General features: G+C 69.5%; 43 protein-coding genes (1 of these 43 running past the window's edge). 20 read left to right on the forward strand and 23 right to left on the reverse strand.

Annotated elements, in window-relative coordinates:
* Positions 1–1,317 carry the 5' portion of an MFS transporter gene (locus ABD378_RS16240; protein ID WP_344521615.1) on the reverse strand. 546 nt of this gene lie to the left of the window's left edge, so 1,317 of the gene's 1,863 nt are visible here — the first part of the coding sequence; its start codon is at positions 1,315–1,317; its stop codon lies off the left edge, out of view.
* Positions 1,318–1,555: 238 nt separating this feature from the next.
* Positions 1,556–4,207: a D-alanyl-D-alanine carboxypeptidase gene (locus tag ABD378_RS16245; protein ID WP_344521616.1), complete on the reverse strand. Its 2,652-nt coding sequence runs from the start codon at positions 4,205–4,207 to the stop codon at positions 1,556–1,558.
* Positions 4,208–4,351: 144 nt separating this feature from the next.
* On the opposite strand from ABD378_RS16245, the gene ABD378_RS16250 reads away from it, so the two are divergent.
* The 3 genes from ABD378_RS16250 to ABD378_RS16260 all read left to right on the forward strand — a co-directional run bounded on the left by ABD378_RS16250 (position 4,352) and on the right by ABD378_RS16260 (position 6,815).
* Positions 4,352–5,137, forward strand: coding sequence for a GOLPH3/VPS74 family protein (locus ABD378_RS16250; protein ID WP_344521617.1), 786 nt, complete (start codon positions 4,352–4,354; stop codon positions 5,135–5,137).
* A gap of 383 nt (positions 5,138–5,520) precedes the next feature.
* On the forward strand, positions 5,521–6,378 hold the full coding sequence (locus tag ABD378_RS16255) for a Scr1 family TA system antitoxin-like transcriptional regulator (RefSeq protein WP_160505605.1): 858 nt from the start codon (positions 5,521–5,523) through the stop codon (positions 6,376–6,378).
* Between the two features lie 227 nt (positions 6,379–6,605).
* Positions 6,606–6,815 (forward strand): DUF397 domain-containing protein, encoded by a 210-nt coding sequence (locus ABD378_RS16260; RefSeq protein WP_344521618.1) that lies wholly within the window; start codon positions 6,606–6,608, stop codon positions 6,813–6,815.
* 118 nt (positions 6,816–6,933) lie between these two features.
* Here ABD378_RS16260 and ABD378_RS16265 read toward each other — a convergent pair whose 3' ends face one another.
* Positions 6,934–7,809, reverse strand: coding sequence for a hypothetical protein (locus ABD378_RS16265; RefSeq protein WP_344521619.1), 876 nt, complete (start codon positions 7,807–7,809; stop codon positions 6,934–6,936).
* Between the two features lie 90 nt (positions 7,810–7,899).
* Between ABD378_RS16265 and ABD378_RS16270 the strand changes: the two genes are divergently transcribed.
* Positions 7,900–8,688: an SDR family oxidoreductase gene (locus ABD378_RS16270; protein WP_344521620.1), complete on the forward strand. Its 789-nt coding sequence runs from the start codon at positions 7,900–7,902 to the stop codon at positions 8,686–8,688.
* A gap of 266 nt (positions 8,689–8,954) precedes the next feature.
* Entirely contained in the window at positions 8,955–10,532 is a 1,578-nt protein-coding gene (locus tag ABD378_RS16275; RefSeq protein ID WP_344521621.1) for a sodium:solute symporter family protein, read from the forward strand.
* Between the two features lie 99 nt (positions 10,533–10,631).
* Here ABD378_RS16275 and ABD378_RS16280 read toward each other — a convergent pair whose 3' ends face one another.
* The 5 genes from ABD378_RS16280 to ABD378_RS16300 all read right to left on the reverse strand — a co-directional run bounded on the left by ABD378_RS16280 (position 10,632) and on the right by ABD378_RS16300 (position 13,631).
* A complete protein-coding gene (locus tag ABD378_RS16280; RefSeq protein ID WP_344521622.1) occupies positions 10,632–11,750 on the reverse strand; it encodes an ADP-ribosylglycohydrolase family protein in 1,119 nt (372 codons plus the stop codon).
* 204 nt (positions 11,751–11,954) lie between these two features.
* Positions 11,955–12,392, reverse strand: coding sequence for a type II toxin-antitoxin system VapC family toxin (locus ABD378_RS16285; RefSeq protein ID WP_344521623.1), 438 nt, complete (start codon positions 12,390–12,392; stop codon positions 11,955–11,957).
* Positions 12,389–12,658 (reverse strand): ribbon-helix-helix domain-containing protein, encoded by a 270-nt coding sequence (locus ABD378_RS16290; protein WP_160505612.1) that lies wholly within the window; start codon positions 12,656–12,658, stop codon positions 12,389–12,391. Before ABD378_RS16290 ends, ABD378_RS16285 begins: the two co-directional genes overlap by 4 nt.
* Positions 12,659–12,693: 35 nt before the next feature.
* Positions 12,694–13,119, reverse strand: a complete 426-nt coding sequence (locus ABD378_RS16295; protein ID WP_344521624.1) for a DUF4267 domain-containing protein — start codon at positions 13,117–13,119, stop codon at positions 12,694–12,696.
* Between the two features lie 62 nt (positions 13,120–13,181).
* Positions 13,182–13,631 (reverse strand): anthrone oxygenase family protein, encoded by a 450-nt coding sequence (locus tag ABD378_RS16300; RefSeq protein ID WP_344521625.1) that lies wholly within the window; start codon positions 13,629–13,631, stop codon positions 13,182–13,184.
* A gap of 103 nt (positions 13,632–13,734) precedes the next feature.
* On the opposite strand from ABD378_RS16300, the gene ABD378_RS16305 reads away from it, so the two are divergent.
* The 3 genes from ABD378_RS16305 (at position 13,735) to ABD378_RS16315 (ending at position 17,429) form a co-directional block, all read left to right on the forward strand.
* On the forward strand, positions 13,735–14,313 hold the full coding sequence (locus tag ABD378_RS16305; RefSeq protein WP_344521626.1) for a TetR/AcrR family transcriptional regulator: 579 nt from the start codon (positions 13,735–13,737) through the stop codon (positions 14,311–14,313).
* 128 nt (positions 14,314–14,441) lie between these two features.
* The gene (locus ABD378_RS16310) at positions 14,442–15,845 is read left to right on the forward strand and encodes an FG-GAP-like repeat-containing protein (RefSeq protein ID WP_344521627.1); all 1,404 of its coding nucleotides are present in this window, start codon (positions 14,442–14,444) and stop codon (positions 15,843–15,845) included.
* A 180-nt stretch (positions 15,846–16,025) separates the two neighbouring features.
* Complete coding sequence (locus ABD378_RS16315) at positions 16,026–17,429, forward strand: VCBS repeat-containing protein (RefSeq protein ID WP_344521628.1); 1,404 nt, start codon at positions 16,026–16,028, stop codon at positions 17,427–17,429.
* 38 nt (positions 17,430–17,467) lie between these two features.
* On the opposite strand, the gene ABD378_RS16320 is transcribed toward ABD378_RS16315, so the two are convergent.
* From ABD378_RS16320 to ABD378_RS16330, 3 genes are read right to left on the reverse strand one after another with little or no spacing between them, the layout of a single operon-like run.
* A complete protein-coding gene (locus ABD378_RS16320; RefSeq protein ID WP_344521629.1) occupies positions 17,468–20,104 on the reverse strand; it encodes a bifunctional FO biosynthesis protein CofGH in 2,637 nt (878 codons plus the stop codon).
* Positions 20,105–20,140: 36 nt separating this feature from the next.
* Positions 20,141–21,043, reverse strand: a complete 903-nt coding sequence (locus tag ABD378_RS16325) for a TIGR03619 family F420-dependent LLM class oxidoreductase (protein WP_344521630.1) — start codon at positions 21,041–21,043, stop codon at positions 20,141–20,143.
* A gap of 29 nt (positions 21,044–21,072) precedes the next feature.
* Positions 21,073–21,612: a hypothetical protein gene (locus ABD378_RS16330; protein WP_344521631.1), complete on the reverse strand. Its 540-nt coding sequence runs from the start codon at positions 21,610–21,612 to the stop codon at positions 21,073–21,075.
* Positions 21,613–21,744: 132 nt separating this feature from the next.
* On the opposite strand from ABD378_RS16330, the gene ABD378_RS16335 reads away from it, so the two are divergent.
* The 3 genes from ABD378_RS16335 to ABD378_RS16345 all read left to right on the forward strand — a co-directional run bounded on the left by ABD378_RS16335 (position 21,745) and on the right by ABD378_RS16345 (position 24,204).
* Positions 21,745–22,161 (forward strand): ankyrin repeat domain-containing protein, encoded by a 417-nt coding sequence (locus ABD378_RS16335; RefSeq protein WP_344521632.1) that lies wholly within the window; start codon positions 21,745–21,747, stop codon positions 22,159–22,161.
* Between the two features lie 59 nt (positions 22,162–22,220).
* Entirely contained in the window at positions 22,221–22,556 is a 336-nt protein-coding gene (locus ABD378_RS16340; RefSeq protein WP_344521633.1) for a hypothetical protein, read from the forward strand.
* Between the two features lie 106 nt (positions 22,557–22,662).
* Positions 22,663–24,204, forward strand: coding sequence for a CehA/McbA family metallohydrolase (locus tag ABD378_RS16345; protein WP_344521634.1), 1,542 nt, complete (start codon positions 22,663–22,665; stop codon positions 24,202–24,204).
* A gap of 197 nt (positions 24,205–24,401) precedes the next feature.
* On the opposite strand, the gene ABD378_RS16350 is transcribed toward ABD378_RS16345, so the two are convergent.
* From ABD378_RS16350 to ABD378_RS16380, 7 genes are all read right to left on the reverse strand, one after another.
* The gene (locus ABD378_RS16350; protein ID WP_344521635.1) at positions 24,402–25,961 is read right to left on the reverse strand and encodes an APC family permease; all 1,560 of its coding nucleotides are present in this window, start codon (positions 25,959–25,961) and stop codon (positions 24,402–24,404) included.
* 266 nt (positions 25,962–26,227) lie between these two features.
* Positions 26,228–27,676, reverse strand: coding sequence for an aldehyde dehydrogenase family protein (locus ABD378_RS16355; protein ID WP_344521658.1), 1,449 nt, complete (start codon positions 27,674–27,676; stop codon positions 26,228–26,230).
* Between the two features lie 71 nt (positions 27,677–27,747).
* Positions 27,748–29,487 carry an N-acyl-D-amino-acid deacylase family protein gene (locus tag ABD378_RS16360; protein WP_344521636.1) on the reverse strand — a complete coding sequence of 580 codons (1,740 nt, stop codon included), beginning with the start codon at positions 29,485–29,487 and terminating at the stop codon, positions 27,748–27,750.
* 137 nt (positions 29,488–29,624) lie between these two features.
* Positions 29,625–30,752 (reverse strand): LLM class flavin-dependent oxidoreductase, encoded by a 1,128-nt coding sequence (locus ABD378_RS16365; RefSeq protein ID WP_344521637.1) that lies wholly within the window; start codon positions 30,750–30,752, stop codon positions 29,625–29,627.
* Positions 30,753–30,864: 112 nt separating this feature from the next.
* Positions 30,865–31,650: an SDR family NAD(P)-dependent oxidoreductase gene (locus ABD378_RS16370; protein WP_344521638.1), complete on the reverse strand. Its 786-nt coding sequence runs from the start codon at positions 31,648–31,650 to the stop codon at positions 30,865–30,867.
* Positions 31,651–31,672: 22 nt separating this feature from the next.
* Positions 31,673–32,632 (reverse strand): LLM class F420-dependent oxidoreductase, encoded by a 960-nt coding sequence (locus ABD378_RS16375; protein ID WP_344521639.1) that lies wholly within the window; start codon positions 32,630–32,632, stop codon positions 31,673–31,675.
* 192 nt (positions 32,633–32,824) lie between these two features.
* Complete coding sequence (locus tag ABD378_RS16380) at positions 32,825–34,051, reverse strand: amidohydrolase family protein (RefSeq protein ID WP_344521659.1); 1,227 nt, start codon at positions 34,049–34,051, stop codon at positions 32,825–32,827.
* Between the two features lie 307 nt (positions 34,052–34,358).
* On the opposite strand from ABD378_RS16380, the gene afsR reads away from it, so the two are divergent.
* From afsR to ABD378_RS16400, 4 genes are all read left to right on the forward strand, one after another.
* Positions 34,359–37,328, forward strand: coding sequence for an SARP-family global regulator AfsR (afsR, locus tag ABD378_RS16385; RefSeq protein ID WP_344521640.1), 2,970 nt, complete (start codon positions 34,359–34,361; stop codon positions 37,326–37,328).
* A 204-nt stretch (positions 37,329–37,532) separates the two neighbouring features.
* On the forward strand, positions 37,533–37,715 hold the full coding sequence (locus ABD378_RS16390; protein ID WP_344521641.1) for a sigma-like protein: 183 nt from the start codon (positions 37,533–37,535) through the stop codon (positions 37,713–37,715).
* A gap of 191 nt (positions 37,716–37,906) precedes the next feature.
* On the forward strand, positions 37,907–38,098 hold the full coding sequence (locus ABD378_RS16395) for a hypothetical protein (protein WP_344521642.1): 192 nt from the start codon (positions 37,907–37,909) through the stop codon (positions 38,096–38,098).
* 236 nt (positions 38,099–38,334) lie between these two features.
* Positions 38,335–38,955 (forward strand): DJ-1/PfpI family protein, encoded by a 621-nt coding sequence (locus ABD378_RS16400; protein ID WP_344521643.1) that lies wholly within the window; start codon positions 38,335–38,337, stop codon positions 38,953–38,955.
* Positions 38,956–39,015: 60 nt separating this feature from the next.
* On the opposite strand, the gene ABD378_RS16405 is transcribed toward ABD378_RS16400, so the two are convergent.
* From ABD378_RS16405 to ABD378_RS16415, 3 genes are all read right to left on the reverse strand, one after another.
* Positions 39,016–39,993, reverse strand: coding sequence for an alpha/beta fold hydrolase (locus ABD378_RS16405; RefSeq protein ID WP_344521644.1), 978 nt, complete (start codon positions 39,991–39,993; stop codon positions 39,016–39,018).
* Positions 39,994–40,113: 120 nt separating this feature from the next.
* Positions 40,114–43,653, reverse strand: coding sequence for a DNA polymerase III subunit alpha (dnaE, locus tag ABD378_RS16410; RefSeq protein WP_386544739.1), 3,540 nt, complete (start codon positions 43,651–43,653; stop codon positions 40,114–40,116).
* 8 nt (positions 43,654–43,661) lie between these two features.
* Positions 43,662–44,297, reverse strand: a complete 636-nt coding sequence (locus ABD378_RS16415; protein WP_344521646.1) for a TetR/AcrR family transcriptional regulator — start codon at positions 44,295–44,297, stop codon at positions 43,662–43,664.
* A 20-nt stretch (positions 44,298–44,317) separates the two neighbouring features.
* Between ABD378_RS16415 and ABD378_RS16420 the strand changes: the two genes are divergently transcribed.
* Both ABD378_RS16420 and ABD378_RS16425 read left to right on the forward strand, forming a co-directional pair.
* Complete coding sequence (locus ABD378_RS16420) at positions 44,318–44,626, forward strand: hypothetical protein (protein WP_344521647.1); 309 nt, start codon at positions 44,318–44,320, stop codon at positions 44,624–44,626.
* A gap of 153 nt (positions 44,627–44,779) precedes the next feature.
* Entirely contained in the window at positions 44,780–45,154 is a 375-nt protein-coding gene (locus tag ABD378_RS16425; protein WP_344521648.1) for a VOC family protein, read from the forward strand.
* A 7-nt stretch (positions 45,155–45,161) separates the two neighbouring features.
* Here the strand turns inward: ABD378_RS16425 and ABD378_RS16430 are convergent, their stop codons facing one another.
* Positions 45,162–46,766 carry a FadD3 family acyl-CoA ligase gene (locus tag ABD378_RS16430; protein ID WP_344521649.1) on the reverse strand — a complete coding sequence of 535 codons (1,605 nt, stop codon included), beginning with the start codon at positions 46,764–46,766 and terminating at the stop codon, positions 45,162–45,164.
* Positions 46,767–46,892: 126 nt separating this feature from the next.
* Here ABD378_RS16430 and ABD378_RS16435 point away from each other — a divergent pair, with 126 nt between their 5' ends.
* Genes ABD378_RS16435 through ABD378_RS16445 form a run of 3 tightly spaced genes read left to right on the forward strand, consistent with a single transcriptional unit; the run spans position 46,893 to position 49,331 of the window.
* Entirely contained in the window at positions 46,893–48,044 is a 1,152-nt protein-coding gene (locus tag ABD378_RS16435) for a lipid-transfer protein (RefSeq protein WP_344521650.1), read from the forward strand.
* A 58-nt stretch (positions 48,045–48,102) separates the two neighbouring features.
* Positions 48,103–48,564 (forward strand): Zn-ribbon domain-containing OB-fold protein, encoded by a 462-nt coding sequence (locus tag ABD378_RS16440; protein ID WP_344521651.1) that lies wholly within the window; start codon positions 48,103–48,105, stop codon positions 48,562–48,564.
* Positions 48,561–49,331, forward strand: a complete 771-nt coding sequence (locus tag ABD378_RS16445; protein WP_344521652.1) for an enoyl-CoA hydratase/isomerase family protein — start codon at positions 48,561–48,563, stop codon at positions 49,329–49,331. The genes ABD378_RS16440 and ABD378_RS16445 overlap by 4 nt, the downstream gene beginning before the upstream one ends.
* A 222-nt stretch (positions 49,332–49,553) precedes the next feature.
* Here ABD378_RS16445 and ABD378_RS16450 read toward each other — a convergent pair.
* Positions 49,554–50,746: outer membrane protein assembly factor BamB family protein (locus ABD378_RS16450; protein ID WP_344521653.1), on the reverse strand; the 1,193-nt coding region annotated here is incomplete at its 5' end.

Consider the following 50,746-nt stretch of genomic DNA (forward strand, 5'->3'; position numbering starts at 1 on the left):
CGCGGAGTTGAGGGTGTCGTCGTAGAAGAGGGGGTTGCGCTCCATGTCCGCCTGCCGGTTCCAGCCGCGGGCGAGGTTCACGTACGGCGCGAGCGCGGAGGCCTCGCGGTGGCTGCGCGCGGGCACGACCTCCACGCGGCCCTTCTCGGCGCCGACCTCCTGCAGCTCGTTCACCAGCGGCGCGAGCTCACGTGTCCAGGAGGCCTGGGGCGTCGTGTGGATTATGTCGTCGACCGCCTTGAACCCGACCCAGCCGGTGAAGCCGACGAGCGCCACGACGATCGCGTACCACTTGCGGGTCTTCGGCACCGCGAACGGCAGCGCGGCAAGCAGCGCGACGCCCCCGAAGGACATCGCGAGGCGGCTGATGTTGGAGCCGATCTGCGAGCTGATCAGCCAGACGCCGAGCACGAAGGCCGCGTACACGGCAGTGGTGATCCGCACGGTCTTCCACTGCTTCGGTACGAGGAAGAAGACGAGGCCGGAGCAGATCAGGGGCAGCGATGCGGACCCGAACGACATCGGCTGCGTGCCGGAGAACGGGAAGAGCCACGCGGAGAGGCCCACGACGACAGCGGGCGCGAGCCCGAGCGCGTACGCGCCGGGGTAGCGCTTGCTGAGGAAAAGCGCGACGGCGATCATGCCCACGAAGAGTCCGGCGACCGGGCTTCCCATGGTCGCGAGCGCGGCGAACGGCGCGGCGACCAGGGCCTTCGCCCACCGCTTGTAGCGCCAGCGGTAGGGCCAGCAGAAGACGGCGGCGACGGCCATCAGCGCGAACATCTGGCCGAGACCGTAGGTCACGCGGCCCGACACCGCGTTGCAGAACAGCGCGAAGAGACCCGCGAACGCGGGCCACAGAGGCTGCTTCACCGCGCGGCTGCGGATCAGGATCATCGTGAGCAGGGCGGCGGAGACCGTCCCGGCGATCATCATCGTGGTCCGGACGCCGAGCACCGACATCAGATACGGCGAGACGACGCTGTACGACACCGGGTGCATCCCGCCGTACCAGGCGAGGTTGTACGCGGAGTCGGGGTGCCGTCCGACGAACTCGGCCCAGGCGTCCTGCGCGGCGAGGTCTCCGCCGCTGTTGGCGAAGGTGAAGAACCACAGGACGTGCAGGACGGCCGCGGTGACGGTCGTGATGGTCACGGGGTGCCGCAGGAACCGGATCCAACCGGAGGCCCGTTCGGGCGCCACGGGGTCGGTGCGGCGCTGGGCGGGCAGCTGTATTCGCGCCCCGGTGCGGGTGCCGCCACCGGTGCCGGGCTCAGGATCGGCGTCGTCGGCTCGCGTCGGCTCCGCTGTTGCCACTTGCGGCACTCCCCGTGTCGTTCTGTCCGTCCGAGGGGCGCGGCAGAGGGTCCGTCCCGGAACACTCCGTCACTCAGCCCCGGCGTACTACCCCCGAGATTGTGACGCTAGCACGCAGGGCCCGGCGGGCGCCGGGGGTGGGGGCTCCCTCCGTGCGGGTCCGGCGGAGTTCGGCCAATGCGTGGGCGTGGGCGGCGGCTTGCGCCTCCGCCCACGCCTGCGTCGTGCCGCGCGTGACTCAGCCGACGCGCTTGAGCTTGGCGCCGAAGCCCGGTTCGGTGAGGTCCTCCTGGAGCGCGACGGGCACCTCGACGGCGCCGTCCTTGCCGTCGCCGACGCTCAGCACACCCACTTGGGTGCCGGCCTTCGCGGAGTGCGGGATCGTCTTGCCCGCGCTCTCGCCGAGCTTCAGCTTCACGGTCAGGCCCGACCAGCCGGCGGCCTCGACGTCCTTGGTGGCGACGACCGGGGCCGTGCCGCCCAGACCGTCGTCGACCCGGCCGACGACGTCGCCCTTCTTCACGATCGTCTTGGCGGTCAGCGCGCCCTGCCCAGCTTCGATGAGCTTGCGGGTGACGCCGGTGACCTCGTCGATGTTGGCCACGCCGTTCTGCCCGTACTGCCCGAGGGCGGCACCGATGATCGTCCGGGTCTCGCCGCCGACCTTCTTCTCCGCGGCGAAGAGGATGTTGCCGCCCGCCGCGGTGGTGGTGCCGGTCTTGATGCCGATGGCGACCGTCGGGACGAGCCCGAAGAAGTTGTTCTGCTTGTCGCCGTTGAGGTCCTTGTAGCTCGGCTGACGGGAGATCTCGTTGAAGACCGGGTCCTCCATCGCGGCCCGGCCCAGCTTCACGAGGTCCTCGGCGGTGGAGACGGTCGTCTTGTCCAGTCCGCTCGGGTCCGTGTAGTGGGTGTTCTTCATGCCGAGTTCCTTGGCCGTCTTGTTCATCTTCGCGACGAACTCGTCCTCGGAATCGCTCTTGGTGTCCCAGCGGGCGAGCAGCTTGGCGATGTTGTTCGCGGACGGCAGCATGACCGCCTGCAGCGCCTCGTACTCGGTGATCTTCTGGCCCTCGGTCACCTTGACGACCGACTCGTTGCCCGCCTTGCCCGTCTCGTAGTGCTTCTCCGCGGCGGCGTCGACCGGAATCTTCGGGCCGGGGTCGCCACCCTTCTTCAGCGGGTGGTCACGCAGGACGAGATAGACCGTCATGACCTTGGCGATGCTCGCGATCGGCACGGGCTTCTGGTCGCCGGACGTGCCGAACGTCCCGATGCCGTTGACGTCCATCGCGGCCTGGCCCTTGCTCGGCCACGGCATGGACGGCTTGCCTCCCTCGAAGGAGACGGTCTCCTTCGCGGTGAGTTCGAGGGTGGGCGTCGGCAGCGGGCGCACTGCCTGTACGACCGCAAAGACGACCACCATGAGCAGCACCAGCGGCGTCCAGATCTTGACCCTCCGCACGGCGGTGCGGACCCGGGTCTCGGGCGGCGGCGGCGTATTGGTCAGCTCGGCCAGGAGGTCGAGCGGCGGCCTGGGGGGAAGGGGCTGCTGGGTGGTGCGCTCGGGCCCTACGCTGCTTTTTTCGGGCGTGGGCGCCTCGGCGGGCGGGGTCGCCTTGGCCGGGGGCATCGGGCCACTGGACGAGGTGTCCAGGGGCTTGAGCGCGACGAACTTGCTGGTGCGCTCGGCCTCGCCTTCCGGCTTTGCTGTGGGCTTTGCGGTGGGCTTTGCTGCGGCCTTGTCCTCGGGCTTGGGCTTGGGCTTGTCGGCGTCCTTGCCCTTGGGCTGGTGGTCGCTCAGCTTGAGCATGGTGGTCGGCTGGTCAACGGCCTTCGGGGGGAGCGCCTTGAAGACGGCGGTGGCCTGATCGACTCCGCCGGAGGGGGCGGGCTGCTCGGGGGCCTCCGCCTCGGTCTCGGCGTCGGCGTCGGCGTCGGCGTCGGTCTTGTCGTCTCCGGAATCGTCGCCGGAGTCGTCGTCAGCGGCGTCGGTCGAGGCCTCGGTGTCGCCCTCGGTGGAGTCCTCGGAAGATTCCGCGGGCTTGTCGGCGTCACCGGAGTCGTCGTCGGCGGCGGCGTCGGCGACGTCATCCGAGGAACCGTCCGCGCCCGCGGGCTCGTCGGCGTCACGGGAGTCGGCGTCGTCGTCGGCGGCGGCGCTGTCGGCGCTGTCGGCGCTATCCGCGCTGTCGACCGAAGCATCAGCCTCACCGTCAGCCGAGGCGTCATCGTCGGCCGTGTCCTGCTCGGCCTCGGAGGAACTCTCCTCCTCGGCGGCAGCGCTCTGCCCCGCAGCCTCAGCCTCGCCGTCAGCCGGGGCGTCGTCATCCTCGGCAGCGCCTTGCTCGGCGGCCTCGGAGGAACTCTCCTCGTCGCCCGAGGTCGCGTCCTCCTCAGAGGCAGCCTCCTCGTCAGGCTCAGCCGCCGCCTCCGCGGGCTTCTCGGTCTCCGCGTCCCCGGAGCCCTCCTCGTCCGCCGTGGCCACCCACGCCGCCACAGCGGCCCGCAGTCGCGCGTCGCCGCTCTCCTCGGCCTTGGGCCACGCCTCGGCGCTCTCCTTGGAGTCCTCGGAGTCCGCGGAGTCCTCGGAACCGGAGGCCCCGGCCGCCGAGGACTCCGCCACCGCCTTCGTGGAGAAGACCGCCGTCGCCTGGTCCTCCCGCGCCTCGGAGCCCTCCCGCGCCGCGGGGACCTCGCGGGCCACCGCAAGGCGTGGGTCGCGTTCCTCCGGCGCCGGCACGGACGGTTCTGCCCCAGTCGGGTTCCCCGACGACTTCCGCTGCTTCGACCTGTCGGGGGTCTCGCCCGCCACCGATGCCTCCTCGTACGCCATGCCGCTCGCGTTGCCGTTGCGCCAAAACATGGCCGGACCCACTGTCCGAACCATGTACCAGTGTCCTGTGTGAGGGCTTAACCCCCGTGGTAGACGAGAACGACATACCTACTGGTTCCCGTACTTACCGGTCACGCACTCTCGACAGACCAATGTGAGAGGGGTCACCCTGTCATTCATCCACGCGGGGAGGCATGGATGGGCAGGAGCCGCAGAACAATTCCGGAGGAGCTTCTGCTGCTCGCTTTGGACCCGGCCACGGGTACCACAGCGCAGCCGCAGTCGCTCGACCTCGGTCTGGCCGGAGCACAGCTAGTGGAGCTGGCGCTGGCCGGACGGATAGCCCCAGACGGGGATCGTATCGCCGTGGTGATGCCACGGCCGACCGGAGATCCGACTCTGGACTCCGCACTGGAACTGCTGCGCAGGCGCGGCAGCCCGGTTCGGGCAGTCCACTGGATTGGCGGGCCCCGACTGGGGCTGCGCCAGATTTACCTCGCGCACCTGGAGCGGTGCGGCATGGTGCATGCCGTATCGGGCCAGATGTGCGGAGTACTGCCGACGACTCGCTACCAAGCGACGGACACGGCAATCAGCCGGGACATCAGGTCCCGACTGGACAGTGCGATCCGCACCGGCGTACCACCGGACCCGCGGACCGCGGCGCTCGCCGCGCTCGCTCACGCAGTGGGGCTCGGCAAGCACCTCTACCCCGGCAACGAGGGGCGTTCATCGCGCTCCCGTCTCCGGGACCTGATCAGGCACGACCCGATGGGCGGCCTCGTGGCGCACGCCGTGATGGACGTCCAGAACGGTGTGGCCGCTCAGCCACGCCGCAGCCCGGCCCCAGCGGGACCGGGTGGACCGGGTGGGATGCCTGGCGGGCCAGGTGGTGGCCGACAGCCGGCCAGGACCGCACCGGAACCCGGCGGGGTCCCGATGCAGCCGCGCCGTGGATCCATGGCACGTGCCGTGGCCCACTGAGCCCGGTCAGCCAGTACGAACAGCCGCACCGCAGTAACGACTCACCGCAGTAAAGACTCACGCAGTAACGACTCACCGCAGTATCGGCAACAGCAACGCCGCACCGCAGTCCCCCAGACCCGGTACGGGAGCCGCTGGGCCGCGCGGGGCACTGGCACCGGAACGTCCGGACGACGACACCGGTACCTCCGCCCCGCGCGGCCGCAACTCTTGGCGCCGCGCAGCCGGGCCGCACCCTCACACCAGTCCTCATGCCCGTCTTCACGTCGATCGCAGTTCGCACTTCACATCAGCTGTTTCCCAGCGGTGCGCGACGCGTTGGTGGCACTCTGCTGAACAGCAGATACGCAAAGTAGAGGCATGTAGTCGGAGGTGCACGTCCCGTGGCGTCCAATGTCAATCCCACTGTCAGGCGACGCCGGTTGGGCCAGGAGCTCCGCAGGCTCCGTGAGCTCAAGGGCATGACGGCCGAGGAGGTCGCCGAGCGTCTGCTGGTCTCGCAGTCGAAGATCAGCCGCCTCGAGAACGGCCGCCGTTCGATCAGCCAGCGCGATGTGCGCGACCTCTGCGGGGTCTACGAGGTCGAGGACCACCGCATCGTCGACTCGCTCATGCAAATGGCCAAGGACTCCCGCCAGCAAGGCTGGTGGCACTCCTTCGGCGACATCCCGTACAGCGTCTACATCGGTCTGGAGACGGACGCCGCATCCCTGCGCGTGTACGACCCGCAGGTCGTCCCCGGCCTGCTGCAGACCCGTCCGTACGCGGAGGCCCTCATCACCGGCGCGCTGCCGGAGACCACGCCGACGGACATCGAGAAGCGCGTCCAGGTCCGCGTGCGTCGGCAGGAACGAATCAGCGCCCCGGAGAACCCGCTGCGTCTGTGGACCGTCCTGGACGAGTCCGCGCTGCGCCGCGTGGTCGGCTCGCGGCATCTGATGCGCGACCAGCTGGAGCACCTCGTGGAGCAGTCCCAACTGCCGCACGTGACCGTCCAGGTGATTCCTTTCGAGATGGGCGCGCACCCCGGCCTCAATGGTCAGTACGCGATTCTCGAATTCCCGGACGCCGCGGATTCCAGTGTGGTCTACATCGAGGGCGTCACGAGCGATCTCTATCTGGAGAAGGCGAACGACGTCCAGCAGTACAGCGTGATGTACGAACACCTGCGGGCGCAGGCCCTGAATGTGGATCAATCACGCCAACTCATCGCAGACATCGCGAAAGAGTACGCACGCTAGCGTACCGACCGCGTATGAGGCCGTCTCGCGCGGGAAAGCGCCGCACGGTACACCTTGCCCTCGGCGAGGCGGAAGACCCCACTGGAATATGCCATCCGGTCGAGTGAACGCTCCCTTCACTCGGCGATGTTGGCGAGTAGCGTCATTCACGCCATCAAGCAACACCTGTTGGCACAGCCGCACTTGGCGGTGACCGCAACTCACCAACTGGGCGAACCGGAGTAACCATGGCAATTCATCAGGGCGCTACGAATACGTGGGTCAAGTCCTCGTATTCCACGGGAAACGGCGCGTGCGTAGAGGTCAAGTCTCCTATCTCGACGGCCATTTCGGTCAGGGACTCAAAGATCACCGAGGGTCCCGTCCTCGCCTTTCCCTCCGACACGTGGCGCGCGTTCGTCTCCGAGGTCGGCCGGGAGACGTCACACCTCGGCTGACAGACGCCGCATCGCGCATCAGCACCACAGGTTCAGCGAGAGATCGACAACTTCATAAGCACGACCGATTGAGCCCTCTCGACTGGCCCGCCGTCCCGGCCGAGGGGGCTCGGCCTTTCTACCGCAGTCGATCGACGTACGTGTCCGTTCCCGGCACCGTGGGAACGAAAGGCGCCACCAGCTCCACCCGCCCAAGACCGGACTCCGCCACCGCGTCTCCCCGCCCGGCGAAGTGCTCCTGCCAGCACTCCCGAGGATCGGCCTGCAGGAACCAGAGCAGCGTCAGCCGCGTATCGACTCCCTCGACCTGCTTCACGTACGTCATCTTGTCCCCCGGCAGCGGAGTCGGCCGGAAGATCGTCACCATCGCGGCCGGAGACCCCGCAAGGGCGCGCGGCAGCTGCTTGGCCCGCAGCCACTCCAGCAACTCCGCGCGCTGCTCGCCCGATTCGGCGTCGATGACTTCGAGCACCAGGCCCTGGTAGGGGTGGTCGAGCGCGTGGAAGTCGCGGGGTCCGGCCGCTCCGTCCCGGTAGACGGTGGCCTCGTGGTCCTGGAAGGCCGTGAACACGTGCGTGCGGTCCTGATAGACGCGGCCGTCGCGGTTGAGGCGCTTGTTGATGCCGACGGTCCACTTCATGTGCTCGTCGTAGCGGCCCTCGGTGACCCAGTACGTGGAGAGGTAGCAGCCCGCGGTGACGGGCTGGGCGACCGCCGACTTCTCGGGGACGCGCAGGAGCTGGAGATCCCGGGGAGCGACCCAGCGGCGGCCCGCGTACATCCAGGGCATCGCCATCGCGCCGGCGTAGTAGTGGTCGTCCTCGTACCAGCGGTTGTACGCGTACTCGTGGCCCGGGTGCGGCTCGACCATCGTGATCAGGGCGTGGCCCGGGTGCACGCCGTAGGGCCCGACGCCGGCCAGCTCCCCGTACACCTCACTGCGGGTGTCGTCGCGCGCGTTCTCGCGGGCGCTCTCGCGGGTGTCGTCGCTCATGCCTCTCCCCTTCCTCCCTCTTCCTTCCTCCGGTGGACGCCCATACTCTGACGCCCCGTCAGCAAAACTGCCAGAGCCGGGAGGCGCCCCATGCCGTCGCTCCTCGAAGGAAAGACCGTCGTCGTCTCGGGAGTCGGTGCCGGTCTTGGCCACCAGGTGGCGGCCGCTGTCGTACGCGACGGGGGCCGCGCCGTCCTCGGGGCGCGCACGGAGGCCAACCTCGCCAAGTCGGCGGCGGAGATCGACCCCGAGGGCACGCGCACGGCGTACCGCGCGACCGACATCACCGACGAGACCCAGTGCGAGGCCCTGGCCGACCTGGCGCGCGAGCGCTTCGGCGGGATCGACGCGGTGGTCCATGTGGCCGCCTGGGACAGCTACTTCGGGGGCGTACAGGACGCGGACTTCGCCACCTGGCAGCAGGTCATCGACGTCAATCTGCTCGGCACGCTGCGGATGACGCGGGCCTGTCTGCCCGCGCTCAAGGAGCGGGGCGGCTCGGTGGTGTTCATCGGCACGCAGTCGGCCGTCGCCGCTCCCTCGCAGGTGCGGCAGGCGGCGTACGCGGCGTCGAAGGGCGCGCTGACGTCGGCGATGTACTCCCTCGCGCACGAGGTGGGGCCCGACCGGATCCGGGTCAACACCGTGCTGCCCGGCTGGATGTGGGGCCCGCCGGTGGAGGCGTACGTCCAGTTCACCGCGCACACCGAGGGGGTGCCGGAGGATGAGGTGCGGGGGCGCCTCGCCGAGCGGATGGCGCTGCCGGACCTCGCGACGGACGGGGACGTGGCGGACGCGGCGGTGTTCCTCGCGTCGGACCGGGCGCGGGCGATCACGGGGCAGTCGCTCCTGGTGAACGCGGGAGAGCTGATGCGGTAGGCGTCGCGCCGCGGAACGGGCCACGGCTGTACGGGATCACGTCCCGTACAGCCGTTTTTTGCGCTCTCTCTGAATCAAGAATGTGAACGCAGGTCAGTAAACAGAACGATTTTACTCGCTCTTGACCTCACGGCCGGTTGTAGTCGGCGCACGCCCGAACCCACGATGAGCGGGCACTTCAAGGCCGCCCACGTCCGTATGTCACGAAACTGGCGAAGTGCACGGCATTCAGCGCAGTTCACAAGGCGGACCCCTGGAGGGGGCACATGAACAGTCTCGACTGGGCCGTGCTCATCGGCTACTTCGGCATCATGGTCGCGATCGGCGTCTGGTCCCACAAGCGCGTGGACAACGTCAGCGACTTCTTCACCGCGGGCGGCAAGATGCCCTGGTGGCTGTCCGGCATCTCGCACCACATGTCCGGCTACAGCGCGGTGATGTTCACCGGGTACGCGGGCATCGCGTACACCTACGGCGTCACGTCCTTCATCACCTGGTCGTTCCCGATCGCGCTCGGCATCGCCATCGGCTCGAAGCTCTTCGCGCCCCGCATCAACCGGCTGCGCGGACGCCTGCACGTGGCGTCGCCCCTCGAATACCTGAAGAACCGCTACAACCTGAAGACCCAGCAGGCGCTCGCCTGGTCCGGAATGCTCCTGAAGATCGTGGACGTGGCCGCCAAGTGGGCCGCCATCTCCACGCTGCTCTCCGTCTTCACCGGCATCTCGATCAACCAAGGCATCCTGATCACCGGCGTGATCACCGCCGTCTACTGCACCATCGGCGGTCTGTGGGCCGACGCGCTCACCGAGCTCGGCCAGTTCGTCATCCAACTCCTGGCCGGTGTCGCGATGTTCGTGGCCGTGGTGTCCAAACTCGGCGACCACGGCGGCTTCTTCGGCGTCTGGGACGAGCCCGAACTCGCGGGCCACGCAGAGCCGTTGGTCGGCCCGTACGGAACGATCTTCCTTCTGGCGTTCCTCTTCATCAAGCTCTTCGAGTACAACGGCGGCATGCTCAACCAGGCCCAGCGCTACATGGCCACGGCGACTCCCCGCGAGGCGGCGCGCTCGGCCAGGCTCTCGGCGATCCTGTGGCTGGTGTGGCCGGTCGTCCTCTTCTTCCCCATGTGGATGTCCCCGCTCCTGGTCGACGCGAAGAAGCCCGACGGCTCGGACTCGTACGCCCTGATGACCGAACAGCTCCTGCCACACGGCCTGTTGGGCCTGGTCATCGTCGGCTTCTTCTCGCACACGATGGCGATGTGCTCGTCGGACGCGAACGCGATCGCCGCGGTCTTCACGCGGGACGTGGCGCCGGTGGTGTCCAAGGCGGCCAGGGGCTGGAACGACCGCAAGGGTCTGATCGCGGCACGCCTGACGACGGTGGTCTTCCTCGGCCTCTCCATGGCGGTGGCCACGCAGGTCAACTCCCCCGCGTTCAAGGACATCATCACGGTCGTCATCAAGTGGGTGGCCGGTCTGATGGGTCCGATCGCGATCCCGATGATGCTGGGTCTGCTGCGTACGTTCCGCAAGTCGGGACCGACGGCGGCGCTCACCAGCTGGTCGATGGGTCTGCTCGCCTTCTGGCTGGTCAACTACCCGATCAACTGGAACGTCGAGGGCGGGGTGCCCCTGGAGTACCAGGTCTCGATCCCGCTGGCGGTCTCGCTCATCCTCTACATCCTCATCGGCTACCTGAAGCCGGAGGACACTCCGGAGCGGGACGCGATCATCGAGATGATCAACACGGATGATGATGGCTCCGCCGGGGCAGCCGTTGTACCGCCCCAGGCCGGAGAGGCTGATGAAGTAGTCACCCCTCAGGGCCGGTTGCCGTAAATCACCGGCTTCGCCGAGTTCGTCCTCAAACGCCGGACGGGCTGGAAGATCTCCCCGGACAGGGATGTCTTCCAGCCCGTCCTGTGTCTGAGAAACCCCTCACGCCCGCGGATACCGCGCCAGCCACCCCGGCGACGACACCGCGGGCCCATGCAGCGCAGGCCCCTGAGTCATCTCCATCGCAAAATCATCTGCCAGCTCAAGAATCGTCGCGCGCCCCTCAAGCTCGGTCAGCCACCCCGGCGGCAACGCGGTCTCGCCGTGCAGCGCGCCGAGCAGCGCCCCGCACAGGCCGCCCGCGGCGGACGAAGCTCCCCCGTGATTGACGGCGAGCCGCAGCCCGTGGCGGATGTCCTCGCCTACGAGGGCGCAGTAGACGGCGGCGGCGAGCGCACCCTCGGCTCCCCCGTCCCCCATCAGCTCCTCCACCCGGGAGGGAGTGGGCATCCCCTGGCGCACGGCTCCCAGCGCATGCTTCAACGCATCGGTGACGGGCTGATGACCGGGCCGGGCGGCAAGCAGCGCGAGCGCCCGCTGAATGGCGCCGTCCAAAGACTCACCGCGGGCCAGACCGTGCACGAGGATGGTGTGCGCGCCGGCCGCGAGATAGGCGCTCGGATGGCCGTGCGTCTGCACGGCGCACTCCACGGCCAGCTGAAGCACCAGCTGCGGCTCCCACCCGACCAGGAGCCCGAAGGGAGCGGACCGGGTGACGGCTTCCGTCCCCTTCTCGTCCGGATTCATGGGGGCCTCGAGCGTCCCCATGTTCTCGTCGCCGAACCCGACCAGACAGGCACGGGCGGGCGACCGCCGCGAGTAGAGCCACTCCTCGCGCGCCAGCCACCCGTCTTCCTTGCGCCGCTCGTCGGGGCCCCAGTCGCTCTGGGTGGCCGCCCAGCGGCGGTAGGCGCGGTGCAGGTCGGTGGGCGGATGCCAGGCGCCGGTGTCGCGGCGCACCTGGGCGCGTATGAGTCCGTCGACGGTGAAGAGGGTGAGCTGTGTGGCTGCGGTGACGGTTCCGCGCCTGCCGTGGGCGGGGGCGGGTTCGGTCAGACCTTCCGCGCCGTGAGCCTCCCGTATCCCTTCGAGGCTCAGCTCATCGACGGGCGCGCCGAGGGCGTCCCCGACGGCGGCTCCGAGCAACGTGCCGCGAACCCGGCTGCGGAAGTCCTGCTGCTCGGCGCGGCCCCAGACTCCGGTGGCTGCTGCGGTGCTCACGGCACCTCCTCTCCCTGCTCTCGGCGCGCACCCTCTGCGCACGTTCTGCGCAGCACTGTAATCGAACGGGAACGGTCGGTTCAGAGGCGAAGGGATATCTGAAGAGTCGCCCTTCAGATCACTTTTGACCGGGCTTCACAGGGGCTTTTCATGGATCTTCGGAGGTCCGCGAAATGTCCATGTCCTGGCCACAGAGCAACCGGGTCAGAGGTCGTCCGGCAGGATCCGGAAGTGGGTGTACCGGCCCCCGAGAGGGCGTACGGCCCGAAAGTCCCGGATGTCCCGGGTCAGTACGGCATCGGTGTCGTACTCGGCGGCCAGGGCGACGTTCACGGCATCCACGAGATCGAGGCCGAGGGAGTCATACCGGGCCCGTACGGACAGCGCCACGTCGAGGTGATCCGGAGTGGGAGGGGCCAGGACAAGCCGCATCTGGCGTGCGCGCGCGATGAGCGAGCGAAGGATGCCGTCGGCTGCGGCACGCCCGGCACGACTGGCCGCCACTTGGTGGACCTCGGTCAGGGCGAGAGGGGTGGCGACGAGAAGAGCGCACTGGTCCGCGGCCTTGCGGACCGCTTCGTGATCCGGGTCGGAACGGTTGTAGAGCGTGAGCAGTCCGGAGGTGTCAGCGATGGCGATCAAGCCGCGTGCCCCCGATTGCGGCGCTCTCGCGCCTCATGTGCGCCGGTCACAGCCGTACGGATGTCGTCATCCGTGACCGGCCCACCAAGGTCGAACGTCTCCTCATCGGTGACGAACGGCTCGTCCCAGATGCGGGTCGCCAAGGCGATGCGGTGAATGCCCTCGCGGATTATTTCGGCCTCCGAGACTCCCATGCGTGCGGCAGCCTCTTTGATCATCGCGAGGTCTTCGTCATCGGCGTAGACGTTGGTTCGCTTCAGTGCCATGAGATCCATGGTACAGGTCATGTACCACACCTGCCCTAGGCGGGCTGCGGGGCGAGCGCTGCCGGAGCGGGCGCGGCCTTGCGGGTCTCTCGCATTATCAGCAGGCCGTTGACCACCATCAGTGTCGCGGTCAGGCCGTGGACGCCGAGCGCGGTGGCCACGGAGCCGTGGTGGGCCAGCACGGTGGTCATGTCGCCGTACGCGGCGAGGGCCTCCACCAGCAGCGCCCAGCCCAGGGCCCGGCGGTGGCCCGTCACCAGCAGGATGCCCAGGACCAGGGCCAGGACGACGTCGCGGATTCCCTTGACGATCAGGAAGCCGCCGCCGTCGCCGGACGGCCAGCTCGGCAGGCCGAAGCCCGGCGCCGTCGTCTCCGGGCTCAGGATGAACTCCGTCCCGAACCAGAGGATGAAGAGGATGAAGGCGGCGGCCAGGACGGTGTTGATCTTCTTTAGCGACATTGTTCTTCCCCTTGTGAGTGAGTCTTCGTCGACTTGGTGAGGTGGGCGGTGAGCCCGTGGGCTCAGGCGAGGGCGGCGACCAGCAGGGCGAAGGCGGCGATGATGACGGCGACGCGGACGTAGTGGAAGCGGTCCCAGCGGGTCAGCTGCTGCTTCCAGTCGGCCGGCCGGTTGTCGGCGGCGGTCCACGTCTTGACCCGGTTGTTGATCGGGACGAGCACCAGGATCGACATGAGCACGCTGAGGATCAGCAACCCGGCGGCGACGACGACGAGACCGGTGCCGTCGTGGTCCCATCCGGCGATGGCCCAGCCCCCGACGAGGACGAGCGAGCCGATGTACCAGAACGGCATCACGGCGCCGCCCACTCGGGCCCCGTGGACGCGGCCGAGCAGGCCGTTGTCGCCGAGGAGGGCGTTGAGGGTCGGGTTGATGAAGAAGGGGACGGCGAACTCCACCCCCACCATCACGCCGACGATGACGGTGGTGATGACCTCGAGTGCGTTGAGCATGATGACCCCTCCTGGAATCCAGCGCCGAATCTAGCGCCGCTAGGTGATGAGGCAACGCTAGTACTACTGCCGCTCGGTTGTCTAGCGATGCTAGGATCTAGTCATGTCGGTACAGGAACGCAAGCAGCGCGAACGGGCGGAGCGCGAGCGCCTCATCGTGGCGACGGCCCGCGAACTCGCCGAGCAGCAGGGCTGGGACGCGGTCACCACCCGCCGGCTCGCCGAGCGCATCGAATACAGCCAGCCCGTCCTCTACAGCCACTTCCGCGGCAAACGCGAGATCATCGGCGCCGTCGCCCTCGAAGGCGCCACGGAGATGGCCGTGGCGGTGCGGGCCGCGACCTCCCGCGCGAACAGCCCGCGCGAGCGCGTCGCCGCCCTCGCCCACGCCTACCTCGACTTCGCCACCCGCAACCCGGCGGTCTACGACGCCTTGTTCCAGCTCGACGGCGGTCTCCCGTACGCACAGGAGGACACCCCGGAACCTCTCAAGGACGCCTTCGCCGCGCTGCTTGAGAGCCTGGGCGAGGTCGCCGGGGACGGCGTCGACCCGGGGCTGTTCACCGAGACGTTCTGGGCTTCCCTGCACGGCCTGGCGACCCTGACCCGGGCGGGACGGCTGCCGCCGGAGTACATCGAGCCGAGGGTGGAGCTGCTTGTGGACCGGCTCCCCATGGGCTGACGCACCATCCCGGCGGGAAACGGTACGCGGGAAACGCCACGCGCCGTGAAGGTGAACCCAGCGTTTACAACCATCCGCCCCAGGCACTGGTCTCCCCTACGTCACAGCAGTTCCCCCCAGGAGGACCAGTGCGCCGTTCCCTCATAGCCGCCGTCGCCGTCACCGCGCTCGCGACGCCGTTCGCCATCGTGGCCACCGGCGGCTCCGCAGCCGCCGCGCCCGTCCCGCACCGCACCCCGGTGGTCGACTTCAACCATGACGGGTACGCCGACCTCGCTGTGTCCGCCGGTCGCGGCACCGTCGACGGCAAGACCGGTGCGGGGTACATATCGATCGTGTACGGGTCGGCCGCGGGCGCCGACACCGCGCACGCCGAGCAGATCAGCCGTGCGACGCCGGGCCTGCCGGGCACCCCTGAGCAGGGCGCCGGCTTCGGCCTTCGTACGACCACCGGTGACCTCGACGGTGACGGCTACACGGACCTCGTCGTGAACGACGAGCCCTACGACGTCGTGCTCTGGGGTTCCGAGCACGGCCTCACCGGCATCTCGCAGCTGCCCGGCGAGTCCGTGTGGGACCTCAAGGCCGGGGACTTCAACGGGGACGGCAAGGGCGACCTCGTCGCCCTCTCGCAGTCCGGGCTCGAGACCCGCTTCGGGCCGTTCACCCGCGACGGGAAGCCCGCGTCCGCCAAGAACCTCGACATCGGCGATGACGCCCCCGCCGACATCATCGTCGGCGACATGACCGGCGACGGCGCCGACGACCTCGTCACCAGCCACTCCTTCGAGGAGATGCAGTACTCCTCGCGCCTGTGGAAGGGCGGCAAGGACGGCTTCACCGGCGCGACGACCCCCACCGGCAAGTTCACCGTCGACGGCGTCATCGCCGACGTCGACAAGGACGGGTACGGCGACCTGGTGGCCCGCGAAGTCGATGAAGTCTCCGAGATGCAGACCCTCGACGCGGGTGCCGTCCGTGTCGTCTACGGGGCCGCCTCCGGGCTCTCCGATCGTACGAAGCTGATCAACCAGGACACCGCGGGCGTTCCCGGCGTGGGCGAGCAGGGCGACGAGGATCTGGGCGACAAGGGCGACCAGTTCGGCTACTCGATCTCCGCGGGTGACGTCACCGGCGACGGCTACCCGGACATCGCGGTCGGCGTGCCCGGCGAAGACGTCGGCTCCGCCGGGAACACGGGCGCCGTCGTCCTCCTCAGGGGCGGCGCGGGCGGCCTGACCGGCACCGGCGCCCAGGCCTTCAACCAGTCCACCGCCGACGTCCCCGGCGTCTCGGAGGGCGACGACGCCTTCGGCTCCGCGGTCCTGCTCTCGGACGTGAACAACAACAACCGCGCCGACCTGACCGTGGGCGCTCCCACCGAGGACGGCACCGTCAAGGACTCGGGCGCCGCCTGGCTCCTGCGCGGCTCGCAGAACGGGCTGACCACCACCAACATCACGTCGTTCAGCCCGTCATCGCTCGGCACGGCGCAGGAGGGCGCCCTCTTCGGAGGGAAGCTCTCTCGCTGATCAGGGCGGGCCGAGCGGGGGCTGGAACTGCCTTGATCGGGCGTGGAGTTGCCCGAGGGAAACGGCAGGACCCGTAACGGAAATGTCCGGGCGTCGTAACGATGAACCTGTGGTGTACAACCGCTTGCCTCAGGCGCCCGTCTCCTCTTGTGTCACAGAAGTTTCCCCACAGGAGGACAAGTGCGTCGCTCACTCATAACCGCCGTTGCGGTGGCCACGCTCGCGACCCCGCTCGCCGTCGTGGCCACGGCAGGTTCCGCCACCGCGGCACCCGCCGCCTCGGCGAGCAAGCCCGTGACCGACTTCAACCATGACGGATACGCCGACCTCGCCGTCTCCGCGCCCCGCGGCGCCGTCGGCGGCGTGGCCGGCGCCGGCTACGTCTCGATCGTGTACGGCTCGGCGTCCGGCGCCGACACCGCGCACGCCAAGCAGATCGACCGCACCACCCCCGGCGTACCCGCTGACCCCGAGGACAACGGCGGCTTCGGTACGTCCACCGCGGGTGACCTCGACGGCGACGGATACACCGACCTCGTCGTGCACAACGGCAAGGTCGACGCCGTGATCTGGGGTTCCGCGGACGGCCTGACCAAGGGCGGCCCGCTGCAGGGCGATTACACGGATCAGCTGAAGGCCGGCGACTTCAACGGCGACGGCAAGACCGACCTCGTCACCAACGCTCAGGACAAGATGGAGGTGCGCTACGGCCCGTTCACCCGCGACGGGAAGCCCGCCTCCACCTCGTCCGTCGAGAACAGCGACGACGGCCCCCAGGACCTCATGGTGGGCGACGTGACCGGTGACGGCGCCGACGACCTCGTCACCGGCCACGCCATGGAGGAGATGCAGCACTCCTCGCGCCTGTGGAAGGGCACCAAGGACGGCCTCTCCAAGACGTCGACGCCGACCAAGAAGTTCACGACGAACGGCGTCATCGCCGACGTGGACAAGGACGGGTACGGCGACCTGGTGGCCCACGAGGTCGACGAGGTCTCCGAGACCCAGGTGTACGACGCGGGCGCGATCCGGGTCATCTACGGCTCCAAGTCCGGCTTCTCCACCCGCACCGCGAAGATCGACCAGGACACCGCGGGCGTCCCCGGCGCCGGTGAGGCGGCGGAGATCAACGGCCCCGAGTACGGCGACCAGTTCGGCTACTCCCTTTCCGCGGGCGACGTCACCGGCGACGGCTACGCCGACATCGCGGTGGGCGTGCCCGGCGAGAACCTCGGCAACGTCGCGGACACCGGTGCGGTCGTCCTGCTCAAGGGCGGCGCGAACGGCCTGACCGGCACCGGTGCCCAGGCCTTCAACCAGGACACGGCGGCCGTCCCCGGCGTCTCGGAGAAGGGCGACTACTTCGGCGAGGAGGTCCAGCTCACCGACGTGAACAAGGACGGCCTCGCCGACCTGACCGTGGGCGTGCCCCAGGAAGACGGCACGACCAAGGACTCCGGCGCCGCCTGGCTGTTCCGTGGCGCCAAGACGGGCCTGACGACGACCGGCATCACGTCGTTCAGCCCGTCATCGCTCGGCACCCCGGAGGCAGGAGCCCGCTTCGGCGCCGGGATCACCGGCTGACCCCTCCTCCGCCAGAGGCTCCAGGCCCCCGAGAGCCTCTAGTCGAGGACCGGCAGCAACTCCGGGAGGTGGCCGTCCGAAGCGGCGGCCGCCTCCTGGCGCTCCTGCGGCACCTCTCCGTACAGCGTCGTCCGCGGCTTCGCGGGCCGCCCCGCCTCCTCCGCGATGGCGATCAGGTCCTTGACGGAGCGGTACGAGCCGTAACTGGAGCCCGCCATCCGGGAGATGGTCTCCTCCATCAGCGTGCCGCCCAGGTCGTTCGCGCCCGAGCGCAGCATCTCCGCCGCCCCCTCCGTGCCCAGCTTCACCCAGCTGGTCTGGATGTTCGGGATGTGCGGGTGGAGCAGCAGCCGCGCCATCGCCATCACCGCGCGGTTGTCGCGGGTGGTCGGCCCTGGACGTGCGATGCCCGCCAGGTACACCGGCGCGTTCGTGTGGATGAAGGGGAGCGTGACGAACTCCGTGAAGCCCGCCACCCCCTTGGACAGCGCCTCCTGCTGGATCGCGGCCAGCGTGCGGAAGTGCCCGAGCCAGTGCCTCGGCTGGTCCACGTGCCCGTACATCATCGTGGACGAGGAGCGGATGCCCAGCTCGTGGGCCGTCTTGACCACCTCGATCCACGTCGCCGTCGGCAGCTTGCCCTTGGTCAGGACCCAGCGCACCTCGTCGTCGAGGATCTCCGCCGCCGTGCCGGGGATCGAGTCGAGGCCCGCGTCCTTCGCGGCGCTGAGCCAGTCCCTTATCGAAAGTCCCGTCCGCGTCGCGCCGTTGACGACCTCCATCGGCGAGAAGGCGTGCACGTGCATGCCGGGCACGCGCTCCTTCACGGCCCGCGCGATGTCGAAGTAGGCGGTGCCCGGCAGGTCCGGGTGGATGCCGCCCTGCATGCACACCTCGGTCGCGCCGACCTCCCAGGCCTGCGCGGCCCGGTCCGCGACCTGGTCCAGGGAGAGCGTGTACGCGTCCGCGTCCGTGCGGCGCTGGGCGAAGGCGCAGAAGCGGCAGCCGGTGTAGCAGACGTTCGTGAAGTTGATGTTGCGCGTGACGATGTACGTGACGTCGTCGCCGACCACGGACTTGCGCAGGTCGTCCGCGATACCGCACAGCGCGTCGAGCGCGGGCCCGTCCGCGTGCAGCAGGGCCAGGGCTTCGGCATCCGTCAGGCGCGTCGGGTCGTCGGCGGCCGTCTTGAGCGCCGTCCGTACGTCGCCGTCGATGCGTGAGGGGACCATGCCGGGCGCCGCCTGCTCGCGCAGGGCCTCCCAGTCGCCGTACACCTCGTCGAAGTCGTCACGCCGGTCGGACGTGCGTCCCGTCGTGTCGATCGTGCGGTGCAGGTCCGTGCGGCCGGAGGACGAAGCGACGTATCCCTCGTCGGGCTCCTGCCAGGGGTGGCCCTCCACGACCGCGTCCGGACGGGCCAGGCCCGTCTCCGGGTCGGCGAGCGCCCGCACGTGCGGAAGGAGCCGCGGGTCGAGCCACGGCTCACCCCGCTGCACGAACTCCGGGTAGACACACAGCCGTTCCTCCAGGCGGAAGCCCGCCGCCGCCGACTGCTCGGCGAGCTCGTCCAGCTGCGGCCAGGGCTTCTCGGGGTTCACATGGTCGATCGTGACCGGGGAGACGCCGCCCCAGTCGTCGATACCCGCGCCGATCAGACGTGCGTACTCCCCGTCGACCAGATTCGGCGGGGCCTGGATGCAGCCCGCAGGACCCATGATGTGCCGGGCCACGGCGACCGTCGCGACCAGGTCGTCCATCTCGGCGTCCGGCATGCCGCGCATCGCCGTGTCCGGCTTGGCGCGGAAGTTCTGGATGATCAGTTCCTGGACGCCGTGGTACGAACGCGACACGCGCCGCAGCGCGAACAGCGAATCCGCGCGCTCCTCGTACGTCTCCCCGATCCCGATGAGCAGCCCGCTGGTGAAGGGCACGGACGACCGGCCCGCGTCCTCCAACACCCGCAACCGGACAGCCGGTTCCTTGTCGGGAGAGCCGTAGTGCGGCATGCCAGGCTCGCTCCACAGCCGCTCGGCGGTGGTCTCCAGCATCATGCCCATCGACGGCGCGACCGGCTTGAGCCGCTGGAAGTCCGTCCAGGTCATGACGCCGGGGTTGAGGTGCGGCAGCAGACCCGTCTCCTCCAGGATGCGGATCGAGATGGCGCGGACGTACGCGATCGTGTCGTCGTACCCCTCGGCCTCCAGCCACTCCCGCGCCTCGGGCCAGCGGTCCTCGGGCTTGTCCCCGAGTGTGATCAGGGCTTCCTTGCAGCCGAGTTCGGCCCCGCGCCGCGCGATGTCCAGGACCTCGTCCGGAGACATGAACATCCCGTGGCCCGCACGCCGCAGCTTGCCGGGAACGGTCGCGAACGTGCAGTAGTGGCATTTGTCCCGGCACAGGCGGGTGAGCGGGATGAAGACGCTCTTCGAGTACGTGATGACGCCGGGCCGCCCCGCCGCCGCGAGCCCCGCATCACGCACCCGCGCGGCGGACGCGGCGAGGTCCTTCAGGTCGTCGCCGCGCGCCTGGAGCAGCACGGCGGCTTCGGCGGTGTCGAGCGCGACGCCGTCCCTGGCGCGTTTGAGGGCGCGGCGCATGGCGTTGGCGGTGGGTCGTGCCGGCGCGGGGGCCGACTCCTGAGGGCCTGGATCCTGCGGCGCGCTGTTGGTCATGCGTCCGAGCATACGAGCGACAGCGCGCAGAAACAGCTACAGGTCAGTGCTGCTTCGGTCCTGCTCACCGGCGGCAGGTGTGAGGTGCACGTATCGCTCGAACCCGTCGAGCACCCGGAGCACCTCCGCCTCCCCGCGCGCCGGGAGCTGCACGACGACCTCGTCCACGCCGAGTTCTTCGTAGTGGGCGAGCTTCCCGTCGGTCGGCTCGACGGCGGAGAGCGCCACGTACAGGCCGGCAGGGTCGCGGCCCGCGTCGGACCAGGCGGTGCGGAGCGCGGGGAGCGTATCGCGCAGCCCGCCGCCGCCGATGGGCAGCCAGCCGTCGGCGTACTCCGCGATGTGCGCGAACAGCTTGGGCCCCGCGGCTCCGCCGATGAGGGTGCGGGGACCGTACAGAAGGCCTTCCTTACGAGGGCGGGGCGCACGCACCGGCTTCGGGTGGACCTCGCTGGCCCGCACACTCCCGAACTCGCCCTCGTACGCGGTCGGATGCTCGGCCCACAGCGCCCGCATGACCGCCATCCGGTCCCGCACGAGCGCGCGCCGCGTGCGCCAGTCGACGCCGTGGTCGGCGGCCTCCTCCTTGTTCCAGCCGTAGCCGATGCCGAGCGTGAACCGGCCACCGGAGAGGTGGTCGAGGGTCGCGATCTGCTTGGCGAGGTCGATGGGGTCGTGCTGCCCGACGAGCGTGATGTTCGTGCCGAGCCCCAGCGTGGCCGTGACGGCGGCGGCCTGGGCGAGGGCGACGAAGGGGCCCAGCATGCGGGCGCACTCGGGCGGGAGTTCACCGCCGGGGTAGGGGGTCTCGCGGGAGACGGGGATGTGGGAGTGCTCGGGGAGGTAGAGCGCCGCGAAGCCTCGCTGCTCAAGCTCCTTGGCCAGGCGGATCGGGGTGATGGTCTCGTCGGTGAGGTAGAGGGTGGCGGCAACTCGCATGGAACGGCCTCCGGGTCGCGGATCGGGGCTCACTTACTAGCCGTCAGCGGCGCAGGAGTCCATGCCGTGCCCGTGTGTCCCGTCCGCCGCCGGTAGTAGGCGAGCGTCACCGCGACGAGGAGCGGGGCCCACAGGAGGAGCGGTGCGTAGCAGGCCACGAGGACCGCCTCCTTGACCGCGCTGTCCGTTACGCCCGCACCGAGGCCCGCGTACTGGGCGTAGATGAACCAACCCATGATCCCGAAGAGACCGGCCGCTCCGAGCAGGGCCGGAACCACCGCGGCGAGCGGCCGCACCCTGCGCCCGCCGAGCAGCGGGACCCAGCCCGGCACGACCTCGCCCCACCCCCGCACCAGGCCGAGCGTCAGCAGTGCGAGGCCCTCGGACACGACGCTGAGCCCCAGGACGTAGAGCACCATCCCCCAGCCCCTCACGGGCTCGTCGGCCACCGGGAGCCCGGCCACGAGGGCGACGCGCCACAGCGCGGAGGGGAGGGTGGCCAGGGGGACGGCGTGGGCGGCGAGTACGGCCCACCGGGGCACGTCGGGCAGCGCGATCGTCTTCATCATGCGAGCCATGCTGGCCGCGGGCCCGTGCCTCCCACATCGGCGTACGGGCCGATCAGAGCCCGTTCCCCTCCGCCGCACGGGGGAGCAATAAATCCGACCGCCTCACGCGCCCGCCGAACTACCCTGCCCCTCATGAGCAGACGACGCCGCAAGAAGCAGACGCAGAAGCTGGTCCTGGCGGCGGAGCTGGGCCGCACCACCGAGGTGAAGGCACTGCTGCGCGCGGGCGCGGACCCGCACACCCCCGACCCCGACGGCACCACCCCGCTGTACGGCGCGTCCGTCCACGGCACGGCGGCCATCGTCAGGGCCATCCTGGAGGCGGGCGCCGACCCCGACGTGGAGAGCGGCCACGGCGACCAGGGCACGCCCCTGTGCGGGGCCGCGTGCTGGGGCCACACCGAAGCGGTGCGCGAACTCCTCGCCCACGGCGCGGACCCCAACCTCCGCGAGGACCACGGCACCGGCAACTCCCCGCTGTCCTGGGCGACGCAGGGGTCGCACGAGGAGACGGCCGCCGTGCTTCGTGCGGCGGGCGCCAGCGCCTAGGCGCGGGGCTCCGCGTGCCCTAGGATCCGCCGGAATCGAAGGAATCGGGGCATTCCATCATGCGACTTCGCTTCGCGACCGTACTGCTGCTGCTCGGCGCACTGCTGGGGGGAACTGCTTCCGCGGGCGCGTACGCGGCCTCCCCGCGGACCGCGGCGGTTTCATCACCGTCGACAGGAACCGCTTCGACGACGCACATGACCGGAGCCGCGGCCGCCAGGACGGACACCAAGGCAGCGGACGAGGCACAGGCCAAGCCCAAGAAGAAGAAAAAGAAGAAGTCCAAGGGCGGGTCCATCGGGCTGATCCTCGGGATCATCGTCGTCGTCATCGCGGTCATCGTCATCGTCTCGATCGCCCGCAACCGCGTGCGCAAGGCCCGCCGCGGCGACTGAGCGACACCCCGCGTAAGTCTGTCAATTGCCTTCCCTTGCCGGAGAGTTCACGGCTCAATACCAGGGTTGCCCTGCAGTCCCTTCCGACACCCTGGGGAGCCGACACATGTGCGAGGACGAACACCACCGGGCCAGATCCGCCAACACACCCCTGAACCGGCGCGGTCTGCTCGTGACGGGAGCCGCCGCCGCGCTTACGTTGAACAGCGTGAGCTTCGCGAGCGCCGCAGAGCGTGACTCCAAGAGTGGCGACGAGACCAAGGTGGTGCGCGGGACGCTGCCCACCGGGTCGCCCGACTTCGTGTACCTGCCGGTCGAAGTCCCGGACGGGGTACGGGAGATCCACGTCGCGTACACCTACGAGAAGGTGACGGTCCCGGCGGGCACCCAGGGCAACGCGCTCGACATCGGCATCTTCGACCAGCGCGGCACCGCCCTCGGCGGCAAGGGATTCCGGGGCTGGTCCGGCGGCGCGCGCACGGAGTTCTTCATCCGCGCCGACGACGCGACCCCCGGCTACATCCCGGGCCCGGTCAAGGCGGGCACGTGGAACATCGCGCTCGGCCCGTACACGGTCGCACCACAGGGCCTGCCCTACGAGGTCACGATCACCCTCAAGTACGGGGCGCCCGGCAAGACGCCAAGGCCCGTCTACCCGCCGGATCGGGCGAAGGGGCGTGGCCGCGCCTGGTACCGCGGCGACTGCCACCTGCACTCCTGGTACTCGGACGGCAGGCGCACCCCCGCCGAGATCGCGGCGCTCGCGCGCGCGGCGGGCCTCGACTTCATCAACTCATCCGAGCACAACACGCACTCCGCGCACGCCCATTGGGCCGACCAGGCGGGCGACGATCTCCTCATCATGCTGGGCGAGGAGGTCACCACCCGCAACGGCCACGTGGTCGCCCTCGGCACGGACCCCGGCACGTTCATCGACTGGCGGTACCGCGCCCGCGACAACCGCTTCGGCAAGTACGCCCGCGAGATCCGCGACGCGGGCGGCATCGTCGTCCCCGCCCACCCGCACGCCACCTGCATCGGCTGCAACTGGAAGTTCGGCTTCGGGGAAGCGGACGCGGTGGAGGTGTGGAACGGCGCGTACACCCCGGACGACGAGGTGTCCCTTGCCGACTGGGACGGCACGCTCGTCGCGGCCGTCCGGGGCAGGAAGCCGTGGATCCCCGCCATGGGCAACAGCGACGCCCACCGCGACCCCGACCCCATCGGCAGCCCGCAGACGGTGGTCCTCGCGGACGACCTCACCCGCGAGGCCATCCAGGCAGGCATCCGCGCGGGCCACAGCTACGTCGCCGAGAACAAGAACGTCACGCTCAAGTTCACGGCCACCGGCGGCAAGGGCAAACAAGCAGGCATCGGCGAGCGCCTCTACGTCGAGCAGGACGCCCCGGTGACGGTCCGCCTGGACGTCACGGGCGCCCCCGACTGCACGATCCGCTTCGTGACGGACCAGGGCGTCCTCTTCACCAGCCCCGCGCTCCCCGCATCCGGAACCGGCACGGCGGAATGGCGGACGACGCCTTCGTACGCGGCATACGTACGGGCCGAGGTCCGCCACGCACCGGTGACACCGGGCCTGCCCGGCCCCCTGGCGGCGTTCACGAACCCGGTGTTCCTGGGCCGGAACTAGTACGGGACGACGGCTTCCCCTACCCCTTCGGTTCGGGTGCGCCGTCGACCGCGGGTGCGTCGTGGTTGCTCGCGCAGTTCCCCGCGCCCCTGAGGCAGCGGCTTCGCCGCGCCTCATGAAGGCGCACGCAGCGCGCCTTTCAGGGGCGCGGGGAACTGCGCGGCCAGCCCCCACCGGCGGTCAGGCGGGGCCAGAGTTCAGTCCGCGACGACCAGCGCGGGCGTGTCCCGCTTCAGGACCTCGCCCCGGAAGAACGCCGGGCTCTTGCGGCCCATCACCAGCATGATCACCACGCCGAGCAGCAGCAGGCCCACGCCGATCACGAAGACCGAGCCGACGCCGAAGACGGAGGAGCCGCTGCCGTAGGCGGGGTTCCACATGTCGATCAGGGTCTTGGTGAAGACGCCCGTCAGGAGGATGCCGCCGAGGATCGGGAGCAGGCCCTTGAAGACGAAGTCCCGGGTGGACGTGAACAGCTCGCGGCGGAAGTACCAGGCGCAGGCGAAGGCCGTCAGCGCGTAGTAGAAGCAGATCATGAGGCCGAGTGCGTAGATCGTGTCGACCAGGACGTGCTCGGAGACCAGTGTCATGACCGTGTAGAAGACGGCGGTCGCGACGCCCGCCGTGACCGTCGCGCGGCCCGGCGTCTTGAAGCGCGGGTGGACGCGTGCGAACGACGGCGGGAGCGCCTCGTACGCGGACATGGCCAGGACCGTGCGGGCCACCGGGATGAACGTCGTCTGCAGGCTCGCGGCCGCCGACGCGAGGACGGCGACGAAGAGCAGGATGCCGAGGGTCGGGCCCATCACGGGGCCCGCCAGGACGGCGAAGACGTTGTCGGAGGTGTCGGGGTTGGCCAGGCCGAGGCCCTTGGTGCCCGCGCCCACCACCATCTGCGCGGCGATGGCCGTCGCGAGGTAGGAGCCGACGAGCACGACCATCGCGATGAGCGCGGCGCGGCCGGGCGTCTTGTCGCTGCCGGTCGTCTCCTCGTTGGCCGCCAGGCAGGCGTCCCAGCCCCAGTAGATGAAGATCGCGAGCGAGAGACCCGCGGTGAAGGAGGAGAACGACTTCACCGCGAACGGGTTCAGCCACGACCAGGAGAAGTCCTGCGAGAGCGGGAATTCCGCACTGCCCGCCTTCTGGAACGCCATCACCACGAAGACCGCGAGCACGACGAGCTGCAGCCCCACCAGGGCGTACTGCACGCCCTTCGTAGCCGTCATTCCCCGATAGCTGATGGCCGTCGCGGCGGCGATCAGGGCGAGGCAGGTGAGGATGTGGACGGCCTTGTTGTCGTCCAGGGCCGCTATCGAGTCGTTGCTCGTGATCTCGCCTGCCAGGAGCCAGAAGTACGAGGTCGCCACGCCTGCCAGGTTCGACAGGACGATGATCGTGGCGATGACCAGGCCCCAGCCGCACATCCAGCCGATCCGCGGGCCGAAGGCCTTGACGGTCCAGGTGAACGAGGTGCCGCAGTCCGGCATGGCCTTGTTGAGCTCACGGTAGGCGAAGGCCACCAGGAGCATCGGCAGGAAGCCCGCGAGGAAGACCGCGGGCATGGCCAGGCCGACCTCGCCGGCCGTGGAGCCGAGGGTCGACGTCAGGCAGTAGACGGGGGCGACGGTGGAGATGCCGATGACGGCGCTGCCCATGAGGCCGACGGAGTTCCCGCCCAGGCCTTTGGCGCGTACGCCCCCGTCGGGGGCGCCGTTTACCGTGTCTCCGGCCTGGGGCCGTACGTCCAACTGGGTCATGAACAGGACGTTAAGGGCTGCGGTTTCCACATACGGAGGATTGGCATCCGGATCGAGGAGCTTGCAATCGATGGATGAATCAGGGCAGACGCCATTGATTGCTTGATCCCTCAACCGAAACGGTTGCTCATTGCCAGGCAAAAGCCAGACCGTCCGGTATGCGGGAACCGCAGCACTGTCCGTTTTGCCCTAGTTCAAAATTTTCCCGAGTGTCTTTCCGCGTTCCACATAACGGACATCACCCCGGCCGCTTCACCCCCGCCACATCACCCCGGCCACACGATCGACTGCAGCTCGCTGTACGCGTGCAGCGCGTACGAACCCACGTCCCGGCCCACCCCGCTCTTCTTGAACCCTCCGAACGGCGCCTCCATGTTCCGGCCGATCGTGTTCACGCCGACCCCGCCCGCCCGCAGCCGCCGAGCGACCCGGAAGGCGCGGGCCACGTCGCCCGACCAGACGTAGTCGAGGAGGCCGTAGTCGCTGTCGTTGGCGAGAGCGATGCCCTCCTCCTCGTCCTCGAAGGGGACCACCACGACCACGGGGCCGAAGATCTCCTCCCGGACCACCCGCATGTCGTTCGTGCAGTCCGCGAGCAGCGTCGGGGCGACGTAGAAGCCGCGGTCCAGGCCGGGGCCCGCCGGGCGCTCGCCGCCCGCGACGACCCGCGCGCCCTCCTTCCGCCCGAGCTCCACGTACGACTCGATGCGGTCCCGGTGCGCCGCCGAGATCACCGGACCGACGATCGTCCCCTTCTCCCGCGGGTCCCCGACCTTCATGAAGCCGATGTAGCCCTTCAGCTTCTCGATCAGTTCGTCATAGATGGCGCGGTGCGCGATCACCCTCGTCGGGGCCGTGCAGATCTGGCCGCTGTAGAAGGCGTACGTAGTCCCGATCCCCGCCACCGCCGAGTCCAGGTCCGCGTCATCGAGGACGAGCGCCGCGCCCTTGCCGCCCAGCTCCATCAGCTGGCGTTTCATGTCGCGGCCGCACACCTCGGCGATCCGCTGCCCCACCGACGTCGAGCCGGTGAAGCTCACCATGTCGACGTCCCGGGAGTCGACGGCCGCCTCGCCCACCTCGGGGCGGGCCCCGCTCACCACATTCACCACGCCCGGCGGCGCCCCGGCCTCCTCAAGGGCCGCCGCCATCCGGTACACGGACAGCGGGTCCTGCGGCGCGGGCTTGACCACGACCGTGTTCCCCATGGCCAGGGCGGGCGCCACCTTGCCCGCCGGGTTGGCCCACGGGTTGTTGTACGAGGTGATGCAGGTGACGACGCCCACCGGCTGGCGGACGGTGAGCGCCCCCACGACGCCCGCCTTCCCCATCGGGCCCGCCTCGTTGATCTGCGGCGGAAGGGCCGCCTCGACCGGTTCCAGGGCGCCCTTCGCGTACCGCCTGAAGCGCGCCACCGACACCGCGACCTGCATGCCCCGTGCCGTGCCGGTCGTCGCGCCGCTCTCGGCCTGGGCGAGTTCCGCGTACGCGGCGAAGTCCCGCTGCATGATCGACGCGGCGCGGTCCAGGACCGTGGCCCGCTCCTCGGGCGTCGTGCGCGACCAGGAGTCGAAGGCCTCGCGGGCCGCCCCCGCCGCCGCGTGCACCTGCTCGCGGCTCGCCTCGGGGGCCAGGCCCACGACTCCCTCCGTCGCCGGGTTGATCACCTCGTAGTGGCCGCCGTCGGGCTCGACCCACTCGCCGCCGATGAACAGCCGCTGGTCCTGGGGGGTTTGGCCAGGGGTTTGGCCGCGGGTTTGGCCACCCCCTTGCGCGAGTCGGTCGCTCACTTGGTGCTCACCGTCCTGGTGTCCCGGCCCGAGCGGAGCACCGTGCCGGGCGTCGCACCCGTCACCCGGTCCTCGCGGATCGCCTCGACCCCGTTGACCCAGACGGCATTGATGCCGATTGCCTTCGAGTCCAGGCGCGGGCTTTCGCCGGGCAGGTCGTGCACCAGCGTGGCCTTGCCCGCGTCGATGCGCTCCGGGTCGAAGAGGACGAGGTCGGCGTGGAAGCCCTCCTCGATACGGCCCCTCTCCCGCAGCCCGAAGAGCTGCGCGGGATCGTCGGTCAGCATCTTCACCGCATCCTCCAGGCCGACCAGCTTGCGGCCCCGCAGGCAGTCCCCGATGAACCGGGTCGTGTAGGGCGCGCCGCACATCCGGTCCAGGTGCGCGCCCGCGTCGGAGCCGCCCAGCATGACGTCCTCGTGCTGCCAGGTCTCCTGACGCAGGGCCCACGAGTCGGGGTCGTTGTCGGACGGCATGGGCCAAAGCACCGTACGCAGTTCGTCGTTGGCGCAGATCTCGACGAGGCACTGGAAGGCCTCCTGGCCGCGCTCGGCGGCGATGTCGCCGACGACTCGCCCCGTGAGCCCTTCGTTCTCCTTGGAGTACGTGTCCCCGATGACGTACCGGTCGAAGTGCGCGAGCCGCCGGAAGACCCCGGCCTCCTTGCTGTCGGCGCGCCGCAGCATCTCGCCCCTGACGTCCGGGTCGCGCAGCTTGGCGATGCGCTCGGGGACGGGCAGGCCGAGCACGTCCCCCCATCCCGGGATCAGGTTCAGCGCGCAGAAGGTGCCGAGCGACATGTTCATGGGGGTGAGGATCGGCATCGTGAGGGCCACGATCCGGCCACCCGCCTTGCGGGCGCGCTCACTTGGGATGAGCTGGCGCGGGACGCGCTCGGGCACGGCGGCGTCGATGGTGAGGACGTTCCAGTTGAGGGGCCGTCCTGCGGCGGCGCTCATCTCGACGAACAGATCGATCTCGTCGTCGCTGAACTGATCCAGACAGCCCGCGACGATGGCCTCGAGCTGCGTCCCCTCGTGCTCGGCGACGGCCCGGCTGAGCGCGAGCAGCTCGTCGGGCTTGGCGTGCCGCGAGGCAACCGGCTGCCCGTCGCCGTCCGAGTGCGTGGACGACTGCGTGGTGGAGAGCCCCCAGGCGCCGGCGTCCATGGCGTCGTGGAAGAGCCGCAGCATCTCCTCCAGCTGCTCGGGGGACGGCTGTCCGCCCACGGCGTCCGCGCCCATGACGTACCGCCGCAGTGCGCAATGCCCCACCATGAAGCCCGCGTTGACGGCGACGCGCCCGTCCAGGGCGTCCAGATACTCGCCGAACGAACTCCACGACCATGGCGCACCCTCTTCGAGCGCGACCAGCGACATGCCCTCGACCTTGGACATCATCCGCCGCGTGTAGTCGGCGTCCTCGGGCCGTGCGGGGTTCAACGGGGCGAGCGTGAAGCCGCAGTTGCCGCCCGCGACGGTGGTGACGCCGTGGTTCAGGGAGGGGGTCGCGTAGGGGTCCCAGAAGAGCTGGGCGTCGTAGTGCGTGTGCGGATCGACGAATCCGGGGGCGAGGACGCGTCCCTGGGCGTCTTCGCTGGTGGCGGCGGACTCGGTGACGGTGCCGGGTTCGGCGACGACGGCGATGCGCCCGTCCCGTATGCCTACGTCGGCGGTGTACGCGGGGGCGCCGGTCCCGTCGACTACGGTCGCGCCCTTGATGAGGTGGTCGAGCATGGCGGGAGTGGTCCCCCTTCGGAGAACGGGTGGGTGGGTGGGATGAGCCCGTCCGGCGTTTGAGGACACGCCCGAAGGGCGAAGAGGGTGCCCCGGCCTCCGTCCGGGAAGGGAAGGCCGGGGCAGCTAACGGGGGTTCAGGAAGACCCCGCCTGACGGAAGCGCGACGTCCGGTGAACGGGATCCGTGTCGATCTTCGGGATCACATGCTCACCGATCAGCTTGATCGTGTTCTTCGTGTCCTCGGGCGAGATCCCGATCGGAAGCCCGAAGCTGAGCTGATCGGCCCCCGCCTGCTCCCACCGCTTGCACTGCGTGAGCACCTCGTCCGGGTCGCCGCAGATCATCAGCTCCTCGGCGATGAGCAGCTCGATGATCTCCTCGCTGTACTCGGGGAGCAGCTCGGGCCACTCGGGAATGCCCTCGGGCCGCGGGAAGGTGTCGTGGTAGCGGAAGAGCAGCGACTGCAGATAGTTGAGCCCGCCGCCGACGGCGATCTCGACGGCCTTCTTGTGCGTCTCCGCGCAGATCGCCGTCGAGGTCACCATGACGTTGTCGTTGACGAAGTCACCGACCGGCTCGGCGTCCTTCACGGCCGTCTTGTACGACTCGAGGACCCACTCCATGTCGGAGACCTTCTGCACGCTGAAGCCCAGTACCCCGAGCCCCTTCTTTCCTGCCATCGCGTACGAGGGCGGGGACCCGGCGGCGTACCACATGGCCGGGTGCGACTTCCCGTACGGCTTGGGCAGGATCTTGCGGGGCGGCAGCGACCAGTGTTTGCCCTGGAAGCCGACGTACTCGTCCTGGAGCCACATCTTGGGGAACTCGGCGATGGTCTCTTCCCAGAGTTCCTTGGTGTGGTTCATGTCGGTGATGCCCGGCATGAACCCCAATATCTCGTGCGACCCGGCGCCGCGCCCGGTCCCGAACTCGAAGCGTCCTTCGGAGAGATGGTCGAGCATGGCGACCTTCTCGGCGACCTTGACCGGGTGGTTCACCGGGGCGAGCGGGTTGAAGATTCCGGAGCCCAGGTGGATGCGGTCGGTCGCGTGGGCGAGATAGCCGAGGAAGACGTCGTTGGCGGAGAGGTGTGAGTACTCCTCCAGGAAGTGGTGCTCGGAGGCCCAGGCGTACTTGAAGCCGGACTTGTCCGCCTGGATGACGTACTCGGTCTCCTCGATGAGCGCCTTGTGCTCGGCTTCGGGGTCGACCTTGGCCCGCTTGGCGGGCACGTATCCCTGTACAAAGAGACCGAATTCCAAGGAGGTTCACCATCCTCGTGAGTTTCTGACGAACCGTCAGATTGTGATGCGTCGACTGTTCCACCGGCCGCGATGGCCGTCAATACCTGAGAGCACGCTTACTGACGTTGCGTCAGACGATGCTGACCCCGGCCAGCCACCCCCCGTCGATGACGAACGGCTGCCCGGTGATGTACGCCGAGTCGTCCCCGGTCAGGAAGAGGGCGAGGGCCGCCACCTCCTCCGGCTTCCCGATGCGCCCGAGCGGCACGAGCTTCTTGTAGAGCTCGGCGACGGCCTCCCGCGCCTCGGCGGGATCGGCGGTCGGGTCGAGCTGCGCGGGGTTGGTCATCGGGGTGTCGACGGCCCCCGGACAGACCGCGTTGACGCGGATGTTCTTGGCGGCGAGCTCCATCGCGGCGACGCGGGTGAGCCCGAGGATGGCGTGCTTGGTCGCGGCATACGCGCCGACGTACGCCATCCCCGTCATCGCGGTGTACGAGGCGGTGTTCACGATCGTCCCGCCGCCGGCGGCCTCGATCTCGGGCGCGACGGTGCGGATGCCGAGGAAGCAGCCGATCTGGTTGACCTGGATGACCTGCTGAAACTCTTCGAGCGGGGTGCTGACGAGTTCGTTGAAGCGCAGGATCCCGGCGTTGTTGACCAGGCCGTCTATCTTCCCGAAGGCGTCCTTGGCGGCGACCACGGCGGCTTGCCAGTCGTCCTCCCGGCCGACGTCGAGGTGCACGTACTTGGCCACGTCACCGCCGAGTTCCTTGGCGAGGGCCTCACCCTGGTCGTCGAGCACGTCACCGATGACGACCCGCGCCCCCTCGGCGGCGAAGAGCCGCGCCTCCTGCTCACCCTGCCCGCGTGCCGCGCCGGTGACGATGACGACGCGGCCGTCCAGCTTGCCCATACGAGTCTCCTCAGTCGAGCTCTCAGTTGAGGTGCGGAGCCACTTCGGCGGCAAACGCCGCCATCTGGTCGGTGAGTTCGGTGCGGCCGCGGCTGCGGAACCGCACCTGGATCTGCTGCACCCCCATCGCCCCGTACGCCCGCAGCGAATCGGCGAGCGCGTCCGGCTTCCCGCTGAGCGTGCGCCGCCCCACGGACCAGCCGGGCTCCCCCACGTACAGGGGCTCGGCGATGGCCCCCACGACGATCGACTCCGCCACCCCCGCTTCCTCGCGGAGCCGCTTGAGCCTGGCGATCTGCGCGGGAAGCTTGTCGCGCGGGTCGCCCTGCGGCAGCCACCCGTCGCCGCGGACGGCGGCCCTGCGCACGGCGGCGGGCGATGAGCCGCCCACCCAGATGGGCACGCGTTCCTGCGCGGGGCGCGGCTGCTGGCCGAGGTCGCTGAAGTCGTAGCGCTCGCCGTGGTGTTCGGGGTACTCCTCGGGACCGAGGGCGGCCTTGAGCGCGTCGACGGTCTCGTCGAGCACGGGCCCGCGCCGCTCGAAGTCGGCCCCGACGGCGTCGAACTCCTCCTGTACGTGCCCGGCCCCGACCCCGAGGATCAGCCGCCCGCCGCTGAGCCGGTCCAGCGTGGCGTACTGCTTGGCGCTGACGAGCGGATGCCGGAGGCCGACGACGGCGACATGGCTCATCAGCCGTACGTTCTCGGTGATCCCGGCGAGGAAGGAGAGGGTGGCCACCGGGTCGTACCAGACGGTGCTCATGGTGTCGGCGAGCCGCCGCGGAATGGCCACGTGGTCACAGCTCGCGATGTACGCGAAGCCGCCCCGGTCGGCGGCGCGGGCGATCTCGGCGAGGTCGTCGGCGGTGGCGCCCGCCTCCCACGCCTCCGCGTACATGACGCTCTGCGACTGGATCGGGAGCTGCATCCCGTAGACCAGTCGCCCCTGCGGGAAGATGTGCGCCAGCGCGTTGGCAGCCATGGGAACCCGACCCCTCACCTAGATCTGACGGTCTGTCATATACGGCGACGGGACTCATCGTCGTAGCTGACGGGTCGTCAGGCAAGGGGTCGGGGGCGGGTATCCCGTCGGGCATCAGGCTCCGGGACCGACGGGGCCGACACTCAAGCCCCGGGGCCGACGGGGCCGCCCCTCAAGCCCCGGGACCGACGCTCAAACTCCGGGCCCCGCCCACAGCCCTTCACCCGTGAGCCCGAGCAGCTCGATGGCGTTGCCCCGCACGATCCGGTCGACCACGTCCGGCGCGAGGTGCCCCATCTGCGACTCCCCCACCTCCCTGGACTTGGGCCAGGTGGAGTCGGAGTGCGGATAGTCGGTCTCGTACAGGACGTTCCCGACGCCGATCGAGTCGAGGTTCTTCAGCCCGAAGGCATCATCGAAGAAGCACCCGTAAACGTGCTCGGTGAAGAGCTCGGACGGCGGCCGGTGCACCTTGTCGGCGACCCCGCCCCACCCGCGGTTCTCCTCCCACACGACATCCGCGCGCTCCAGGATGTAGGGGATCCACCCGATCTGGCCCTCGGCGTACATGATCTTCAGGTTCGGGAAGCGCTCGAACTTGCCGCTCATCAGCCAGTCGACCATCGAGAAGCAGCAGTTGGCGAAGGTGATGGTGGATCCGACGGCGGGCGGCGCGTCGGCGGAGGTCGACGGCATCTTGCTGCTGGACCCGATGTGCATGGCGATGACGGTGCCGGTCTCGTCGCAGGCCCGCAGGAAGGGGTCCCACTCGTCCGTGTGGATGGAGGGCAGGCCCAGGTGGGGCGGTATCTCGGAGAAGGCGACGGCGCGCACGCCGCGGGCGGCGTTGCGGCGGACCTCGGCGGCGGCGAGCTCGGCGTCCCAGAGCGGAATGAGGGTGAGTGGGATGAGCCGCCCCTGCGCCTCAGGCCCGCACCACTCGTCCACCATCCAGTCGTTGTACGCCCGCACACCGAGCAGCCCCAGCTCGCGGTCCTTGGCCTCGGTGAACGTCTGCCCGCAGAAGCGCGGGAAGGTGGGGAAACAGAGGGCGGACTGGACGTGGTTGACGTCCATGTCGGCGAGCCGGTCCGGCACGCTGAACGATCCCGGCCGCATCTGCTCGTACGTGATGACCTCGAGCTTGATCTCGTCCCTGTCGTACCCGACGGCGGTGTCGAGGCGGGTGAGCGGCCGGTGCAGGTCTTCGTAGATCCACCAGTCACCGATGGGCCCTTCGTCCCCCTTCGCCCCCATCACGGGCGCGAACTTCCCTCCCATAAAGGTCATTTCCTTCAAGGGCGCCCGGACGACGCGCGGCCCGCTGTCGCGGTACCGGGCAGGGAGCCGGTCCTGCCAGACATGGGCGGGTTCAACGGTGTGGTCGTCCACCGAGATGATCCTCGGGAACGTCGGCAAGGTCTCAGTGGTCTCCATGTGCTCCACGGTAGCGCTGATCTGACGACCCGTCAGCTCTTCGTCAGCTATCCATCCGCCGTCCATCGGTGATCCATACGAGGACCCTTACCGGTCGCCTGGTGCGTGGACCCTGTGAGAGCCGTCTCGCACGGCTGACGTATCCGCCATGAACAAGGCAAACTGGCGGGGAGCAAGAACCTGGCAAAGAACTGAACCAGGTGAAACACGGCAATCGTGGGTAGGGCAGACCCGCGGCGCACGACCAGGCACGGTGACGACCGGGCACGGCAGGGCAGCAGGGGGAGCGATGGACGGTCTACCGCGAGTACCGGACCAGCGGCGTCCGGCCCCGGGGAACGCCCCCGAGGAACTGAGACCGCTGAGTCCGCTGAGTCCGCACTTCAGCGTGCTCGGCCCCGTACGCGCATGGCACGGCGCCGAGCAGCTGTCCATGGGCTCTCCGCAGCAGCGCGCCCTGCTGGCGGCGCTCCTGTTGCGCGACGGCCGCACGGCCACGGCACACGAGCTGATCGACGCCCTCTGGGGCGACGAACCGCCCTCGCAGGCGCTGGCCGCGGTCCGTACGTACGCGTCGCGCCTGCGCAAGGTGCTCCCCGCCGGGGTCCTGGTCAGCGAGTCGGGCGGCTACGCGGTCACGGTGGCCGACGGCGCGCTCGACCTGGCGCTCGCGGAGGACCTGTGGGCGGAGGCGGAGAAGGCGCGAGGGGTGTCCGACCTCTGCCAGGCCCGCTCCCTGGTCAACAAGGCGCTGAGCCTCTGGGACGGCGAACCTCTGGCGAACGTCCCCGGTCCGTACGCGGAAACGGAGCGCACGCGCCTGGAGGAGTGGCGCCTCCAGCTCCTGGAGTCCCGCCTGGACATGGACCTGGAGGTCGGCTGCCACGCGGAGGCGGTCTCGGAACTGACGGCGTTGACGGCCGCGCATCCCCTGCGGGAGAGGTTGCGCGAACTGCTGATGCTGGCGCTGTACCGCAGCGGGCGCCAGGCGGAGGCGCTCGCGGTCTACGCCGACACGCGCCGCCTGCTGGCCGACGAGCTGGGCGTGGACCCGCGCCCGGGCCTGAAGGAACTCCAACAGCGGATCCTCCAGGCGGACCCGGCACTGGCGGAGCCCTCGGCGGCGGCGCCGGAACCGGCGGCGGCGGTGGTGCGCCCGGCGCAACTCCCGGCAACGGTCCCGGACTTCACGGGCAGGGCCTCATTCGTCTCCGAACTGAGCGAGATCCTCTCGGCGGCGGAGGGCCGGGTGATGGCGGTCTCGGCCCTTGCGGGCATCGGGGGCGTGGGCAAGACGACCCTGGCCGTCCACGTGGCGCACGTGGCACGCAGCCACTTCCCTGACGGGCAGCTGTACGTGGACCTGCAGGGCGCGGGTTCCAGGGCGGCGGAACCGGAGACGGTCCTCGGCGCGTTCCTTCGAGCCCTGGGAACCGCCGACTCGGCGATCCCGGACTCCCTGGAGGAGCGGGCGGCGCTGTACCGGTCGGTGCTTGACGGGCGCCGGGTCCTGGTGGTCCTGGACAACGCTCGGGACGCGGCGCAGGTACGCCCCCTGCTCCCCGGCATGGAGGGCTGCGCGGCTCTGGTGACGAGCCGGATCCGGATGGTGGACCTGGCCGGGGCCCACCTGGTGGACCTGGACGTGATGTCTCCGGAGGAGGCCCTGCTCCTCTTCACGCGGATAGTGGGCGAGGAGCGGGTCCAGTCGGAGCGGAAGGCCGCGCTTGACGTGGTGGCGGCGTGCGGCTTCCTGCCTCTCGCCATCCGCATCGCGGCGTCCCGCCTCGCGGCCCGCCGCACGTGGACGGTCTCGACGCTGGCCGCCAAGCTGGCGGACGAGCGGCGGCGCCTGGACGAGCTCCAGGCGGGGGACCTCGCGGTCAAGGCGACGTTCGAGCTGGGCTACGGCCAGCTGGAGCCGGCGCAGGCACGGGCGTTCCGCCTGCTGGGCCTCGCGGACGGCCCGGACCTTTCCCTCGCAGCGGCCGCCGCGGTCCTCGACCTGCCGACCGAGGAGACCGAGGACCTGCTGGAATCCCTGGTGGACACGTCCCTGGTGGAGTCCGCGGCCCCCGGCCGCTACCGCTACCACGACCTGGTCCGGCTCTACGCGCGTGCGTGCGCGGAGCGGGACGAGTCGCCGCCCAGTGAGCGGGGGGCGGCTATGTCGCGGTTGCTGGACTTTTACTTGGCCTCGGCGGCTCGGGTGTATGCGATAGAGCGGCCCGGGGATCGGACGGTGGACCACCTCGAAGTGACCGGGCATGTGGGTCAGGACTTCAGCGACGACGCGAAGGCTCTGGATTGGCTGCACTCGGAGGCGGCCTGCATCCTGGCCTGCGTGCAGCAGTCACTGGGGCCGAGTACGTTGCGGCGTGCTGTCGATCTGCTGCTGGCCTCCAAGGACTTGGCGGAGTCGGGGGCGAGTGCGCTCCGCTACGAGCTGGCAACGTCCGCTGCGCGGGATGCCGCGGCGGCGGTCGGGGACGCCTATGCGGAGGGGCGGGCTCGGGTCACGCTGGCGCAGGTCCTGAGCAAGGTGGGGCACTTCGACAAGGCGTCGGCGGAGCTGGAGCGGGCCTCGGAGCTTGGCGACATCTCCGAGGATCCCTGGACCTGCGGAAACGCCCCCAACGAGCGGGGCATCACCGCCTACTGCGTCAACCAGCATGCTGTCAGCGAGACTTACTTCGTGAAGGCGATCGAGGAGTTCCGCGCCGACTCCAACCGAGCCGGTGAGGCAAGCGCCCTCTGCAATCTCTCCCGCGCTCTCGACGCGATGGGGCGCACGTCCAAGGCAATCGAACTCGCCCAGCAAGGGATAGCGATATACGACGACCTTGGTCTGACGTTCCGTCTCGCCAACGCGAAGAGTGCCCTTGGGATTGCCCTCGGCCATGCCGATCGTCACGCAGAAGCACTCGACCAGCTCACTGACGCCCTCCAGGTGTTCGTGGAGAACCGGCAACGTTTGTGGGAGGGCACGACTCATTTCCGCATAGCTCAGGTTCACCTGTCGGCCTGCAAATCCGCCCAGGCGGCGCAACATGCCGAGCAGGCGCTCAGCACCGGCTGTGTCGGCGGTGATTGGATGCGTGCCAACGTTCTGACGCTCCTGGGCAAGTCCCTCCACAGCATCGGGCAGGTCGACCGCGCTCGGGCCTGCTGGCGCGAGGCCTTGGCCATTCACGAAAGCTCTGGTGCTCCGGAGGCGGACGAAGTACGCGGGCTCATCTCCCCGATCCCCACCGCCTGACCGGCTCCTCCGAGGCGTTCATCGAACGTTTATGGGCTGCTGCCACTCTCTAGGCATCGATCCGTCGCGTCGGGGGGCAGACGGGTCGCGTGGGCCCCACCGCTAGAGTGATCGGCCCTGAAGCGCCCGTTCGGCGACCCTCGGGGGAGTTGCCGAACGGGCGCTTCGCCTCAGCGCACCGCCCAACCCAAAGGAGTTCTCACTATGAGCGACGCCAAGAAGGACCAAGACGTAACGACCATGGGCGACGGTCACGTACCTGCCCCGCCGAAGGACGCCAAGGTCACCACGCTGGGCGACGGCCACGTACCCGCCCCGCCGAAGGACGGCACGGCCACCACGCAGGGCGACGGCCACGTACCCGCCCCGCCGGCGAAGGACGCCTAAAGACTTACATCCTGACGGGGGGTCGGCCGCGGTGGCGCGGAGGGGAAGCCACCGCGGCCGACGCATGTCCAAGGGCGTACGTCGGGAACGCGTCATCCTGTGGCCGGTTCCGGGCAGAGGGCTCGAACACTTGACCCATCTGCCACTAGCGTCACTTGACGTTAGAAGCCTGCCACTCATAAGGAGTTGGAATGACCCGCGCCAAGAAGATCCTCGTCACCTTCGCAATTGCGGCTGCCGCCGCGGGTGGCGCGTCCGCCCCGGCATTCGCGGGCGACCACCACTCCCCGGTCAGCCCGCAGGGCGACCACCACTCCCCGGTTAGCCCGCAGGGCGAGGGCCACACCCCGGTCAGCCCCCTCGGCGAGGGCCACACCCCCTGATCAGCGAAGCCAGGAAGTCGCCGTCCAGTCGGCGATGAAGGGAGCGGGGCCGAGCGATTGCTCGGCCCCGCTCCCTTTACGTCGGCCGGACGCTCCCCTGGATCCGGTGGATCCGGGCTGCCGTCAGGCATCCCCCATGGCAGCAAAGGAGGGCTACTCGTCGTTGTGGCCTTCCCACCGCAGCTGAAGACTGGGGTCACGGCTCCGCACGGCTCCGCACCCGGGAAAGGGACCCCATGCAGATCGCGATCCTGCTCTACGACAAGTTCACCGTCCTCGACGCGATAGGCCCCTTCCAGACCCTCGCCGGCCTTCCCGGCGCCGAAGTCGTCTTCGTCGCCGAGAACGCGGGCCCCGTGCTCGACGACACCCGCGCCCTCTCCCTCGTCGCCACGAAGTCCCTCGCCGAGGTGAGCAGCCCGGACATCGTCGTCGTACCGGGAAGCCCGGAGCCCGACCTCGAGAACGAGACGGTGCTGAACTGGCTTTGCGGCGTCGACGCCACCACCACCTGGACGACCTCCGTCTGCACCGGCTCGCTCATCCTCGCCGCCGCGGGCCTCCTCAAGGGCCGCCGGGCCACGTCCCATTGGCTGGCGCTGGAGCAGATCAAGCAGTTCGGGGTCGACTCGACCGGGGAGCGCGTCGTCTTCGACGGGAAGTACGTCACCGGCGCCGGTGTCTCCGCCGGTATCGACATGGGCCTCACCCTCGCCGGGAAGATCGCGGGCGACGAGCACGCGCAGACCGTACAACTGCTCATCGAGTACGACCCCCAGCCGCCGTACGACGCGGGCTCCCCCGACAAGGCCCCCACCGCGCTCGTGGAAAAGTTCCGGGCGCAGGCCGTCTCCTAGCAGACCGTGTCCCACAAGGCTCCCGCAGAGGGCTCGCCCCCGGCGCCCCCTGTGGATAACTCAGTGGAACGCCCGAAGCCACTCCACCAGGAGCCGGTTCACCTCGAAGGCCCGTTCCTGCTGCACCCAGTGCCCGCACCCGTCCAGGATGTGCGAGGAACCCAGGCCGGGCAGGGTCTCCGGGTACGCCTTGATCGCGTCGGCAAGCCATGTCGTCGACGGGTCCTGGTCGCCGCCGATGAACAGTGACGGCTGGGTGATGGGGGCTCCGTCCCAGGGCGCCAGGTCCTCCCAGTCGCGGTCGACGTTGCGGTAGCGGTTGAGCGCTCCGGTCAGGCCCGTGCGCTCGAACTCGGCCGCGTAGACGTCGAGATCGGCCTCCGTCAGCCAGGAGGGCAAGGGCCCTGTCGGCGGGAAACGGTCCGACATCCGCCCGTCCCGGGGCACGAAGTGGAGGCTCGGGGCGTCCGGCTGCGGCATCGTGTCCGCCGACAGGCCCGCGTAGAAGCCCGCGAGCCAGCCCCGCACATCCGGTTCGATCTCCGCCTCCGCCCTCCCCGGCTCCTGGAAGTAGCTGACGTAGAACTCCTCGTCAGCGCCGCCGATCATGGCGAACGCGTCCGTGGGGCGGGGGCCGCCCCGGGGTGCGTACGGGACGCTCAGCAAGCCCACCGCCGTGAAGACGTCCGGCCTCAGCAGTGCCGAGTTGGCCGCGATGGGCGAGCCCCAGTCGTGGCCCACGATCGTCGCCGTCTCCGCACCCAGGGCGCGTACGACTCCGACGTTGTCGGCCACGTGCGCCAGCATCCGGTACGCGTCCACCTCGCGCGGCTTCGACGAGCGGCCGTAGCCGCGTACGTCGATCGCCACCGCGCGGAAGCCCGCCTCGGCAAGCACCGGGAGCTGGTGGCGCCACGAGTACCAGGACTCGGGGAAGCCGTGGACGAGGAGGACCAGGGGGCCGGTCCCTTGCTCCACGAGGTGGATCCGACCGCCAGGGACGTCCACCAGTCGGTGGTGCTGGGTGGGGTGCGGCATGTTTCCTCCCGGATCAGGATCGATACGTACGGAACAGGTACGTACGTCATGATCCTGGCCCCTGCCCCCACCGTCCGCGAGGAACTTTGCCGAGTCGGCAAATGGCCCTCGGTAAATGGTTCAGCCCCGCGCCACCACCACCGCCGCCTTGAGGTCCGCCCACAGCTCGGGGCGGACCGCGACCCTGAACCCGAGGCGGTACACCGTCGTCCGCTCCCTCCCCCGCACCCGCAGCCGCACCTCCGTGGGGCCCGGGTGCGAGCGGAGGATCTCCTTCAGCTGGGCGACCGCGCGCGGGGTCACCTGGGGCTCGTGCATGTCGAGGACGACTGGCGCGTCTGCCGCCGCGTGCGTGAGGTCCGGGACCGAGAGTTCCATTCCCACCAGGCGCGGGACGTCCTCCCGCTTGTCGAGGCGGCCCTTCACGAACACCACGGTGTCCTCCACCAGTTGGGTGGACAGGAGCTGGTACGTCGCCGGGAAGAACAGGCACTCCAGCGATCCCGCCAGATCCTCCACCGTGGCGACCGCCCACGCGTTGCCCTGCTTCGTCACCTTCCGCTGAAGGCCGGAGATGATGCCCCCGATCGTCACCACCGCGCCGTCCGCGTGCTCGCCCCCGGTGAGGCTCGCGATTGCCGCGTCGGCCTTGGCGGACAGGACGTGCTCGATGCCGAACAGGGGGTGGTCGGAGACGTACAGGCCGAGCATCTCCCGCTCCTGGGCGAGGAGATGGCTCTTCTCCCACTCCTCGGAGGGGAAATCGACGTCGAGCCCCAGTGTCGGCTCCGCAGCCCCGCCCCCGTCACCGCCGCCGTCACCGAAGAGGTCGAACTGGCCCTCCGCCTCCTTCCGCTTCACCTGTACGACGTTGTCGATCAGGGGTTCGTAGCAGGCCGTCAGGCCTTTGCGCGTATGGCCCATCTCGTCGAACGCCCCCGCCTTGATGAGGGATTCGGTCGTCCGCTTGTTGCAGGCGGTCGCGTCCACCTTCTCCAGGTAGTCCGGGAAGGACTCGTACTTCCCTTTCTGCTCGCGGCACTTGACGATCGAATCGACCACGTTCGCGCCGACGTTCCGTACCGCCGTCAGGCCGAAGAGAATGACGTCGTCGCCCTGCGCGGCGAAGTTCGCCACCGACGCGTTCACATTCGGCGGCAGGACCCTGATCCCCATCCGGCGGCACTCGTTCAGATAGACCGCCGACTTGTCCTTGTCGTCACGGACGGAGGTCAGCACGGCGGCCATGTACTCGGCCGGGTAGTTCGCCTTCAGGTACGCCGTCCAGTACGAGACCAGTGCGTAGGCAGCCGCATGCGCCTTGTTGAACGCGTAGCCCGCGAACGGGACCAGGACGTCCCAGACGGCCTGGATCGCCTCATCGCTGTATCCGCGCTCCCGGCAGCCGTCACGGAACGGGATGAACTCCTTGTCCAGGACCTCTTTCTTTTTCTTGCCCATGGCCCTGCGCAGCAGGTCCGCCTGGCCAAGCGTGTAGCCCGCGAGCACCTGGGCCGCCTTCTGCACCTGCTCCTGGTAGACGACCAGGCCGTACGTCAGGCCGAGCACTTCCCGCAGGGGCTCCTCCACCTCCGGGTGAATGGGGGTGATCTCCTGCTGGGCGTTCTTCCGCAGCGCGTAATTCGTGTGCGTATTCATGCCCATCGGGCCCGGCCGGTACAGCGCCGTGACCGCCGTGATGTCCTCGAACTCGTCCGGCTTCATCAGCCGCATCAGCGAGCGCATCGGGCCGCCGTCGAACTGGAACACCCCCAACGTGTCGCCGCGTCCGAAGAGCTCGAAGGTGCGGGAATCCGCCAGGGGAATGGAGAGCAGGTCGAGGTCCACGCCCTTGTTCGCCGCCACCATTTTGACCGCGTCGTCCATGATGGTCAGGTTGCGCAGGCCCAGGAAGTCCATTTTCAGCAGGCCGAGCGACTCGCACTGGGGGTAGTCCCACTGCGTGATCGTCACGCCGTCCGTGTGTCGTACCCATACCGGCACGTGGTCGGTGATCGGCTCACTGGACATGATGACGCCGGCCGCGTGCACGCCCATCTGCCTGACCAGGCCCTCCACACCCTTCGCGGTGTCGATGACCTTCCGTACGTCGGGTTCGTTCTCGTACATTCCACGGATCTCGCCAGCCTCGCCATGGCGGGGATGAGAGGGGTCCGTGATGCCCGCGAGTTCAATTCCCTTTCCGCCCGCGTCCGGTGGCATCGCCTTGGTGAGGCGGTCGCCCATCGCGTACGGATATCCGAGGACCCGCGCGGAGTCCTTGATGGCGTTCTTCGCCTTGATCTTTCCGTATGTGCCGATCATGGCGACCTTGTCGGCGCCGTACTTCTCCGTCACATAGCGGATGACTTCCACGCGCCTGCGCTCGTCGAAGTCGATGTCGACGTCCGGCATCGACACGCGTTCGGGGTTGAGGAACCGCTCGAAGATGAGGCCGTGCTCGATGGGGTCCAGGTCCGTGATGCTCATCGCGTACGAGACGAGTGAACCGGCCGCCGAACCGCGTCCCGGGCCCACCGCGATGCCGTTGTTCTTGGCCCACATGATGAAGTCGGCGACCACCAGGAAATACCCGGGGAACCCCATCTGGATGATGATGTCCATCTCGTACTCCGCCTGCCGCGCATACGCGTCCCCCACCCCCTCGGGGAACCGCCGCCGCATTCCCGTGGCCACCTCCTCCCGGAACCAGCTGACCTCCGAATAGCCCTCCGGCACGGCGAATTTGGGCATGAGGTCGCGCTTCTCGAACATCCCGGTGGTGTCGATCTGCTCGGCCACCAGAAGCGTGTTGCGGCACCCCTCCTGCCAGGCGTCCGATGAGTCGATGGCGTACATCTCGTCCGTGGACTTCAGGTGGTATCCCGTGCCGTCGAAACGGAAACGGTCGGGATCGGAGAGGTTCTTGCCGGTCTGGATGCAGAGCAGGGCGTCGTGCGCGGCGGATTCATGGGCGTAGGTGTAGTGGGAGTCGTTCGTGACGAGTGGAGGAATTCCCAGCTCCTTGCCGATCTCCAACAGGCCGTCCCTGACCCGGCGTTCGATGTCGATGCCGAGGTCCATCAGTTCCAGGAAATAGCGGTCCTTGCCGAAGATGTCCTGGTACTCGCCCGCCGCCTTGCGGGCCTCGTCGAACTGGCCGAGGCGCAGGCGGGTCTGGAGTTCGCCCGAAGGGCAGCCGGTGGAGGCGATGAGCCCCTCCGACCACCGGGAGATCGTCTCCTTGTCCATGCGGGGCCACTTCTGCAGCCAGCCCTCGGCATACGCGTCCGAGGAGAGCCGGAAGAGGTTGTGCAGGCCCGTGCTGTTCGACGCCCAGATCGTCTTGTGGGTGTAACCACCCGAGCCGGACACGTCGTCACGCTTCTGGTGCGGCTGGCCCCACTTGACCTTCCGCTTGTTCCGGCGGGACTCCGGGGCGACGTACGCCTCGATGCCGATGATCGGCGTGACGCCCGCGCCCTTGGCCTGGTGGAAGAAGTCGTACGCGCCGTGCAGATTGCCGTGGTCCGTCATCGCGATGTGCGACATGCCCATCTCGGCGCAGGCCTTGAACATGTCGCCGAGGCGGGCGGCGCCGTCGAGGAGCGAGTACTGGGTGTGGACGTGCAGGTGGGTGAAGGGCTTCGGCACTTCCACTCCCCCGGTCAGTCGGCGGTCGGGGCGGGCTCGGTTTCCCCTCCGGACTCCGCTTCCCCTTCGGACTCCGCTTCCTCTTCGAGCCGTCGGGCGATGACGCGCAGGCCGGCCGCCACGTCGTGGGCCGACGGCGCGTGGTCCGGGTCGATGAGCCACTGCTGGGTCAGGCCCGCGACCAGGGCCATGTGTACGGAGCCGACCGCGCGGGCCGTGTCCGGGTCGGCGGAGGCGTCGATGCCGTGCAGGTGGGCGGCCATCTCGGGGCGCGCGCGCTCGTACGCGGCCGCGATCTGCTCGCGGATCTCGGGGGCGCGCTCGGCCTGGGCGAAGGCCTCGGTGCTCGCGACCAGCATGGGCCGGTCCGTGGCCTGCGAGCCGATGATGCGGGCCCACATCCGCTCCAGGGGCTCGGGCGCGCCGCCCTCCGCGTCCGACGGCCGGTCCATGATCGCCGTGCCCCACTCCATGAGGGTCTCCAGGAGGGCGGCATTGAGCAGGGCCTCCTTGGAGCCGTAGTGGTAGTTGATCGTCCCCACGGGCGCGTTGTTCGCGGCGGCCGCGATGTCCCGGGAGGTCGTACGGGCGTATCCCCGCTCCTGAAGGCATCGCTTGGCGCCGGTCATCAGCTGTTCTCGGTGTCCCATGGATCCACCGTACAACAGTCTTGAACATCCGTTCAGAACGCTGGTTCAGAACATGCGTTCAGGAGGTTCGCTTACTCTCCTGTACGCCTGCGCCGGACGAGGCCGTCGCGCTGGCGGCGCAGACCGGATCCCTCGGGCCGATCACGCAGTTCCTGGAAGCCTGGGCGGTCACCATCGAGATCGCCCGCATGCCCGCCTCCGCCGCTCGGTTGCGCGCAGCCGAATACACCGCGCAGGCCACCGATCGGGACGAGCCGGCGTGGCGTGCCGCCATGGACGAGATCCGGGAGCTCCACATCGCGGCCGGGAAGGCCCTGGCCGATGGATAGTTGGCGTTGGGAGTATGACCCGGACGAGACCTGACCATCGCCCGGCACGAGTGCGTGTACATCCTCCAGGTCAGCGGCTGGCCGACGTGACCCCGGCTGCGGGCGCCGGAAACTCGGTGGACAGCCCCGCACCCCTCACGGATAGTGCCGCGCATGACCTCACTTGTGCGCCACCTCACATTCGACTGTTCCGACGCCTACCGTCAGGGCACCTTCTGGGCCGAGATACTCGGCGGGAAGGTCTCCGACGAGGACGTCCCCGGTGACCCGGAAGCCCTCGTCGAGGCCGATGGCATCACCGTGCTCTTCGTGACCGTGCCCGAGGGCAAGACCATGAAGAACCGCCTGCACGTCGACCTGCAGCCGCAGGACCGCACCCGCGACGAGGAGGTCGAGCGGCTCGTAGCGCTTGGCGCCAAGGTCGTGGGCGACCACCGCATGCCCGACGGGCGAGGCTGGGTCACGCTCACCGACCTGGAGGGCAACGAATTCTGCGTCGAGCGCAGTGCCGCCGAGCGAGCTGCCTGAGGGGCAACTAGCGCTTGCCGCCCCGCAGTTCGCGTTTGAGGACCTTGCCGCTCGCGTTCCTCGGCAGCTCCGTCACGAACTCGATCTCCCTGGGGACCTTGTAGTTCGCCATCTCGCGGCGTGACCACGCGATCAGGTCGTCGGAGGTGAGGACCGCCCCGGGCCGCCGCACCACGTACGCCTTCCCCACCTCGCCGAGCCGCGGATCCGGGACGCCGATCACCGCCACGTCCGCGACCTGCGGGTGCACGCCGATGAGCTGCTCTATCTCCGCGGGGTAGGCGTTGAATCCGCCGACGATGAACATGTCCTTGATGCGGTCCGTGATGCGGAGGTTGCCCGCCTCGTCGAGGACCCCGACGTCGCCCGTCCGCAGCCAGCCGTCCGGCGTGACCGCCTTCTTCGTCTCCGCCGGGTCCTCGAAGTAGCCCTGCATGACGTTGTGTCCGCGTACGAGGACCTCTCCCGGATGGCCCGGTGAGAGCTTCTCGCCGCCGGGGCTCACCACCCGCACCTCCGTGTCCGGGATGGCTCGGCCCGAGGTGGATGCGATGACCCGCGCTGCGTCTCCCTGGCGGCACATCGTGACGATGCCGCTCGCCTCCGAGAGGCCGTACGCCGTCAGGACCGTGGCGATGTGCAGTTCGGTGCGCAGGCGTTCGACCAGCTGCAGGGGGACCACCGCCGCGCCCGTCACCACCAGGCGCAGGGCCGACAGGTCGTGCTGGTCGCGGGCGGGGTGGTCCAGGAGGGACTGGTGCAGGGTCGGCGGGCCGGGGAGGACCGAGATTCTCTCCGCGGCCACGTTCGCGAGGACGGTGTCCACGTTGAAGACCGGCTGCGGGATCATCGTCGCGCCGCGCATCAGGCAGGCGATGATCCCCGCCTTGTAGCCGAAGGTGTGGAAGAAGGGGTTGACGATCAGGTAGCGGTCGCCTTCGCGGAGGCCCGCGAGTTCACTCCAGACGCCGTAGCAGCGCAGGGTCTGGGCGTGGGTGATGACCGCGCCCTTGGGGCGTCCTGTCGTGCCCGATGTGTAGATGATGTCCGACGGTGCCGCCGCATCGACGCCGTCCGCGCGCTCCCGTACGTCCTGCGCGCTCACCCCGTCGCCACTGGCCACGAAGTCCTTCCAGGTTCGGAAGTCCTCCGGTGCGTCGTCGGAGAGGACGACCACCTGCTCCAGGTGTGGGAGGCCGGGCAGCGGTCCGTCCCCCTTCCCCTCCACCGCCGCGCGGCGCAGCGATGCGACGTACGACGTGCCGAGGAAGGTGCCCGTCACGAAGAGCAGCTTCGCGCGGCTGCGTTGCAGTACGTAGGACGCCTCGGCGCCCTTGAAGCGGGTGTTGAGGGGGACGAGGACCGCGCCCGCCGATACCGCGCCCAGCGCCGAGACGATCCAGTCCAGCGTGTTCGGGGCCCAGACGGCCACTCGGTCACCGGAGTTGACGCCGTTCGCCATGCACGCGGCGGCGGCCCGCTCCACGCGCCGGCCGAGCTCCGCGTACGAGATGCGGGTGCGGCCCTCGACGACCGCCTCCCGGTCTCCGTACCGCTCGGCCGCCGCCCGGACCAGTCCCGGGATGCTGCCCCACTCCAGGTCGCCGCGCATCGCAAGCCCCTCCGCCGCAGTAGCTGACTATCCGTCAGATTAGCTGTAACCTGACGCGCTGTCAGCAGTCGGGACGACGTATGGCGAAGCCCTGGGGCCTCGCCACTCGCGGAGGTGTCGTTGCCCATGGCTTCACTCAAAGACGCTACAGCGATAGTCGGGATCGGGCAGACCGCCTTCGCGAAACAACTGCCCGACGACGAGAAGACGTTGGCCTGCCGGGCGATCGTCGCCGCGCTCGACGACGCGGGCATCGCCCCGTCCGAGGTCGACGCGTTCGCCTCGTACACGATGGAGGAGACGGACGAGGTCGAGGTCGCCAAGGCGATCGGCGCGGGCGACGTGACCTTCTTCAGCAAGGTGGGCTACGGCGGCGGCGGTTCCTGCGCGACCATCGCGCACCTCGCGGCCGCCATCGCCACCGGGCAGGCGAGCGTAGGCATCGCCTGGCGCTCCCGTAAGCGGGGCAGCGGTCCGCGCCCCTGGAAGAACACGGCGGTCCAACTCCCCACTCCCGGCCAGTGGACCCGCCCCTTCGGGCTTCTCCGCCCGGCGGACGAGATCGGGATGCTGGCGCGCCGCTACATGCACGAGTACGGGGCGACCCGCGACCACCTGTTCAATGTCGCCCTCGCGTGCAGGAACCGGGCCAACCAGAATCCGGCCGCGATGATGTACGAACGCCCCCTGACCCGCGAGATGTACATGTCGTCGAGATGGATCAGCGAGCCTCTGTGTCTGTTCGACAACTGCCTTGAGACTGACGGCGCGTTGGCGTGCGTGATCGTGTCGGCCGAGCGTGCACGGGACTGCCGACAGAAGCCCGTGTACGTCCACTCCGTCGCCCAGGGGCTGCCCGCGCAGCACCACGGGATGGTCAACTACTGGAACGACGACCCGCTGACGGGCCCCGCCTGGACGGCGGCCCGCCACCTCTGGAAACAGGCGGACTTCGCCCCCGAGGACGTGGACGTGGCCCAGATCTACGACGCGTTCACGCCCCTGATCCCGCTGTCCCTGGAGGGATACGGCTTCTGCGGCCGTGGCGAGGGCGGCGCGTTCACGGAGGGTGGCGCACTGGAGAGCGGTGGCCGCCTGCCGATCAACACCGGTGGCGGCGGCCTGAGCGAGGCCTACGTCCACGGCTTCAACCTCATCAACGAGGGCGTGAAGCAGTTGCGGGGCACGAGCACGGCTCAAGTCCCCGATGCGGCAACGTGTTTGGTGACGGCGGGCGAGGGCGTACCGACGTCGGCGGTACTGCTGCGGGCCCCGTAGGGGCGCGGGGAACTGCGCGACAAGCCACAACAGACCCGCACCCGAAAGAGGCCGCAACATGGCAGACGCGACGACACCGACCGAGCCCCTACTGCCTCCCACCATCGACAAAGACGGCGCCCCGTTCTGGGAGTACGCAGCCCAGGGCGAACTAAGGATCCAGGCCTGCGCCAACCCCAGCTGTGGGGAGCTGCGGTGTCCGCCCAGGCCCTGCTGCCCCCACTGCCAGTCCTTCGAAGCCGAGTGGCAACGCATGAGCGGACGCGGCCGTATCTGGTCCTACGTCCGCCCACACCCACCCCTGCTCCCCGCGTACGCGGCACAGGCCCCGTACAACGCGATCATCGTCGAGCTGGCCGACGCCCCCCGCATCCGCCTGGTCGGCAACCTCGTCGCCGCTCCGGACGCCCCGCTGAACTCCGTCGACCCCGACCGTCTCCGCATCGGCGCGAAGGTGCAGGTCGCGTTCACCGACGTGGACGGGATCGCGATGCCCCGCTGGCTCCTGGAGCGGCCATGAGCCTGCGTACGGCGTTCGACAAGGACACGGGCGTCGCGGTCGTCACCCTCGACCGCCCCGCCCGCCACAACGCCATCGACCCCGAGACGGCCGGACAACTCGCCGCAGCCTGGCGGGAGTTCCGCTTCGACGACACCGTGCGGGCCATCGTGCTCACCGGCGCCGGGGAGAAGGCGTTCTGCACGGGGATCGACCGCGACACGGACGTGCCGCAGCCCGGCTCCCCCTACTCGATGGACGATCCGCTCCTCTCCATCGGCCCCAAGGCGAATGACCTGTGGAAGCCGGTCATCGCCGCCGTCAACGGCATGGCGTGCGGCGGCGCCTTCTATCTCTTGGGCGAGTCGGAGTTCGTCATCGCCGCCGAGCACGCCACGTTCTTCGACCCGCACACCACGTACGGCATGGTCAGCGCGTACGAGGCGATCCTCATGGCGCAGCGGATGCCGTTCGGCGAGGTCGCCAGGATGTCGCTGATGGGGACGGCCGAGAGGGTCTCCGCGCGGAGGGCGTACGAGACGGGCCTGGTCTCCGAACTGGCGCCCTCGGCCGACCTGTTGGCGGCAGCCACCAGGTCGGCGGAGGTCATCGCGTCCTACCCGACCGAGCCGGTCCAGGGCACGGTACGCGCGCTGTGGTCGGCGAAGGAGGCGACCCGCGCCCAGGCCCTGTCCCAGGCGCCGCATCTCATCGCGCTCGGCAATCTGCCGCCGGAGCGGCAGGCGGGGCTGTTCACGGGGCGTGGTTCCGGCTTCCGTACCAGGTGAGCGGCCCGGTCCGCCGCCTGGCAGGGTTCATGCACTCGGCGTAACGTCACGAGTGGACGGCCGCCGTCCGGAGCCCCTTCCGACGCTGGTACGACGGCCGTCACGATGGGACGCCCGATGCGGGGCAATCGGGTGGGTGGGCGGGAAAGATCCGCCGCGAAGCGGCGGCACAGGCCGGACTCGGCCCGCACCCGAGCATCGCCCAGGCCCGCCCAGGTCCGGCTAGGACCGGGCGGTCCCGGTCCCCCGCTCCGCGTCCAGCGCGTACACACAGCGGTCCTTGCTGCACGCGTACACCACGCCATCCCGCACCACCGGCGCCCCGGTGATCTCGCCGCCCGTGGCCAGCTTCCAGCGCAGGCGGCCGTCGTCCGCCTTCAGCGTGTACAGCAGGTGGTCCGTCGACCCGAAGTGGATCCGCCGGTCGGCGACCACCGGCGTTCCGACGACCTCGCCGCCCGCCTGGAACCGCCACTTCGGCGTGCCCGTCACCGCGTCCAGCGTGTAGAGCCCCTTGCCGCTGCCCACGTGGACGTGGCCGTCGGCGACCAGGACGGGCTCGATCGACGCACGGGACTCCGTGGCGATGCGCCACCGGTCACGGCCGTCCGTGGCGTCGAGGGCGTACACCGTGCCCAGGTAGTCCGCCAGGTACACGCCACCGCCGGTGACCGCGGGTCCCGGCGCGAACGCGGGGGGACACAGGAACGCGGCGGGCGCCTCGAAGTGCCACCGGACGTGGCCGCCCGCCACGTCGATCGCGAGGACACGGGACCCCGCGGACACGTACACGTACCCGTCCTGCGCGGGCGCGAGCCGCACCGGCACTCCGCCGCAGGAGGCCGCGTCGCCGATGGGGTACGACCACCGCTCGTCGCCCGTGCGGGCCTCCAGGGCGCGCAGGCGCGCGTCCTTCCAGACGTAGACCGTGCCGTCGTGGACGACGGGTCCCGCCTCGGGGGTCTCGAAGTCGGTCTGGGCCCCGGTGATCTCCCAGAGCTTCTCGCCGTTCGCGGCCTCCCAGGCCTGTACGCCGCCGCCGCGCGTCCCGGTGACGACGGTGCCGCGGTCGGCCTGCAGGGAGTACACCCAGGCGTCGGTGTTCAGGCGCCACAGGTCGGTGCCGTCGGCGCCGTCGAGGGCGTAGAGCGTGGGGCCGTCCGAGGCGTGGATGCGTCCGTCGGCGACCGCCATGGACCAGGCGACGTCCCGCGTCTTGAAGCTGCGGCGGCCCGTGCCGACGTCCAGGGCGTGGACCTCGAAGGACGTGACGTACACGAGGTTCCCCGCGACGGCGGGCGTCCCCCACACGTCGTTCGACATCCGGAACCGCCACGGCCGCCACGCGGACCCCGCGTCCGGCTCGGCGGTGGACGCGGGCACCACGGGATCGGCGCCGTTCGCGGCGGCCTTGG

This window comes from Streptomyces rectiviolaceus, assembly GCF_039533825.1.
Taxonomy (GTDB): domain Bacteria; phylum Actinomycetota; class Actinomycetes; order Streptomycetales; family Streptomycetaceae; genus Streptomyces; species Streptomyces rectiviolaceus.

Bases quoted from the DNA above. Each gene is read 5' to 3' on its own strand.
- ABD378_RS16425 (WP_344521648.1), top strand. From the start codon at position 44,780: ATGACCTCACTTGTGCGCCACCTCACATTCGACTGTTCCGACGCCTAC.
- ABD378_RS16335 (WP_344521632.1), top strand. From the start codon at position 21,745: ATGAGCAGACGACGCCGCAAGAAGCAGACGCAGAAGCTGGTCCTGGCG.
- ABD378_RS16250 (WP_344521617.1), top strand. From the start codon at position 4,352: ATGGGCAGGAGCCGCAGAACAATTCCGGAGGAGCTTCTGCTGCTCGCT.
- afsR (WP_344521640.1), top strand. From the start codon at position 34,359: ATGGACGGTCTACCGCGAGTACCGGACCAGCGGCGTCCGGCCCCGGGG.
- ABD378_RS16360 (WP_344521636.1), bottom strand. From the start codon at position 29,487: ATGCTCGACCACCTCATCAAGGGCGCGACCGTAGTCGACGGGACCGGC.
- ABD378_RS16400 (WP_344521643.1), top strand. From the start codon at position 38,335: ATGCAGATCGCGATCCTGCTCTACGACAAGTTCACCGTCCTCGACGCG.
- ABD378_RS16330 (WP_344521631.1), bottom strand. From the start codon at position 21,612: ATGATGAAGACGATCGCGCTGCCCGACGTGCCCCGGTGGGCCGTACTC.
- ABD378_RS16395 (WP_344521642.1), top strand. From the start codon at position 37,907: ATGACCCGCGCCAAGAAGATCCTCGTCACCTTCGCAATTGCGGCTGCC.
- ABD378_RS16325 (WP_344521630.1), bottom strand. From the start codon at position 21,043: ATGCGAGTTGCCGCCACCCTCTACCTCACCGACGAGACCATCACCCCG.
- ABD378_RS16435 (WP_344521650.1), top strand. From the start codon at position 46,893: ATGGCTTCACTCAAAGACGCTACAGCGATAGTCGGGATCGGGCAGACC.
- ABD378_RS16440 (WP_344521651.1), top strand. From the start codon at position 48,103: ATGGCAGACGCGACGACACCGACCGAGCCCCTACTGCCTCCCACCATC.
- ABD378_RS16430 (WP_344521649.1), bottom strand. From the start codon at position 46,766: ATGCGCGGCGACCTGGAGTGGGGCAGCATCCCGGGACTGGTCCGGGCG.
- ABD378_RS16415 (WP_344521646.1), bottom strand. From the start codon at position 44,297: ATGGGACACCGAGAACAGCTGATGACCGGCGCCAAGCGATGCCTTCAG.
- ABD378_RS16370 (WP_344521638.1), bottom strand. From the start codon at position 31,650: ATGGGCAAGCTGGACGGCCGCGTCGTCATCGTCACCGGCGCGGCACGC.
- ABD378_RS16245 (WP_344521616.1), bottom strand. From the start codon at position 4,207: ATGGTTCGGACAGTGGGTCCGGCCATGTTTTGGCGCAACGGCAACGCG.
- ABD378_RS16405 (WP_344521644.1), bottom strand. From the start codon at position 39,993: ATGCCGCACCCCACCCAGCACCACCGACTGGTGGACGTCCCTGGCGGT.
- ABD378_RS16390 (WP_344521641.1), top strand. From the start codon at position 37,533: ATGAGCGACGCCAAGAAGGACCAAGACGTAACGACCATGGGCGACGGT.
- ABD378_RS16290 (WP_160505612.1), bottom strand. From the start codon at position 12,658: ATGGCACTGAAGCGAACCAACGTCTACGCCGATGACGAAGACCTCGCG.
- ABD378_RS16445 (WP_344521652.1), top strand. From the start codon at position 48,561: ATGAGCCTGCGTACGGCGTTCGACAAGGACACGGGCGTCGCGGTCGTC.
- ABD378_RS16305 (WP_344521626.1), top strand. From the start codon at position 13,735: ATGTCGGTACAGGAACGCAAGCAGCGCGAACGGGCGGAGCGCGAGCGC.
- ABD378_RS16275 (WP_344521621.1), top strand. From the start codon at position 8,955: ATGAACAGTCTCGACTGGGCCGTGCTCATCGGCTACTTCGGCATCATG.
- ABD378_RS16260 (WP_344521618.1), top strand. From the start codon at position 6,606: ATGGCAATTCATCAGGGCGCTACGAATACGTGGGTCAAGTCCTCGTAT.
- ABD378_RS16270 (WP_344521620.1), top strand. From the start codon at position 7,900: ATGCCGTCGCTCCTCGAAGGAAAGACCGTCGTCGTCTCGGGAGTCGGT.
- ABD378_RS16345 (WP_344521634.1), top strand. From the start codon at position 22,663: ATGTGCGAGGACGAACACCACCGGGCCAGATCCGCCAACACACCCCTG.
- ABD378_RS16265 (WP_344521619.1), bottom strand. From the start codon at position 7,809: ATGAGCGACGACACCCGCGAGAGCGCCCGCGAGAACGCGCGCGACGAC.
- ABD378_RS16300 (WP_344521625.1), bottom strand. From the start codon at position 13,631: ATGCTCAACGCACTCGAGGTCATCACCACCGTCATCGTCGGCGTGATG.
- ABD378_RS16340 (WP_344521633.1), top strand. From the start codon at position 22,221: ATGCGACTTCGCTTCGCGACCGTACTGCTGCTGCTCGGCGCACTGCTG.
- ABD378_RS16320 (WP_344521629.1), bottom strand. From the start codon at position 20,104: ATGACCAACAGCGCGCCGCAGGATCCAGGCCCTCAGGAGTCGGCCCCC.
- ABD378_RS16350 (WP_344521635.1), bottom strand. From the start codon at position 25,961: ATGACCCAGTTGGACGTACGGCCCCAGGCCGGAGACACGGTAAACGGC.
- ABD378_RS16375 (WP_344521639.1), bottom strand. From the start codon at position 32,632: ATGGCTGCCAACGCGCTGGCGCACATCTTCCCGCAGGGGCGACTGGTC.
- ABD378_RS16295 (WP_344521624.1), bottom strand. From the start codon at position 13,119: ATGTCGCTAAAGAAGATCAACACCGTCCTGGCCGCCGCCTTCATCCTC.